Raw genomic sequence first — 43,595 nt, 5'->3', positions numbered from 1 at the left:
CAGCCCCTCGACGGCCGACCCGCTCGACGCCCGCCCCCTCACCCCCGCAGACCTGAAGGTGTGACATGACCACGACGCCCGCCGACTCCCTCCTCGATCGTGCCCGCGCTCTCGACGCGGCCGACCCGCTGCGCGCCCACCTCGACGCGTTCGCCGAGGCCCCCGGCGTCACCACCTACCTCGACGGCAACTCGCTCGGTCGCCCGCTGCGCGACATTCCGGAGAAGCTCGCGGCCTTCGTGCGCGACGACTGGGGCACGCGGCTGATCCGCTCCTGGGACGAGCAGTGGATGGCGCTGCCGATGGAGCTCGGGGACCGCATCGGACGAGTTGCGCTCGGCGCGGCTTCGGGTCAGACCGTCGTGGCCGACTCGACCAGCGTGCTGATCTACAAGCTCATGCGCGCCGCCGCGGCAGCGGACCCTGACCGGACCGAACTCGTGATCGAGGCGGGCAACTTTCCCACCGACCGGTTCCTGGCCGAGGGTGTGGCCGCCGAGACGGGGATGACCCTGCGCTGGCTCGAGCCCGACCCCGTACACGGGGTGACGATCGCCGATGTCGAGGCCGTGGTCTCCGCACGCACCGCACTGGTGTCGCTGAGCCACGTCGACTACCGCTCCGGAGCCCTGGCCGACATGCCGGGCATCACCGCGGCCGCGCACGAGGCCGGCGCCCTGATGATGTGGGACCTGTGCCACTCGGTCGGCGTGATCCCGATGCAGCTCGACGAGTGGGGCGTCGACCTGGCCGTCGGCTGCACCTACAAGTACCTCAACGGCGGACCGGGCTCCCCCGCCTTCGCCTATCTCCGCCACGGACTCCAGGGGGTGCTGCGTCAGCCGATCCAGGGCTGGTGGAGCGCGGCGGACATCTTCGCGATGGGGCCGGAGTACGTGCCGTCGGGTGACATCCGCCAGCTTCTCAGCGGCACCCCGCCGGTGACCTCGATGCTCGCGATGCAGGGGATGCTCGACCTGATCGAGCAGTCCACGATCGAGGGCGTGCGGGCGAAGTCGCAGTCGTTGACCGATCTCGCCGTCCGCGCCTACGACGAGGTTCTCGCCCCCCTCGGCGTGCGACTGCTCAGCCCGCGCGACGCGGATCTCCGCGGCGGTCACGTCACGATCGGCCACCCGGACTTCCGCGATGTCACGCGGCGACTGTGGGCCGACGGCATCATCCCGGACTTCCGGTTCCCCGACGGCATCCGCCTCGGGCTCTCGCCGCTGAGCACCTCGCACGTCGAGACGATCACCGGCGTGCTCGCGGTGCGCGACGCCCTGGAGTCCGGTGACTTCTGATCTCGGGTCCGCCCCCGTGCTCGACGACATCGATGCGCGCCCCGGCAGCACCGCGTCGCTGCTGCGGACCTTCATCGGCGTGTTCCTGCGCCCGCTCGGCGGCTGGATCTCGGCGGCCGATCTGGTCGCGCTCACCGGAGGCCTCGGCATCGATGCCGGCCCGGCGCGCACCGGCGTCGCCCGCCTCAAGCAGAGGGGGCTGCTGATCGCCGAACGCGAGGAGCAGATCGGCTACCGTCTCAACCCGGCAGCGATCGGGATGCTGGAACGCGGCGACCGTCGCATCTTCGAGATGCGGGAGATGACGGATGCCGACCCCTGGTGCCTCGTCTCATTCTCGATCCCCGAGAGCGCGAGGAGCGTGCGCCATCAGCTGCGTCGACGGCTGCAGTGGATCGGCGCCGGCGTGGTGTCGCCGGCGCTGTGGATCTGCCCCGGTCACCTCCAGGACGAGGTGCTGCAGATCCTCGATGAGCTCGATGCGCGCAAATGGGCGACCCTGTTCCAGGCATCCGCTCCCCTCCCCGACGGCACTCTGGTCGAGGCCGCGGCGCAGTGGTGGAACCTGGAGGCTCTGCGGGCGGAGCACCTCGCCTTCCAGACCTCGCTCACCACCCTCCCCGCCGAGCCGTTCGCTGCCTACGTGCAGCTCATCGACCGCTGGCGGGTGCTGCCCTACACCGACCCGGGGCTTCCTCCGTCGATGCTGCCGGCCGATTGGCCCGGCCGTCGCAGCTTCGACGAGTTCGCCCGCCGGTCGACGGAGCTGGCAGCCCCCGCCTGGGCGCACGTGCGCGCCAGGATCTCCTGACCTGGCTGCCCCGAGCCCCTGTTCCGGTCGCACTTCCTTTCGCCTTCGCGACCCGCGAGCGGCAGGAAGCGCGACCGGAGCAACAGAAGTCGGGATCAGCCGGCGACTTCGGCGAGGAAGCCGGCGACGTGCTCCTGCAGTCTCAGGATGCGCAGGTCGCGGGCGAACTCGCGGTCGAAGCCCTGGTAGGCCAAGGGCGGCAGGATCCGCACGTTCCGATTGCAGCCGAACTCGGCGCAGGTGAGCACGCCGATGGAGTCGCCCTTGCGGCCGGCGGCTCCGGCCTTGCGGGCCACGAACAACTGCACGTCGTTGCGGAGAGCGACGTCTTCGCACCACGAGCACTGCGCCCTGGCGATCACGCGCTGCTCGGCGCGCTGTAGGAAGACACCGACCGGGGCGTCGTCGACCCACGTGACGACGTACGCCCGGCGGGGCATCTTCGGGTCTGCCCAGCCGAGGAAGTCGAGGCGATCGAAGTCGATCTCGGCGAAACCGGGAGGCAGAGTCAGGTCGGAGACCTCTTTGCGGGAGGCGTTGAGGAAGGAGGCGCGGATGGCGCGCTCATCGATGGGACGCATGAGAGAAGTGCTTTCGGAGTGGTCGCCGCGAAGGCGAGTCGATCGGAGGAAGGATCCCGGACGCAGACGCCGGGTACGACACGACACCGGGGACGGGGTTCCGCCTCCGGTGAGTCCTCAGCCTCTGTCTGCGGCGCGGAAAGCGCCTGCAGCTCCGCTCTGCGCCCCGAGGGCGCTCATCGACGACAGCACCCGGCGAGCTTACACCCGTTTGTTTCACTCCGTGTCGGTGGGCCTCGGCGCCACCGAGAAGGCGACTTAGTCTTTCCGGAACGTCGAACCAGAAGGAGACCATCGTGTCCACGCCGCTGAACCGCCTTTCGCCCCTCCCGGTGCGTGAGCGTGCGGCGTGCATGTGCAGCGAGGGTGGCCGGTGCTCCTCGTTCGCTCCCGGACACGCGCTGCATCTGATCCAGGCGCGCATCGCCTCGGCGACGCCGGCGGAGTGGGTCGACGCTCTGGTCGATCAGGCCGACGCGGTCTCCGGTGATCTGGTCGTGCGCACGCTCGACGGCGAGGCGCATGCCCTGTGGAACGGCGCCGGCGCCGCGCTCGAAGCCGCTCCCGGCACACCCGTCGCACTGCACGCGCGCTACGGAGTGCTCGCCGTGGGCAACACCCAGTTCAACGTCGCCGCGGTCTGAAGCCAGCCTCTGAGGAGCCCCTGAACCCGAGCTGCGGGTCAGGCATTCACCATCAGCATGTCCTTCATCGCGGTGCAGGCATCCATGCAGGCCTGGCACGCCTGAGCGCACATCCGGCAGACATCGCTCTCGTCCGCGTGCCGCGCGCACGCGTCCATGCACGTCTTGCACATCGCGATGCAGGCGTTGAGCATCGCCATCATCGACGCCGGGGTCATGCCCTGCATCCGCATCATCGACCGCATCATGGTGTTGCACATGTCCGCACAGTTCATGCACGCGGGCGAACAGTCCATCATCTGCGTCGAGCACACCGTGCAGGCTTGCTCGCACGCGGCGCACGCATCCATGCAGGCCTGCATGACGGACATGTCCATCATGCCCATGTCGGGCATCGACTCCATGTTCTTCGACATGGCGCCCATCATCATCGAGTCCATCGCACACCGCTTCCTTGGTCGAGGTCCGCGGGCAGGACCACCCGCCTGGCGCCAGGCTAGTCCTTCGGGAGGCCCGAGTCGATGGGGCGGAACGCTGACATGACCCGGCCGGATTGTCAATCCCGTGGCCCCTTCGACGGCTGCGTGAAAAGGTCGGGATCAATCGAATCCGCCCACGAGAGGAGCAGAACATGAGTGCTGCAGACGACATCAAGAACGCCGCTGAGAAGGCTGCCGGAAAGGTCAAGGAAGGCGTCGGAAAGCTCACGGACAACGAGCGCCTCGAAGCCGAGGGCCAGGCGGATCAGGTCAAGGCCTCCGCCAAGCAGGCCGGCGAGAACGTGAAGGACGCCGCGGGCAAGGCCGGCGACAGCGTCCGCGACGCGTTCGACAAGAAGTAGTCCCTCAGACACAGAAGAGGTGAGGCCCGCCGATCGGCGGGCCTCACCTCGATGGGGTCAGACGAGCTGTGTCGTCAGACCTTGCGGCTGCCGCTGATCGCTCGGATCAACCAGGCGATCACTGCGATCGCGAGGAGGACGAGCCCGACCCACAGGAGGAACTGGAGCGACTGCACCAGTCCTCCGGTGATCGCGAGGATCACTGCGACGACGATGACGATGATCAGGAGGATGTTCATCGGTCTTTCCCTTCTTTCGGGGCGCGAACGCCCGACTGCGGTGCCCCCACGCTAGCCGCGGGAGCCCATCTCTCCGAGGGGGTTGACTTCCACCCTCCGAGTGCGCGAAGGAGAAGAAACATGCCAGGACGACGCAACAATTCACTGAAGGACCCAGAGCTGTACGAGGAGCTCCGGGACGACGGCGCCTCCAAGGAGAAGGCCGCACGCATCTCGAACGCCGCAGCGAAGGAAGGCCGCAGCGCGGTCGGACGCCGTGGTGGGGAGCACGGCGACTACGACGACTGGACCGTGCCCGAGCTACGCAAGCGCGCGAAGGAACTGGGCCTGACCGGGTACAGCGGCAAACGGAAATCCGAGCTGATCTCCGCGCTCAGAAACCACTGAGGCTCCGGATGACCCGCTTCGGCATCGAGGAGGAGTTCCTCTTCCTCGATGTGCATTCGCTGGTGCCCGTGACGCTGGCCGCCGGCACTCGCGAACGCATCACGCGCCTGCGCACCGGCGGCGAGGTCACGAAGGAGTACCTGACCTCGCAGATCGAATGCCTCACCGAGCCGGTCTCGACCGCCACAGACGCCGAGGCGCAGCTGAATCATCTGCGCGCGCTCATCGGCTGGCACGCTCAGGAGCAACGCGCGATCGCTGCGGGAACCGGCACGCCTTTCGCCACGACACGCTCCTCGGCGGTCTCCCCTTCACGTCACTATGACGATGTCGCCGCGCAGCTCGGGCACCTCACCCGCGATCACGAGGTCAACGGCCTCCACGTGCACATCGAAGTGGTCGACGATGAGGAGAGAGTGCGGGCGATCAATCGCGTGCGAGGCTGGCTCCCGACGCTGCTCGCGCTCACCGGCAACAGTCCGTTCGTCGGCGGACGGGACTCGGGCTACGCCAGCTGGCGCAGCATCCTGATCCGTCGCCTGCCGGCATCCTGGTCCCCACCGCGGTTCCACGACTTCGACGACTACCGCACGCAGGTGCGACGGCTCATCGACCTGCAGGCGATCACCGAGGCGTCATCGCTGGCGTGGGCCGTACGGATCTCGGAGCGCTATCCCACGATCGAGGTGCGGGTCTTCGATGCGCAGCTGACCGCGGAGGACTCCGTGCTCGCCGCACTGCTCTCACGAGCGATCGTGCTGACCGACGACCAGCCTCAGGTGGACGTCGGGGTCGACGGCCTCGACGCGTCGCTGTGGACGGCGGCCCGCCGAGGGATGGATGCGCGCGTGATCGATCCGACGACCGGCGACATCGACGACGTCCGGGCGGTCGCCGACCGGATGCTGGCCATGATCGCTCCCGCACTTCGGGAACTCGGCGACGAGGAACGAGTCGGCGCGGGCATCGAGCGGCTGCGCACGGTGGGTACCGGTGCCGACCGACAGCGCGGCTCCGTCGACGAGGAGGGGACACCCGGACTCGCACGACTGCTCCTGGCCGGGACACCGGCGCCGCACCCCGCCCCGCCGCCGTCGCTGCCGACGAGCTGACCAGCATCGGCCCGCACCCTCCCGCCCCGGGAGTAGGGTCGGGCTGTGGCAGCATCCTTCGCCCCGCTCCAGCGGCTCGTCATCTCGATCGCGGTGCTCGCGTCGTTCGTGACCTTCCTCGACGGCACGGTGGTGAACGTCGCGCTGCCCGCGATCAGTCGTGAGCTCGGCGGCGGCATCACCACCCAGCAGTGGGTCGTGGATGCGTATCTGATCACCCTGAGCGCCCTGATCCTGCTCGCGGGATCGGTGTCCGACGCCTACGGACGCGTGCTGGTGATGCGCATCGGACTGATCGCCTTCGGGGTGGCATCCATCGCGGTCGCCGCAGCGATCGATCCCCTGATGCTGATCATCGCCCGTGCCGCGCAGGGAGCAGCCGGAGCACTGCTGGTGCCGAGCTCGCTCGCGCTGATCACCGCGACGATGCGCGCCGACGTGCAGTCCAGGGCGATCGGGGTGTGGACCGCCTTCACCACCGGAGCCCAACTGGTCGGCCCGCTGCTCGGCGGACTGTTCGTCGACTACCTCTCATGGCGCTTCGTCTTCCTCATCAACGTCATCCCGATCGGGATCACCCTCCTGCTCCTCGCCCGCCTGCATCTGCCGGAGCATCCCCGCGGCATCAAGGTCGACTGGTGGAGCGGGGCTCTGTGTGCGATCGGTCTCGGCGCTGTCGTGTTCGCACTCATCGAGCAGCCCAACATGGGGTGGCAGTCGCCGGCCATCTGGATCCCCGCTGTCGCCGGGGCGGCGCTGTTCGCGCTGTTCCTGTGGCGACAGCAGCATTCGACGTCGCCCCTCATGCCGCTGTGGCTGTTCCGCGTGCGTGACTTCGGCTGGGGCAACCTCGCCACCTTCTTCGTGTATGCCGCGCTGTCGCTGAACGGCTTCGTCGTGGGTGTCTATCTGCAGCAGGGGGCCGGGCTCAGCGCCACGGCCGCAGGACTTGCGAGTCTGCCCATGACGATCCTGATGATCCTCGTCAGCTCGCGTGCCGGCCAGTGGGCAGGCAAGTGGGGGCCGCGCATCTTCATGACGGTCGGCCCGCTGCTCATGGCCGTGGGCGCCCTGATGCTCCTCTTCGTCGCCGCTGAATTCGACTACTGGTGGCAGGTGCTGCCCGCCATGATCGTGATGGGGCTCGGGCTCTCGCTCACTGTCGCCCCGCTGACCGCCGCGATCCTCGGGGCGATCGATGAGAACCACTCCGGTATCGCCTCAGCCGTGAACAACGCCGTGTCCCGCGTCGCCGGCCTGCTCGTCGTCGCGATGCTCTCGACGATCGTCGGCGGCACCCTCGACCTCGACGGATTCCACAGCGCGGCCTGGGTCACCGCGACGCTGCTCGTGATCGGCGGCGTGGTGTCGTGGATCGGCATCCGCCGCAATCCGGCCGAGTCCGTGCCGGCCGACGTCGCCGCGTCCGGCCCCGACCCGCATTGACCGTGTCGGCGGCCGCGCGCAGACTGGACGCACCGTCGCTCAGCAACCGGAGGTCATCGTGAGCACAGGACAGACAGCCCTTCCGCCGGTCGTCGACGCCGAGACATGGCGCCGCGAGCTCGACGCGCTGCGAGTGCGCGAGAAGGCAGCGACCAGAGAACTCGATGCCATCGCCGCGCAGCGACGCCGTCTGCCCATGGTGGAGCTGCCCGACTACACGCTCGTCGGCGCCGACGGTCCGGTGCGTCTCGCCGACATCTTCGACGGCGCGTCGCAGCTCATCGTCTACAACCACATGTGGTCGGACGGCAGCGAGTGGCAGTGCCCCGGCTGCACCGGCTTCACCTCGCAGTTCACACGGCTCGACGTGCTCGAGCGCTACTACGACGCACGCTTCGTGATCGTGACGAACGGTCCGATCGATGAGGCTCTGGCCTACCGCGACCGCGTGGGCAACCGGATGGCCTGGTACTCCAGCGCCGACAGCACGTTCGGAGCCGACGTGGATGCCCCACCGAACGCGGGCTTCGGGGTGAACGTCTTCCTGCGCGACGGCGACACCGTGTACCGGACCTGGCACACCGAGGGCCGTGGCACCGAGCGGCTCAGCTACCTGCAGGGACTCGTCGATCTGCTGCCGTACGGCCGGCAGGAGGAGTGGCAGGACGTGCCGGAGGGCTGGCCCCAGCACCCGACCTACTCCCAGGGGATGGGCTCGAAGGAGATCGCGGAGCTGTACGGGGCGACACACTGAACCGGATGCTCCGCGGCGCGCTGCTCCCCGCCGTCGCGGCGCTGCTGCTCGTGCTCGGCGGATGCGCGGCTCCGGCGGAATCGTCACCATCCGACTCCGTATTCGACCTCCCGCCCGCCGGCGCTGTCCCCGACTATCAGCTCGGTGGCGCCTACGACCCGGCACCCGAGGTCGGCATCGTCGGCCGTGACCGTGGTGCACCGCCCGCACCCGGGGTGTACTCGATCTGCTACGTCAACGGCTTCCAGACCCAGCCGGGCGAGCTCGACTCCTGGCCGCAGGAGCTCCTGCTGCACGCGGACGGCGAGGTCGTCTTCGATCCGGACTGGCCGGACGAGGCGCTGCTCGACACGTCGACCGCCGAGCGCCGTGACCGGATCGCCGCCACCGTGACCCCGTGGATCGCCGGCTGTGCCGACGACGGCTTCGACGCGGTCGAGTTCGACAACCTCGACTCGTACACCCGCTCGACCGGGGCGCTCTCCCTCCAGGACAACCTGACTCTGGCCACCCTGCTCGTCGATGCCGCCCACGCCGCCGGACTCGCCGCCGGGCAGAAGAACGCCGCCGAGGATGCGGCCGTGCTTCGTGAACAGGCCGGCTTCGACTTCGCGGTCACCGAGGAGTGCGCGGTCTACACCGAATGCGGGGCGTACACCGACGTCTACGGCGAGCACGTGATCGACATCGAGTACACGGATGAGCTGCCGCGCCCGTTCGCCGAGATGTGTGCGGACGACGACTCCCCCGCCTCGATGGTGCTGCGCGACCGCGACCTCGTCACACCCGGCGACGACGACTATGCGTTCGAGGTCTGCCGCTGATCCGACCGGAGGATCACTGCGGCGTGAGCACGATCACGCGACCGCCGATCACCCATTCCGACACGGCGATGGCCCCCGACGCGTCGACCGCGATGCCGTGTGGGCTCCGGAAGACGCCACCGACGAGCTCGGACCGCTCCAGCTCATCGCCGACGATCGTGTTCGGCCAGCCTGGTGCATCCGCTCCCCCGGTGTCGCCCAGTCGGGCAGCGACTCGTTCGTCGAGCCCGAACGCCACGATCGCGCCGTGCAGTTCGGTGACCCACACGAGGTCGCCGTCGAACGCGAACCCCGAAGGACTCGTCAGCTCGCCTTCGCCGTACGAGCGCAGGAACCGGCCGTCCGTGCTGAGCACGACGATCCTCTTGTTGTTCCGATCGGCGACCAGCAGCTCCGGCGCCGACCTGCGTGTGTCCAGGATGATGGCGTGCGGCGAGGCGAAGGCCAGTCCGCCGTCGCCGCCGTCGCTCGTCCAGAGCGGTTCTCCACTGCGGCCGAAGCAGTGCACCCGGCTGCGGCCGTAGCCGTCTGCGACCCAGATGCGCCCGCCATCCGCCTCGGACTCGCTCGTGACGCCGGTGGGGCGCCATCCACGGGATTCATCGTCGAGCGCACTGTCGTCGATGACCTGCTGGGTGTGCCCGTTCACGTCGACGCGCACGACCTGTCCAGGACGATCGGTATCGAGGTGGTCTCCGCGCTCCCGGTGGTCGTACTTCGTGCCGTTGTCGGCGATCCAGATGGCATAGTCCGCGCCGAAAGCGTCGACACTCATGCCATGGCACTCGGTCACCGGGAGGTCGGCCGTGCGCCGCCCACGTCCGTCACGGAGCTGCACGAGAGCCCGACCATCCGGCGACGCCGTCACGAGACCCGCGCCACCGGGACCGACGACCACGCCGTGGTGCGCCCATCCCCTGACCGGCTCCCGGCTGGTCACGAATTCGCGCCAATCGTAGCTCCGGCCGCCGATGTCCACGGTGGTCCGCGCATCCGCGTTCTCGGCGTCCCAGATCCCGGTGTCCATGTCGTCCTTCATGTCGTCCTTCATGTCGCTCACAGACCGTCGTCCTCGTGCCAGTGCTCCTGCCAGCGCCAGTCGATGGGCTCGGACGCCCGCTGGTATCGGATGTCGGTCGAGAGCCGGATGCGGTCCAGCGGGTCGACGTTGTCTGTGCTGGCGTGCACCACGTACGACGAGTGGACCATCACGTCGCCGGCACGGTAATTCGCCAGCAGCCAGCGGGCGTCGTGCTTGTCCGCGAGTCCGGGGAGGTCTGCCGTGATCGAGGCGGCAGGGCGCTTGTCACCCCGCGCGCGTTCCTCCGCCAGCGACCAGTGATGGCTGCCCTCGAGGTAGGCGAGGCCGCCCTGCTCAGCGGGGCAGTCGCCGAGCGGTATCCACATCGAGAGCACACGCTCGCTTCCCTCGCGCAGGTAGACGAGGTCGTAATGGGCCTGCGTCGCGGTGCCGATCCCCGACTCCCCCGGTCGGATGTGTCGGATGATCTTCCGCTTGTGCAGATGCACGTCGTCACCGAGGAACCACTCGAACCACCCGCGGACGTCGGGGTGGCCGGTCAGCGCCGCATAGCGCTCACCGGGCACGATGTCGTCGAACAGCGCGGAGCGGATCTTCGCCCTGTCGATCTCGCCCTGCGCGCCGATGCCGACAGCGGGATCGGATCCGGGTGCCACGATCCCGGTGTCCGACATCGCGGTGAAGTAGTGCTCGCGGAACGCCGTGACGACCTGAGGGTCGAGCTGCTGCGGCAGGAACAGATACCCGTCTCGGCGCAGCCGGCCCCACAGCGCACCTTTGTCGGTGCGGATGGCGTCGGGCACCGGCTCCATCCAGCCCAGCCGCGATGGCGAGTCGTCGAGCGTGTATCCGTTGGACGTGAACATGACTCCATGTTCGGCGACACTTGGACTTCAGTCCATGGACTTTCATGCGGAATTGTTGGATTTTCCGCGGCGATTTCCGGGCGAATTGGATGATTCAGTCGAACTGGGTGCGCGCCTGCTGCCGCCGGAACGTGGTGGGCGAGACTCCGGTTCGCCGACTGAAGATGCGCGAGAAGTAGGCGGCGTCGTCGTAGCCGACCCGCGCGGCGATCTGACCGACGTCGAGTCGCGTCTCCGCCAGGAGGGCCTGCGCTCGGGACAGACGCACCTCGATCACGAAGTCGTTCACGGTGAGCCCGGTCGCTGACCGCACCGCCTCGCCGAGCTCACGTGTCGTGAGACCGACTTCCGCCGCACGGTCGGTGACCGAGAGCGAGCGGGCCGCGCTTCGGGCCACCAGGTCGACGACGGTCGCGCCGTCGACTCCCGCCTCGGCCGGATCGACCGCATCGAGGATCGCGAGCAGAAGAGCCTGCGCGGCGACCGATGCGGCGATCTCCGACCGTGGCCCCACCGCCGAGACCGCATCGCGCAGTGTTGCGAAGAGCTCCTCCGCATCTTCGACGGGACGGGCCAGCGGCTGCACCGGGCGGTGACGCCCACCCAGCCCACTCGCCTCGAAGGCATCGTAGAGCTCGCCCTCGAAAAGCACCCAGTGCTCCGACCAGCCGGCGGCATCCGAACCGTATCCGTGCGCGACTCCGGGCGTGAGCCAGATCACCGCAGGGCCCTCGACCGGCAGCCGCAGGCTCCGCGGCGCATACTCCTCGTACGTCCCGCGTCCTTCGGAGATGTAGACCAGACCACGGGTCGGCAGCGTCCGCCGGCTGAACGGCGGCTGGTGACCCGACTGCTCCCCGGCGCCGTGGCACGAGATCAGGAGCCGCCGCATCGCATGGCGCGGTGACGCGTAGTGGGACCAGGTAGCCGGCGGGGACATCGACGTCAGCCTAACGGCGTGAGAACGGTGACGCCTGGTCCGCCGATACGACCCCGGCCCGCCGATAGGGTGGCGATGTGCTGATGCCCCCACGACCCGACCTGCTGCGATGATCACCGTCGGGCGCCGCACCCGCATCCGACCCGGACACGAGGCCGACTACGCCCGCATCCATGCACGGGTCCCTGAGGCGGTCGCGTCGGCGATCCACCGCTCCGGCGTCGTGCGATGGCACATCTGGCTCGACGGCTCCACGCTCTTCCACAGCATCGACACGACCGCCGGGTACGCGGCCTTCCTCGACGAGATCGGCGCACTGGGGCCGGTGGACCCCGCCTGGGATGCCGTCATCGCCGATCTGCTGGAATCCGGTCCGGACGACGACAGGGTGCTCGAGCTCGTCTGGGCGCTCGATGATGCCGGCCAGCACGGCGGCGTTCAGCCCTGACCGAGACCCGCGAGCTCTTTCCAGAAGGGCTCGGGGATCGCCTTCGCCGCACGGGAGACGCTGCTGCGAACGTGTGCCGACGTGCGCGTTCCCAGCACGACCGAGACGACTGCCGGATGCTTGAGCGGGAACTGCACGGCGGCCTCCGGGAGCGTGATCCCGTGATGCGCGGCGAGCGCGGCGAGAGCGCGAGCGCGATCGATCAGCGCGCGCGGCGCCGGGGCGTAGTCGAACAGAGCATCGTCGGCGACGACCTCGGCGCTCAGCAGACCGGAGTTGTAGACGCCGGCGGCGACCACCCCCACACCACGCTCCTCGGCGACCGGCAGCAGCTCCTCCTCGGCCCCGCGGTCCAGCAGCGTGTACCTCCCTGCGACCATCACGACGTCGACATCGGAACGGCGGATGAACTCGGCAAGCATGCGGGACTGGTTCATCCCGGCCCCGACCGCGCGGACGACGCCCTGGTCGCGCAGCTCGATCAAGGCGTCGATACCCGTGGTCGAAGCCGCGTCCCAATGCTCGTCCGGATCATGCAGATAGACGATGTCCAGGTGGTCGAGTCCCAGTCGTTCGAGGCTGGACTCCACCGACCGGAGGATGCCGTCCCGGCTGAAGTCCCAGCGACGCCGCACGGTGGCGGGCACGACGAAGCCCTCTGGGTCCTGCTCCCCAGCCGTCTCGGGGCTCGGTACGAGGAGTCGACCGACCTTCGTGGAGACGACGAAGTCCGCGCGCGGGTACGCCTGGAGCGCGCGCCCCAGGCGACGCTCCGAGAGCCCCAGCCCGTAGTGCGGGGCCGTGTCGAAGTACCGGATGCCGGCATCCCACGCAGCGATGACGGCGGCTTCGGATTCGAGGTCGCTGGTGACCCTGTGCATGTTCCCGAACTGCGCCGCCCCGAGGCCGATCCTGGTGAGCGGAACGCCTGCCCCGATCGTCGTCGTGGGCAGGACGAAGTCCGGATGCGAAACACTCATGCTTCTCCGATCGCCGGTCGTCCGGCGCTCTCCCACGCCTCGTACTCGCTGAGCCCGACATCGTCGAGCGGGTAGTAGCGCCGTAGCGCTCCGCCCTGCGCGAGCTTGGCGCGGGAGAAGTCCTCCCAGGCCTCGTGGTGGCGGCTGGACTCGACCAGTTCCCACGCCTTGGCGATCGGCACCACGACGGCGCCGTCGTCATCGGCCACGATCAAGTCACCGGGGAGCACGAGCGCTCCCCCGACCGCGACCGGCACGTGGTACCCCCACGGGAGCAGCGTTCCCTGCGACGCATAATGCGGGGTGGCGCCGTTGGCCCAGATGGGGAGGTCGATGCCCGCCAGGCGCCCCGAGTCGCGGACTCCGCCGTCGACGACGAGTCCCACCCCGCCACGGTTGTGCAGGTGGTGGGCGAGCATCTCCCCCACCACGCCGGAGCGCAGTGAGCCGTAAGCCTGCGCCACGAGCACGTCACCCGGTTCGATGAAGTCGAGCACGGCCCACAGGGCGGTCGCCCGCTCGACGTACTCCTGCGTCACACCGGCATCCGAGTAGATGTCCTCGCGCATCGGCATGAACTGCAGCGTGACGGCGCGACCCACGATGTGCCGGCCCGCCTTCAGCGGCCGCGGACCTTCGATGAACGTCCGCGTGATGCCCATCTGATGCAGCTTCGCCGATGCAGTGGCGGAGGACACCTCGTCGAACGCCGCCAGCAGCTCAGGATCGATCGGGGGGATCGCCGGGCCCTTGACCGGAAGCGACCAGGCACCTTCGATGCGGTACTCGGGGATACCGTCCGGTCCGACGGCAACCGGGGCGATCGCGCCTTCAGGCTGCGTGGTCACGTCGGTACACCTCCACCGCGTAGTGTCCCTCGACGTACGGGAACCGGCTCTCCAGGTCGTCGATGATCTCGACGCCGAAGCCCGGCGCATCGCCGAGGTCGATGCGACCTTCTTTCACCGGCGTCCCGCCGACGATCGAGTCCCATTTCAGCGGGCCCTGCACCATGCACTCCTCGAGCATCGAGGCATTGGGCAGCGCGGCGACAGCATGGGCGTTCGCCATCCCCATCAAGCCGTTGTGCCAGGAGTGCGGGATCAGCTCCATCCCCGAACGCTCGGCGACACGGCCGATCTTCATGAGCTCGGTGATGCCGCACACGCCCGCGTCGGGCTGCACGATGTCGAAGGCGCCGCGCTCGATCCACGGGCGGAACTGCTCCAGCGTCGTGAACGACTCGCCCCCGCTGATTCGCAGGCCAACGCTGCGGTTCAGCTCGACGTACCCCTCCAGGTCGTCCTTCGCGATCGGCTCCTCGAACCAGAGCGCACCACGCTCCTCGAGCCCTCGGGCCACGGTCAGCGCGTCCGCACGGGTCAGGCGGCTGTTGCCGTCCACGGCGAGACCGAGGCCAGGACCGGCTTCGCGTCGCACCTCGTCGAAGAGCCGGAGGAAGCGCTCGGGGGTCACTCCATCCCATCCCCAGTACGTGCCGAGCCGGATCTTCACGGCCGAGTATCCGTCAGCGGCATAACCGACGACGTCTTCGATCAGCGTGCGCGGATCCGCACGCCAGTCATAGCGGACTCCCCCGGAGGCGTACACATCGACCTCGGCCGATGCCCGCTCGTCGAGGAGCCGGCGAACAGGGAGTCCCGCCTGTTTGGCGCGGAGATCCCACAGCGCGCAGTCGATGCCGGCGACGGCGAAGTCGTGCGCCGATCCCACTGCGTGCACGAGCGCACTCCCGGTCGGGGCGGGGACGATGCCGAGGTCGTCGACCTCGCGGCCGATCAGCGACGGCGCGTACCACTGGACCCAGTCGGCGATCTGCAACGGGTTACCGTAGGCACAGGCCTCGCCGATGCCGGTCGTGCCGTCGTCAGCCTCGATCACCACGACGGCGATGTCGGCCTTGACGCTGCGGTAACGGTCGGTCACCCATTGGTCCTCACGCTGATGGATCCTGGTGCCGACCAGGGTTGTCGTCTTGACGATCTTCACGTTTCAGTGGCCTTTCGAGTCATACGATCCCTCAGCCCTTCTCAGCACCGGCGGTCTGACCGGCGACGAGATAGCGCTGAGCGAAGAGGAAGATGAGGAGGATGGGCGACACCGAGATGATCGCCGCGAGGGCGATCTCCGGTTCGCGGATCGGGTTGCCCGTGAAGTTGGCGCCCCCGAGCGCGTTGGTGTTGCGCATCAGCAGCTGCAGACCGGTCTGCAGGTTGGCGAGGTCGGCGTCCGTCAGCATGATGTAGGGCAGAAAGAACGCGTTCCACGAGTTGACGAAGGCGAAGAACGCGACCATGACGATCGCGGGGACAGCGAGCGGGACGAAGATCCGCATCAGGATTCCCCACTCCGAGACGCCGTCGAGCCGCGCGGCCTCGATGACCGAGTCCGGGATGGTCGTCGCCGCGAAGAGGTAGATCAGGTATACCCCGAACGGGTAGAACGCCAACGGCAGGATCACTGACCACGGGGTGTTCGTGAGCCCGACGGCCGACATCTGCAGATACAGCGGCAGGATGAGAGCCGCCGACGGAACGACCATGGTCACCAGCGTGAGGAAGAGCACGGCACCGCGCCCGCGGAACCGGAACTTGGCGAGGCCGTACCCGGCGGGGATGCACGCGAGAAGCGCGATGACCACGCTGCCCACGGTGTAGCCGATCGAGTTCAACGTCCAGGTGCCGATGATGCCGTCGCTGTAGTCGAACAAGTGGGTCCATGCGGCCCCGATCTGCTCGAAGCTTCCGAACGACAGCGGCGCGTCGTTCTTGAGCTGCGCACTCGTCTTCGTCGTCGCGAGGAAGAGCCACAGCACCGGGATGCCGAAGAACAGCAACGTCGCGATGAGGAGGATGTTGCGGCCGAGGCGGCCGCTGAGTCTGGCGATCATGAGCGTCCGTCGATCGAGTAGAACTTGGTCTTGCGGATGATGATGACCGCAGCCGTCACCGTGATGATCAGCAGGATCACGGAGAGCGCCGATGCCCGGCCGTAGTTGGATTCTCCGGCCGCGTAGGAGTACACGATCTGGTTGACCGACCATGTCGAGCTCACCTGACCGCGCGCACCCGCCCCGAGCACCTGCGGCTCGACGAAGACCTGGAAGCCGGCGGCGAGCGAGACGATGAGGATGAAGGCGATGTAGCTGCGCAGCATCGGGAGTTTGATGTGCCACACCTGCTGCCAGATGTTCGCACCATCGATGCGGGCTGCCTCGATGAGTTCTGCCGGCAGTGCCGTGAGAGCACCGTAGAGCATCACGATCCATCCGCCGGCACCGATCGCGACGCCCATCACAGCCAGGATCACAGGCAGCGAGGCATCCGAGATGATGATGCCGTTGTCGCCGACGAACGGGGCCAGGAGCGGCCCGATCGGGCTCACCGCCGGAGAGAACATGAACAGCCAGAGGAGCGCGGCCGCCGAACCGGTGATCGCCCCCGGCACGTAGGTGACGAACCGGGTGAGTGCGCCGAACCTGGTGCGCTTCGCGTCGAGCACGAGCGCGATCACGAACACGACGATCAGGAGCAGCGGCAGCCACAGGAGGAGATACATCCCCACGTTCAGCGAGGCTACCGGGAGCCGGTAGTCGCTGAGAACGGCGACGAAGTTGTCGATGAGGCTGAAGTAGGTCGGACCGATGACCGGCGTCACGAAGAACGCGGTGACGACGGCGTAGACCACCGGGATGATGCCGAACACGACGAGCAGAACGGCATACAGGGCGACGAAACTCCAGCCGGTGGCGCGGCGCCGAGGACGCCGCGCCACCGTCTTCTGATGAGGCATGAGATTACTTGTTCACCGTGTAACCGGCAGCCTTGGCGGCTGAGAGCGCCTGGTCACCGAATGCGGTCCACGCCGAGTCGATGTCCTTCCCGGCGTCGGCGATGACGGTCGCGTTGAAGCTGTCGAGCAGTTGCGTCGAGTAGCGGACGTAGCCCTGGGTCGAGCTGAGCTGACCGGCGGCATCCTGGAGCACCGCGCTCGGGTCCTCCGCGTACCAGGTGTCGGCCGCGGTCTTCTCGAGCCACTTCTCGGCGCTCGCCTTGTCGGCCGGGTACGTGGGTGCGGATGCCTGGATCTCGGGATCGCTGCTCATCGCGGTCGCGAACGCGAGAGCCGCCTTCTGGTTCGCTGATTTCGCGGAGACCACCCAGATGCCACCGCCGACGGCGCCGGAAGTGTTGGCGTCGGATCCTTCCCACTTCGGGGTCGGCGCGACGGCCCACTGGCCTTCGGTGGGAGAGTTCGGCTTGATGCCGTACTCGCCCATCCACGACGGGGAGATCGTCGCGAGCAGTTTGCCTTCGGTCACCAGCGGCACGAACGCCGGGTCGAACGGGTCGAGCGGTGAGAGCACACCGTTGGCCAGCAGCGGCCCGATGACCGCGTTCACTCGGGTGCACTCCTCGGAGGTGGGATCCAGCGTCACCGTCGTCGGGTCATCCGAATCGGTCAGCGCACACTGGCTCGAGCCGTAGTAGGCGCCGAGTCCGTAGCGGGAGTTCACCGAGCCGAGCGAGTAGCCGGGGTGTTCGGCGGCGACCTTCTCACCGAGTGCGAGCCACTCGTCGAACGTCTCCGGAACCGTGTAGCCGAACTGCTCGAACAGCGGCTTGTTGTAGTAGACGACACTCTGCCCGATGTCGTTCGGCAGGCAGTAGACATCGCCGCCGAATGTGCACGCGCCGACCGCTTCCGCCGCGAAGCCGTCGATGACGCCGTCGTCGACGTTGCCGTTCAGCCCGAGGGGGAAGTTCACGGGATTGGCGAGCAGCGAGGCGATCTCATCCGGGGTGGAGAGGAAGACCACATCCGGAAGGTCGTCGCCGGCCTTCGTCGCGAGAGCGATCCGCGAGGAGATCGCGCCCTGCGTGTTGTCGACGGACTCGATCTTCGCGTTCAGGTCAGGGTGCGCGGCTGCGTAGTCCTCAGCCGGCTGGGTGCGAGTGTCATCGACCCAGATCGTGATGGATGCATCGGCGTCTTGCGCGGGTCCTTCGGGGGCGGCGCCGGAACACCCGGCGAGGATGATCGCACCGACGGCGGCGATGCCGAGCATCGCCAGGTTTCTGCTCTTCATTGAGGCTCTCTTCTTCAGATCACAAGATGATGGTGTGAAGGGGGTAGTGATCGGACAAGTCGGGTGAGGTTCTCCGACATCTTTGCGTTTCTGATCATAAACAGGCCATGGTTACGGGGTCAACTCCGAAAAGTCATCCAATGTATTTTCGGATTCTCTCTCTCCGGCAGCTATAGTTGCTGCGAGCACCATGCTCGCCACACGACGTTGAAGGAGCCAAGAATGGCCGTGATCGACGAAGCGGTCGACAAGATCCGCAACCTCATCATCGACGGACATCTTCACCCCGGTGATCGCCTCCCCCAGGAGGGTCAGCTCGCGGAGACTCTCGGCATCTCACGCAATTCGCTGCGTGAAGCGATCCGTGTACTGGAGCAGATGCGAGTCCTCACTGTTCGCCACGGGTCAGGAACCTACGTCACCAGCCTCGAACCCGCGCAGTTGCTGGAAGGCATCTCCTTCGCGGTCGAGATGATGCGCGACGACACGGTGAGGCAGGTCCTCGAGGTGCGCGAGCTCCTCGAACCCGCGGCCGTCCGGCTCGCCGTGCAGCGGATGACGCCGGCGAAGCTGGCCGACATCCGCGCGGCCTATGAGCGCAACAGCGAACAGACCGAGATCGAAGACCTCGTACGGACCGACCTGGAGTTCCACGCGGCGATCGTGCGCGCAGCCGACAACGAGTCCCTGAACAGCATCCTCGAAGGGCTCTCGAGCCTGACAGTGCGGATGCGCATCTGGGGCGGCATCGTCAGCGACGACGCCGTGCATCTCACCGTCGACTTCCACCGACAGATCCTCGAGGCGATCGAAGCCGGTGACGCCCATCTCGCCGAGGCGACGGCACTCCTGCACGTCACCGCGGCCCGCCAGTGGCTCGATGCCTATCTCGTCGAGCGCAAACGCAACGCGGGTCAGGACTCGAACCGCCGACCGCCCGCAGTGGCGGTCTGAGCTCGCAGCACATCATCGAGCGAGGAGCGGATCGACCCCGACCGCGATGAACAGCACCGCGAGGTAGATGATCGACGCTCGGAAGACCAGCATCGGCCGCAGCTCGCCACCTCGTCGATCGCGCACGCGCATGCGGTGCGCCGAGAAGAGGAAACCCGCGCCGGCTGTCAGCGCCGCCGCCGAGTACAGCCAGCTCACCTCCGCGACGAACGGGAGCACGAGGGAGCAGACGACCGTCGCCCAGGCGAACCCGATCACCCGCACGGCGACGTAGCCGGCATCACGCGTCGCACCGAGCATCGGCACTCCTGCTCGACGATAGTCGTCGCGGTAGCGGATCGAGAGCGGCCAGTAGTGGGCGGGCGTCCAGAAGAAGACCACCAGGAACAGCACGATCGCCGGCCACTCGACACTGCCGCGCACCGCACTCCAGCCGACGAGGACGGGAAAGCACCCGGCGATGCCACCCCAGACGATGTTCTGCTCGGTGCGACGCTTCAGGAGCAGCGTGTAGAAGACGACGTACAGGACCAGACCCGCCGCCGAGAGCGCCGTGGGGAGCGGCCCGACCGTCGCGAGCATCCAGATGACGGATGCGGCGGCGAGCACCCACGCGAAAGTCAGGCCCGCCCGCGGCGAGATGACCCCGGTGACCAGCGGGCGCTGCGCCGTGCGCTCCATCAGCGCATCGCTCTCCCGCTCGATGTACATGTTGAAGGCCCCTGCCGAGCCTGCACTCAGCGCGCCCCCGAGGAGCACTGCGGCCATCAGGCCGAGGTCGGGCAGTCCGTCGGCCGCGAACGCCATGACCGGGATCGTGGTGACGAGCAGCAGTTCGAGGATCCGGGGCTTGGTGAGTTCGAGGTACGCACGCAGGATCCTCAGCACGTGCGCTCAGCCCTCCGGCCAGTAGTAGCTGTCCGGCAGTGCGCGGGCGCCGAAGATCGCCTGTCCGACACGCACGCAGGTCGCGCCCTCTTCGACAGCGATCTCGTAGTCGCCCGACATCCCCATCGACAGCTCGCCTGCGCCGATCAGGTCGGGCGCGTCTTCTCTGGCCTGATCGCGCAGCGTGCGCAACAGCGAGAAGCACTCCCGCACGCGCGCGTCGTCGGGAGTCAGGATGGCGAGAGTCATCAGGCCCCGCACGCGAAGGGTCTCGTAGGAGGGCATCGCCTCGAGGAATGCGGGGAGCTCTTCCGGCGGCATGCCGAACTTGGAGTCCTCCGCCGAGGTGTTCACCTGCACGAACACGTCGAGACTGCGCCCCGCAGCCTGGAGTCGGCGGTCGAGCGCCTCGGCGACCCGCAGTCGATCCAAGGCCTGGAACTCGGTCGCGAACGCGGCGACATCTCTGGCCTTGTTGGTCTGCAGGTGCCCGATGATCGACCAGGACACATCGAGGTCGGCCGTCTCGCCGTTCTTGCGAACGGCTTCCTGCACCTTGTTCTCGCCCAGCAGGCGCATGCCCGACTGGATGGCGACACGGACCCGGTCGGTCGGCACGGTCTTGCTCACCGGGAGCAGCGTCACATCTTCCGGTGAGCGCCCCACTCGCCGTGCGGCCGCAGAGATGCGGGCCTGGACACCGGCGATGTTGTGGCGGAAGTCTTCAACCGTGAACGCAGTGGGGTAGCGATCGTCACCCTCGATCGACTCTTCCATCTTTGACATAGGTCAAAGGCTAACATAGTCTTAGGCCGATTCAGCCGAACAAAGGAGCCACCATGTCCATCCCCGTCGCGCTTCCCGATCTCTCGTCGGCTCCGTCCGTGCGCACCGAGATCCCCGGCCCGATCAGCCGCGCGATCCACGAGCGGCGCATGCGAACGGTCGCGCGCGGCGTCGGCAGCGTGCTGCCCGTCTACATCGAGTACGCCGACGGCCCCTGGGTCACGGATGTCGACGGCAATCGCTTCCTCGACCTCGGGAGCGGCATCGGCGTCACCACGATCGGACATGGGAACCCCGCAGTGACCGCTGCCGCCGTCGAACAGCTCGAGCTGGTGACGCACACCCTCTTCACCGTGACCCCTTACGAGGGGTACGTGCGGTTGGCCGAACGACTCGCGGAGAAGACGCCCGGCGACCACGAGAAGCGCTCGGTGTTCGTGAACTCGGGCGCAGAGGCTGTGGAGAACGCGGTCAAGATCGCCAGGAGGTACACCGGTCGCCGTGCTGTGGCAGCCCTCGACCACGCCTTCCACGGGCGCACCAACCTCACCCTCGCGATGAACCACAAGGCGGCGTACGGCACCGGCTTCGGCCCGTTCGCCCCGGACATCCATCGGGTGCCCAACTCCTACCCGTACCGCGACGGCCTCACCGGCGAGCAGGCGGCGCAGCGCACGATCGCTCACCTCGAGCAGCGCATCGGCGTCACCGACCTCGCCGCCCTCATCGCCGAACCGATCCAGGGCGAGGGTGGATTCGTCGTCCCGGCAGAGGGCTACCTGCCCGCGCTGCAGGAATGGTGCACCCGTAACGGCGTCGTCTTCATCGCGGACGAGATCCAGACCGGCCTCGGGCGCACCGGCACCTGGTTCGCGAGCGAACGCTTCGGCCTCGTGCCCGATCTGGTGCTCACCGCCAAGGGCATCGCCGCTGGACTGCCCCTGGCCGGAGTCACCGGCCGCGCCGAGATCATGGATGCGCCCGATCCGGGCGGGCTCGGTGGGACGTTCGGCGGCAACCCGGTGTCCATCGCGTCCGCCCTGGCGGTCTTCGACGAGCTCGAGCACGGCGACCACTTCGCTGAAGCGCTGCGCATCGGAGGTCGGCTCCAGCACCACCTGACCGACCTCGCCTCACGCCACCCACTGATCGGCGACGTCCGCGGCATGGGCGCCATGTACGCATTCGAGCTGAGCGAGCCGGGCACTTCACTCCCGGCGTCCGGCGCCGCCTCCGCGATCGCCGCGTTCGCCGCGCAGCACGGCATCCTGCTGCTGACCGCCGGCAGCGATTCGAACGTCATCCGCTTCCTGCCGACGCTCACGACCACCGATGACCAGATCGACATCGCGATGGACGTGATCGACCGCGCTCTGACGACGCTCGGCTGATCGACTGATCGACTGATCGACTGATCGGCGCAGACCGGTTCAGCCGATCTCGACAGCCGCGTCGACGACGAGGACTCCCGCACGCCACCGCACGCTGCGGAGATCGGCGACGATCAGGTCGGGGTCGCCGTCGGCAGACCCCGCCCCCACTCCGATCACGCCACCGACACCTGCCGCTCGCGCTGCCCGGATTCCTGGAACGGAGTCCTCGAACACCACGCAGTCCTCCGGAGCGCGGGCCAACCGGCGCGCGCCGAGCAGATACGGGTCGGGCTCGGGCTTTCCCCGCAGCACGTCTTCGGCGGCGACCAGGACCTGTGGGCGAGCGATGTCCGAGCTCCGCAACCGCGCCATCGCGACGGCGCGATTGCTGCTCGTCACGACGGCCCAGACGTCGCGGGGCAGCGCGGCGACCAGTCGCGCAGCGCCGGGGATCTCACGCGTATGCACTGCCGCCTCGATCTCGAGCGCGATGAGCTCGGCGGTCGCGTCGACCGCGGCCTCAGGGCCCACGAGGCCGGCGACGACCTCGCTCGGCCTCATGCCGTGCGGCGCATCCCGCAGGAAGTCGAACGACGGAGCGTGTGTGCTCGCCCACGTCGCCCACGCCGGTGCGGCGGCAGCTACCGAGTCGACCAGCACGCCATCGCAGTCGAACAGCAATCCGGCTCCCGTGAACTCCCAGGATTCCCCGTTCCGCACGTGTGATAATTTTGGCATAGGCCAAAAGTATCATCCGGCACGGGGGGACCGCGCCGCGGAGGGGAACACCATGCCAACGAGAATCGCCGTCAATGGACTCGGTCGAATAGGTCGCAATCAGCTTCGGCTGCTGCTGGCGCGCAGATCAGATCTGGAGCTCGTCGCCGTGAACGACCCACGCGGCACGCGCGCCATCGTCGAGCAGCTGAAGCGAGATGGGGACAGCGGCCCGTCGACACGAGGGGTGCGGCACGACGAGAACCATCTCTTCCTCAACGGCCATGCGCTCCGGATGTACTCCGAGCGTGATCCGGAGCGCCTGCCCTGGGCGGAGCTCGGCGTCGACATCGTGATCGAGGCCACCGGCTCCGACACCCGCGCCGACGTCGCCAGGAAGCACCTGATCGCCGGAGCGAAGAAGGTGATCATGACGGCTCCCTCCGCGGGCGACGACGGAACCTTCATGCTCGGCGTGAACGAGCAGGCGTACGACCCGGACCGACACCATGTCATCTCCAGCGCCTCGTGCACCACGAACTGCCTGGCGCCGGTCGCGAAGGTCTTCCACGAGGCGTTCGGGATCGACGCGGGCCTGCTCACGACGATCCACGCCGACGCGACGGACCAGCCCTTCCCCGACGTCCCGCACACCGATCCTCGCTCGACGGCGAAAAGGCACGGGAAGATCACCTCGAGCAGCGCGGGCGTGGCACTGGCCATCGGCCGCGTCCTTCCCGAGCTCGACGACGGTCGCCTCGACGGCTACGCCTTGCGGGTCCCTGAGATCAGCGGCTCGATCACACACCTCACCGTCACGGCTTCCCGCCCGGTGACCGCCGCCGAAGTCAAGGCCGCGTACGAGACGGCTGCCGACGGCTCCCTCAAGGGGATCCTGCGGTGCGCCGACGACGAGATCGCCGTCACCGACACCATCATCGACCCGCATTCATCGATCCTGGATGCCGGGCTGATCCGGGTGATCGGATCCCAGGTGAAGATCTCCGCCTGGTACGACGACGAATGGGGATACTCGCACCGTCTCACCGAACTCGCCGAATTCGTGGCAGAGAGGCTGTAAATCATGATGACCCTCGACACCCGTCCGCGCACCGCGCTCGCGTTCCGGCATGTCCATTTCGAAGACCTGGGGATCATCGAGCCTCTGCTGATCGAACGCGGATACCGAGTGGAGTACATCGACCTCGGCATCGAGGCCATCGACATCGAGCAGGTGGAGGAAGCCGACCTTCTGGTCGTGCTGGGCGGGCCGATCGGCGTGAGCGACACCGACGGCTATCCCTTCCTGCACGCGTCGAAAGAGGCCGTCGCACATCGCGTCCGCAGTGGCCGCCCCCTTCTGGGAGTCTGTCTCGGCGCCCAGCTCATCGCCGAGGCACTCGGGGCCGACGTGCGCCCGACCGGAGCCGTGGAGATCGGGTATGCGCCGCTGGAGCTCACCGACGAGGGGCTCGATTCACCGCTGGCACCGCTCGAGGGGATGCCCGTGCTGCATTGGCACGGCGATGCCTTCACGATCCCGGAGGCCGCCCGGCACCTCGCACGCACTCCGGGGTTTCCGAATCAGGCGTTCAGCACCGACTCCGTGCTCGCCCTCCAGTTCCACCTGGAGGCCGATCACCGCACCATCGGACGCTGGCTGATCGGCCACGCGCACGAACTGCATCACAACGGCATCGACCCGCGAACGATCCGGGACGACGCGAAGCGCTACGGTCCGCAGCTCGAAGGTGCGGCGCGCACCGCGATCGGGGCCTGGCTGGATGGACTCGGAAACGCGACTCCGATCGCCGCCGGCTGAGCAGCGGCGTCGACGACGACGAAGGGCCGGGTCCGCATGGACCCGGCCCTTCGTGTGAGCGTCAGCTCGCGCGACGCAATGCCACACTCGGGAAGTCGATCGGGACGTCCAGCGCGATGTTCACGTAGTTCGTGAACAGGTTCAGCGCGACCTGGCCGATCGTCTCGACGATCTGCTCGTCGTTCCAGCCCTGGGCACGGACGGCATCGACATCGGCCGACGACACCTGGCCGCGTTCGTCGACGAGCTTCAGCGCGAAGGCGAGCAGCGCTGCCGTGCGCGGGTCGTCGGACTCGCCGCTCTGCGCTGCGCTGAGGGTCTCGCGCGAAAGACCGGCCTTCTTGCCGAGCGCGGTGTGCGCTGCGAGGCAGTACTGGCAGGAGTTGCGGTCGGCGACGGCCACGGCGATCTGCTCGCCGAGGGCCGGGCCGAGGGTGCCACCGCCGAACGCACCGAACGCACCCCACATGCTGGTGAGGGCAGCGGGAGAGTTGGCGACGGCGCGGAACATGGCCGGGACCGCTCCGAAGGCGCCAGCGATCTGGTCGAGCTGCTCCTTGACGTTTCCGGTGGCGTTTTCGCGGTCGATGAGAGGGACGTTGGGCACGAGATGCTCCTTCGGTGATGGGATGAGGCCCGGTTCGGCCACATCCCCAGTCTGACGAAATCTCTCGGACGATACGCACCAAAGAGTCTTGCTTTCATGACAGATCGTCCAGATAATGGAGTCATGCCTTCGCTCGACCGCCTCTCGCCTCTTCTCGAGCGCTTCCGTGTGCGCACCCGCCTGTTCCACAGCGGGCCTCTGTGCGGAACGACCGTCTTCCCCTCGAGCGGCGGACACGGCTTCCTGCACGTGCTGCGGCGCGGAGAGATGGAGGTCACGCATCGCCGCGCCGACGGCAACACGGAGCGCGAGGTGATCACGCGACCGAGCCTGCTGTTCTTCCCGCGCCCGCTCGACCACTCCTTCATCAACGCGCCGACCGACGAATCCGACTTCGCGTGCGCGACGCTCGACTTCGACGGCGGGGCCACTCATCCACTGGTACGCACACTGCCATCGGTGATCGTCCTGCCCCTCGACGAGGTGGCGACGCTCAGCCCCGCACTCGACCTGCTGTTCTCAGAAGTCGACAACGTCCGCTGCGGGCGCCCCCTGGTGGCAGACCGCATGTTCGAGGTCATCCTGATCCAGCTGCTGAGGTGGATGCTCGATCACGCCGAGCGGCTCGAACTCCCGCCGGGCCTGATCCCCGGGCTCGCAGATGAGCGCCTCGCCCCTGCGCTGGTCGCGATCCACGAAGCCCCTGGCGACCCCTGGAATCTGGATTCGCTCGCACGCACGGCGAACATGTCCCGAAGCGCGTTCGCGGCTCGCTTCAAAGAGGTGCTCGGGCGCTCGCCCGGCGACTACCTCACGGAGTGGCGGCTCACGATCGCACAGGAGCAGCTGCGTGCGGGCATGTCGGTGAGCTCTGTGGCGGCAGAGCTCGGCTACGCGAGCGCTTCGGCGTTCTCGCGGGTCTTCGCCCAGCGCGTCGGCCACTCGCCGCGGGCGTGGCTGGCGCTGGCCGCCTGAGCGTGCCCTGGTCTGAGGTGGAGGCAGGATTCGAACCTGCGTGCACGGTCTTGCGGACCGCGACCTGGCCACTCGGTCACTCCACCGGGTCGGATGCGTTCAGCGCCGCGGCGGTGAGTATCCGTTCAGGAACACACCGAAACGTTGAATCGCGTCGGTGAGCACATCGGACTCCGGAAGGAACGCGATCCGGAGGTGGTCGGGGGTGTTGAGGTTGAATGCCCTGCCGTGCACGAGCAGGATCCGCTCCGCGTCGAGAAAGTCGAGCACCAGCCGCTCGTCGTCGTCGATGCGGTGCACGTTGGGATCCAGGCGCGGAAAGAGATAGAGGCCGCCACCGGCCGGCTGCGTGTCGACGCCCGCAATCGCATCGAGGGCGGCGAGCGCAGCATCCCGTTGCCGCGTGAGCCGGCCGTCTGGTGCGACCAGGGCGTCGAGCGAGGTGTCCTGCGTCAACGCCGCCGTGATGGCGTGCTGCGCCGGCACCGACGCGCACATCCGCATCGAAGCCAGCAGGCGCACGCCGGAGAGGAACGGGTCGTCGCGGTGGAAGCCGGTCGTCGTCATCCACGCGGCACGGTATCCCGCGACGCGGTGCGTCTTGGAGAGTCCGGCGAATGTGACGCATGGGACATCGGGCGCGACCTGCGCCATCGAGACGTGCTCGCACCCGGGGTAGACGACACGATCGTAGATCTCGTCCGAGAGCAGGAGGAGCCCGTGACGTCTGGCGAGCTCGGCGATCTGCTCGAGCACCGCGCGTCCGTAGACCGCGCCGGTCGGGTTGTTCGGGTTGATGACGACGATCGCCACGGTGCGCGGACCGATCAGCGACTCCATGGCAGCCAGATCCGGCGTCCAGCCGTCAGACTCGACGCAGGGATAGTGCACGGCTCGGCCACCGGCCAGCACCGTCGACGCCGTCCAGAGCGGATAGTCCGGACTCGGGATCAGCACTTCGTCGCCCTGCTCGATCAACGCCTGCAGAGTCAGACCGACGAGCTCGGAGACGCCGTTGCCGACCGTGATGTCGTCGATCCCGAGAGCGGGAAAACCGGCACGAAGCGCGTAATGCCCGCTGATCGCCTCTCGGGTCTCCGGAAGACCTGCGGATTCGGAGTATCCGTGTGCGTGCGGGAGGGCCGACCTGAGCGCCTCGACGATGGCATCCGGAGCCTCGAATCCGAACGGTGCTGGGTTGCCGATGTTGAGACGGAGGATGGATTCTCCGCGCTTCTCCAGTTCAGCCGCGCGCTCTGCGACGGGTCCGCGCAGGTCGTAAAGCACACCCTCCAGCCGCGATGAACGTCCGATCCGATGCTCGGCGCCCCCTGGCCGAGGCGGGGTCACGCCGCTGCTCCGAAGGGACTCGCACCGCCGACGACAGCGATGAGGTCGTCGACCAGTCGCTGCATGTCGGCGTCATCGAGGTCGTGCACGGTCAGGCGCAGATGGGTCGAGCCGGGAGAAGTCGCAGGATCGATCGCGAACTCGGTGCCGGGGCGCACGAGCCATCCGCGCGGAGCGAGGCGACGGCTGACCTCGGTCGCATCTTCGCGGACGTCGACCCACACATTGAGACCGCTGTCGCTCTGCACCTGCAGCCCGTGTGCGACGAGCTTCGACACGAACATGGCGTTGCGACGCGCGTAGTGCTCTCCTGCCTCGACGATCAGCTTCTGGGTGGCTTCATCGCGAAGCATCCCCGCGGCGAGCCGCTGCATCACATGGCTCACCCACATCGTGCCGGGGCTGAGCCGCAGTGCCAGCCGGTGCGCGGTGACCGGATCGGATGCCGTCACCGCGAGGCGCATGTCGGGGCCGAGAAACTTCGACACCGAGCGCACGAGCGCCCACCGCTGGTGCGTCGGCGCGATGATGCTCGAATACGGTGTGGGGTCGAGCAGCGAGAAGTGGTCGTCTTCGATGAGCAGCACGTGCGGATGGTCGACGAGGACCTCGCGCAGCTCCAGTGCGCGCGCAGCGCTCGTGCCGACACCGGTCGGGTTGTGCGCCCGCGGCGTGCAGACGATCGCGCGTGCACCGCTCTCGAGGGCGATGCGCAGCCCTTCGACCGTCATCCCCTCCCTGTCGACGGGGATCGCCACCGGCACGTACCCGGCGAGCCGCGCGGTGTGGATGCTGGAGAGGAAGCACGGGTCTTCGAGCCCGACCCGGTCGCCCTGCACCAGGGTCTGTGCGAGCAGACGCTCGACGGCATCGACCGCTCCGGCCGTTATCGACAGGCGGAACGGGCGTGGGTGATCTGTGGCGATCCACTGCGTCGCCCACTCGGCGAGGTCGGCGTCGATCACGGATTCGCCGTACAGCACGTGCGAGGGCGTGACCGAGGCGAAGGCTGTGGCCAGGTCGGGGAGGTGCGCGGCGTCGGGGTTGCCGCTGCCGATGTCGCGCAGCACCGACCCGGGCGTGAACCCCTCGTCGGGGTTCTGCTCCGGGCCGAGCACGGTGGTGCCGGTGCGGCCGCCCGTGACGGCGATCCGCGCGGTGACCAGCGAACGGTAGGCGGCCAGCACCGTGTTGCGATTGACGCCGAGGCGGGCGGCAAGGGAGCGCACCGAGGGAAGCTGGTCGCCGGGTGCGTATGCCCCACGCTCGACGAGGTCGCGCACACTCTCGGAGATCTCTGCTGCAGTCGACCCGGAGATGCCGGCCGAGACGTCTTCGCGATCGGTTGCCTGAGCCATGATTCGACCGTATTCGATCTTTTGACCTATGTCAAAGATTCACGCAGCTTTTCATGGCGATCCGGGGGTGCGCGTCGGAGGCACGGTGCACGATGAGAGCATGACCGACGGCTATGACCCCGACTTCCTCGGAACAGGACTGCCCATCCCCCGTCCCACCCAGGTCGTCCGCCCGCTCCCCTACCCGCGTTTCACAGTGCTACTCGATCCCAAGCGGCGGCTCGCGGCGGTGACAGCGGTGAACATCGACGGTGCCGGCCTGCAGAACCTGCCGCGCACCGGGGAGTGGCGACTCGACGAGCGGGTCGCCGATGAAGAGCAGACCGGACCCGATGTCTACGCGCGGAACGACCTCGACCGCGGTCACCTCGTGCGCCGACGCGACCCGGGATGGGGCTCGGTCGCGGATGCGCGCCTGGCGAGCGAAGCGACCTTCTTCTACCCCAACGCCGCACCCCAGGCCGCCGGCTTCAACCAATCCAAGGAGCTCTGGCTCGGCCTCGAAGACCATGTGCTCACCTACGCGGAGACGACCGATCAGCGGGTGTGCGTGTTCACGGCCCCTGTCCTCGCGGAGGACGACCCCGCGTATCGCGGCATCCGGGTGCCGCTGCGCTTCTGGAAGATCGCCGCCTGGCGGAGTCAGGATGCCCTCGCCGCCGCCGGCTTCGTGCTCGATCAGTCCGAGCTGATCGACACCGGCGGCGAGACGATAGCCGTCCCGCCACTCGGAGCCTTCCGCACGTTCCAGGTGCCGATCGCCGACATCGCGGCTCTGACGGGTATCGACTTCGGCGCACTGGCCGAGGCCGACATGCTCGTGCGACCGGGCGCTCGCGAGTCCGAATGGCGGACCCTCGGCACTGCGGATGACATCGTGCTGTGATTCGAGCCGTCCGGGGGCACACTGGATCGATGGAGTTCAGCGGACACCTCCCCCCAGACGCCCCCGACCCGAGCATCGAGTCAGAGGCCCGAGTGCGAAGCCTTCGGTTCCCCGTGTTCGAGCTCAGACCACAGCGGACACTCACCCGCGTGCCGATCGCCGGGTTCATGGAGAGCACCGGTGCGGCGGGACTCGAAGAGGTGTCGACGTCGTTCAGCTACACGCTGTGGCGCTATCCCGACGACCACGCCGATCCGCGCAACGAGGTCGAGCTGGATGAGGCGACGAGGCGTTCCCTCGAAGAAGAGCCTCCGTGGGAACGCCCCGCCTGGCTGATCGAGCAGGTGAAGATGTTCCGGTACCCGATGCTGTGGGAGGCGATCCGCACCTCCTGGCATGCTTCCCCTGACCCCGAGCGGAGCTCCCTCTCCGAGCAGCTCGTCGCCCACACCAACCACATCCTGCGCAACCAGTTCCGCGAGGAGCTCTGCCTCTCGCCCGACCCGCGGTTCGACGCCGATGAGGCATGGGAAGCCACGACCACCGCGGTATCGCACGCCTCGCTCGACGTCGACGGGGAGGATCACCCCGCCCTGCAGATCGACACCGACCCGTTCGTCTACAGCATCGGATTCCGCGTCGACGAACAGGTCGTGTGCACGATGGTCATTCCGCGGGACGCGCTGCCCGTGGTCGACCTCGCCGTCACGTGCTTCGCGCCGCGCCCTCAGACTCCGGCGCGCACCGACTCCAGCGACGGGTAGTCGCTGTAGCCCTCCGCGGTGCGACCGTAGAACAGCTCCGGCCGCGGATCGTTGAGCTCGGCTCCCTGGATCCAGCGCTCGACCAGGTCGGGGTTGGCGATCACGGGGCGGCCGACGGCGACGGCATCCGCCCATCCGTCCGCGACGAGTGCCTCGGCATCTTCCCTGGTCGTCTCGAGCGTGAAGCCGGTGTTGACGATCAGCGGGGCGCCCGCCGTGCGACGGATGTGCTGCACGAGCTCTCCCGCCGGGTCGGCATTGAGGACATCGATGAACGCGAGGCCGAGCGGGGCGAACCCCTCGGCCACAGCAGTGTAGGTCGCGCGGACGTCGGCGTCGTCCTCTTCGAGCACACCCTGGATGTTGTGCTGCGGCGAGAGCCGGATGCCGGTGCGGTCGGCTCCTACTGCGGCGGCGACGGCCGCGGTGACCTCGATCGCGAAACGCGCGCGGTTCTCGGGCGATCCGCCGTATCGGTCGTCGCGGATGTTCGACACCGGAGACAGGAACTCGTGCACGAGGTAGCCGTTCGCACCGTGCACCTCGACGCCGTCGAAGCCGGCAGCGATCGCGTTGCGCGCTGCCTGGGCGAACTGCTCGACGACCTCAGGGATCTCGTCGAGGGTGAGCGCGTGGGCGACCGGCAGGTCGGCCTTGCCCTCGGGCGTGCGCGTCTGTCCGGGGGCTGCGAGCGCGCTGGGGCCGACGACGCGCGCCGCCCCGGAGATCGCGGGATGCCCCACGCGGCCGCCGTGCATGAGCTGCATGACGATCGTTCCGCCGGCGTCGTGAACCGCCTCTGTGATCGGCTTCCACGCCTCGATCTGCGCGGGCGTCACGATGCCCGGCTGCCCGGGGTACGACTTGCCCTCTGCCACCGGCCAGACGCCCTCGGAGATGATGAGCCCCTGCCCCGCGCGCTGCCGGTAGTACTCCTCCATCGTCGCGGTGGGCACACCGTCGTCGTCCGCACGGGTGCGGGTGAGGGGCGCCATGACGACGCGGTTGGACAGCTGCAGGGCGCCGAAAACGGCCGATTCGTAGAGAGTCACAGAGGGAGGTAAGGCGCGAACGGAGCGCCGTATTCCCCTCAGCTCCCCCTCAGCCGCCGAGGCCCGCGAGCAGGTCGGCGAAATGGTCGAGGTCTGCGGCGGTCCAGTTGCGCAGGCGCTCGCCGATGCGCCCCTCGTACTGGGAGCGGGCGAGCGCCACCCGCTCCTGCGCGAGGTCGGTCGCCACGAGCACGCGGGCCCTGCGGTCTTCCGGGTCGGGCACACTCTCGACGAGGCCCAGCTGCTCGAGCTGTCGCACCTGACGACTCACCGCCGATTTGTCGGTCTGCAGCCGTTCGATGATCGCACCGGCCGATGTCGCCTTGCCCGTCGCGATGGAGGTCAGCACCTGATAGCCGAGGGGCTGCAGGTCGGGGTGCACGGTGGCCGCAGCCTCGCGCCACCCGATGCGGATCCGCGCGAAGAGCCGCCCCAGCTCCTGCTCGACCCTGGTGACGGCCTGGTCGAGCTCTCCGTCTCCCAACCGGTCGGAGGAGTCGGCGGATGCCGGGGTCACGGCAGGGGCATCGGAAGGGGCGTCGGGCGAGGCGCTCATGCTCGCCAGTGTACGGCGAAGCCCCGCTGTCGATCGTGACAGCGGGGCTTCGGGTCAGACCTCTGCGAGCAGCCGGAAGACCTTGGATGCCGCATGGATCTCGTCGGGAGTCAGCTCATCGACGACGGCCCGCAGGCGCGTACCGTACTCGCGGCGGACCTCGGCGAGGGATGCACGTGCGGAGACGGTCGCCGTCAGAACGCGGAGCCGACCGTCGCGTTCGTCGGGGTGGGACTCGAGAAGCTCCAGCTCCTCCAGCATCCGCACCTGACGGCTGATGACCGACTTGTCCATCTCGAAGCGTTCGGCGAGCTCATGGGCGTTGGCGGTGCCGGCCCGATCGATGAAGGTCAGCAGCTTGTAGCCACCCACCTGCAGCTCGGGGTGAACCCTCGCCGCCGACTCCTTCCACAGCGACCTGGTCCTCGCGAAGATGAGGTTCAGGTGCGCCTGGAGGTCGCCGAGCGCGCTGTCGACATCCGTCGGCACGACCGCTGCGGAGGCCATGGTCTCAGCGCTCCCCGTCCTGCTCCTCGGGCTTGCGCTCACGCTCGAGCACGGTCACCGAGCCCGTCGTGGGAGCGGGTCCCACACCCTCGAGCCGGATGGTTCCGGTCGAGAGCGAGCCGCCGACCTCGGCCTCGGCGACCTCGATCACCGATTCCTCGGCCTGCTCGAGCATCTGCTCTGCGGCGTTCTTCGTCGACAGCGGCTTGTTCTTGATGAACGCGATCGCGATGATGGCGAGGACGGCGAGCGGGATCGCGATGATGAACGAGTCCGCGATGCCGTGACCGTACGCGCTCTCCACGATCGCGCGGATCGTGTCGGGCAGCTGTGCGACCTTCGGCACGTCGCCCGATGCGAGGTGCTGCAGCGCGTCGATCTCATCCGGTGTCGTCGGCGTGAATCCCTTGAGGGCGTCGGTCATGTAGGTGGCGACGCTGGTCGACAGCAGGGATCCCATGACGGTGACGCCGATGGTGCCGGCGATCGTGCGGAAGAAGTTCACGTTCGACGAGGCGGCACCCAGCTGCTGGGGCGCGGTGTCGTTCTGCACGATGAGCGTGAGGTTCTGCATGACCATGCCGAGGCCTGCGCCGAGCACGAACATGTAGACGGCGACCAGCGGGAACGGAGTGTCGTAGCGGAGGGTGGCCATCAGGCTGACGCCGATGGTCGCGAGGACCGAGCCGGTGAGCATCCAGCCCTTCCACTTGCCGAAGCGACTCACGAGCTGGCCGATGATGATCGACGCACCCATCTGGCCGATGATCATCGGGATGGTCATGAGGCCGGACTCGGTGGGCGTGGCGCCACGGGCGAGCTGGAAGTACTGTGCGAGGAACACCGAGGTGGCGAACATCGAGACACCGATGGCGATCGAGGCGATCACGGACAGGGTGAAGGTGCGGTTGCGGAACAGCGACATCGGCACGATCGGTTCCTTGACGAAGAACTCGACCGTGATGAACGCGGCGATCGCGACGCCTGCGGTGACGGCGAGCATGATGCTGGTCGAGGAGTCCCAATCGAACTGGTTGCCACCCATCGAGACCCAGATGAGAAGGGTCGAGACGCCGACGGCCAGAAGCACGATGCCGAAGTAGTCGATCGACACCTTGGTGTCGCGCTGGGGCTTGGGCAGGTGCAGCGTGAACTGCAGCAGCACGAGGGCGAGGATCGCGAAAGGCACGCCGACGAAGAAGTTGGAGCGCCAGCCCCAGACGTCCGTGAGGAGTCCGCCGAGCAGCGGGCCGCCGATGGTGCCGAGGGCCATGATGCCACCGACGACGCCCATGTACTTGCCACGCTCACGCGGGGAGATGATGAGGGCGACGGCGATCATGACGAGCGACATCAGGCCGCCGACGCCGATGCCCTGGATGACGCGGACAGCGATGAGCATGTTCGTGTCGGTCGAGAAGCCGGCGATCACGGTACCGACCGTGAAGAGGATGAGGGAGATCTGGACGAGCACCTTGCGGTCGACGAGGTCGGCAAGCTTGCCCCAGATGGGGGTCGAGACGGCCGTCGCCAGAAGGCTCGCGGTGATCACCCAGGTGTACTGGGACTGGGTGCCGCCGAGGTCGGCGATGATGACCGGCATCGAGGTCGACACGACCGTGCCCGAGAGCACGGCGACGAACATGCCGACGACGAGGCCGGAGATCGCGGTGAAGACCTCGCGTGCCGAGCGCGTCGTCTCGGGGGCTGAGGATGGGGTGTTTGTCACGGGGGAACGCTCCTGCGTAGAAAGTTGATCGAGGTCAACCATACGCCGTTAGTTGCGAAAGCGCAACTAAACCCGATTCGCTCCCGATCCGCGCCTCACTCCGCCAATCTCGCGGCGATCTCGTCGACGCTCAGCGCCGTCTCGATGATCGCTACGCTGCGTCTGGTCGGCAGGGCGGACGAGTCGGACTGCAGCAGCCGGATGCCCGCCCTCAACCGCTCGACCGCGGGAATCGCGGGATCGGCGAGCCAGTCCCGGAGCGTGACCCGGACGGCGGCGACGATGGACGCCGACAGCATCTCCGCCTCGAGGGACGTGGTGTCCCCCTGGGGCTGGGTGAGGAACTCCGCGAGAGTGGACTGGTAGAGCAGGAACCAACTGCTCTCCTCGGCGACCAGGGCATCGTCGGAGTTCACGATCGCGGCACGGACCACCGCATCGGAGTGCACCGCGGTGAGACCCTCCAGAACGAGTTGGGCGGCCTCGGCCGCTCGCGCGAGCGTGCGGTCTCCGTCGCTGCGCAGAAGGTAGCCGCACACCTCGTCGTAGTACACGCCGTGATCGGACGAGACCACCTGATGCTTGCCCGCGAAGAGACGGAAGAAGGTGCGGCGCGAGATCCCCACCCTGGCGACGATGTCATCGACCGTCACCTCGGAGAAGCCCGCGTTCGACATGAGGTCGACGGCGGCCCGACGGACCGCGGTGCGGTCGGCCACCTGTCCGTTCTCATACCCGTCGTCCGGACCCTTGACGGGACGGATGATCAGAACCATGGAGCCCCCTCTCGCAGCCAGGTCTCAGTATGCCACCGCGGTTTCCGGAGAGCCCTGCCCGAGACGGGGCTCTCCGGCACGATCAGACGGACTGGATGACGCGGTGCCGGTCTTCCCACGACCGGCTGCCGACACCGCTCGTGGGCGCCAGCCGATCGAACGCGTGCGGTACTCCCGGCCGCACATGCAGCTCGGTGGAGACGCCTGCACGTACGAGCCCGAGAGCATAGGCGAGACTCTCGTCGCGGAAGATGTCGAGCTCCCCCACGTCGATGAAGGCCGGGGCGAGCCCCTCGAAGTCCGTGAGCCGGGCCGGCGCGGAGCGGGGTGTCACGGCATCCGTCCCGCGCGCATCGCCGAGCAGGGCGTTCCATCCGGTGAAGTTGTTGTCGTAGGTCCACGTGGCGAACGGCTGGATCTCGGGATCGGGGATGACGTTCCGGTCGTCGAGCATCGGGTAGATCAGGATCTGCTTCGCGAGGGCGATCCCGGCATCACGGGCCGCGATGGCGACGCCGGCGGCGACGCCTCCCCCACCCGAGTCGCCCATCACCGCGATACGCGTCGGATCCACACCGAACTCGTCGGCACGCTCGACGAACCAGCGCAGCGCGGCGAAGCTGTCGTCGATCAGCGTGGTGCCGGGGAACTCCGGCGACACCCGATAGTCGATCGACAGGAAAGGCACTCCGGTCACCTCGACATACTTGGCCACGAGTCGGTCATAGCTCGCCAGCGAACCGCAGATCATCCCCCCGCCGTGCATGTAGACGACAGCAGAGCGCGTCTGCTGCCCGGTACGGCGATACCACCGCACGAGGATCCGGGAGCCGTCGGCGGTCTCGACGAAGTGATCGGCTCGCGTGACGTTCGGCGACTCGGGCTCGATGAGGTTCATCTGCTCCAGTCCCGCATTCGCGGCATCACGGAGCCCGATGGCGTCGCCGCGGTCCGTCGGCGTCGCCGCGGGAGCATCGGCGAGAGCTGCGAACAGGACAGCGATCTCTGGGTCCAAGGTGAGGGGCATCATTGCCACCAATCTCCACGCCAGCGTGGCTAGAAACGAAGTGCCATCATCTTGGCACTACGTGCCAGCAATGACAAGCCCCGACCTCGCGGCGCGTGGATCTTCTCCCCGGGGGAGCCGAGGAGTACCTTGTCAGCGTGTCGACTGATTCGAGGAGCGGACGGGCGCCCGGCGCCCCGGCATCCCTCGACGCGGCCATCGGCGACGTCGATTGGACAGTCCCTCCGGAAGGTTCGGTGAGGTCGTGGTTCTCGGCTCCGAGCGGAGACCTCGCCGTCGTCTCGCTGGGCGATCCGGCGCAGCCACGCGTGGTCCTGGTGCCGGGGGCGACGGGCTCCAAAGAGGATTTCGCCCTGATGCTGCCGCTACTGGCACGGGCTGGCTACTTCGTGCAGTCGTTCGACATCGCCGGGCAGTACGAGTCGCACGCAGCAGGGGCGAACTCTGCGTATACCTACGAGCTGTTCGTCGCCGACCTCATCGCATTCCTCGACGCAGGCGCCCCGGCGCATCTGCTGGGTTACTCGTTCGCCGGCATCGTCGCTCAGTTGGTCGCCATCCGCCGCCCCGACCTCGTCCGCTCCCTCACGCTGCTGACCACTCCCCCGGGCTCGGGCAATGTCTTCGCGAGTATGAAGTGGCTGGGCCCGCTCGCCCCGATCACCACCCCTCACCGCGGAGCCGGCCTCATGATCTGGGGGATCGTGACGAACAAGAACCGGGTCCCCCCTCGGCGGCTCGAGTTCGTGCGCTCCCGGTTCGCGCTCACGAGCCGGCGCAGCGTCGACGAGATCGTCGGCCTGATGATGGTCGCGCCCGATCTGCGCAGCCGTGTGCGAACCCTGCCGATCCCCAAGCTCGTCGTCGCCGGCTCGCACGATCTGTGGCCGCTCGCCGCCCACGCACGATTCGCCCACGACATCGATGCGGAGTTCCGCGCGTACCCGACAGGGCACAGCCCGAGCGAGACGACACCGCATCAGCTGACCGCAGACCTGCTCGATCTCTACTCGCGGGCTCGCGCCTGAATCACGCGCCGAGCACCGGCCGCGTCACTGACCGACCGACGACCGGTCGGCCTCGCGGCGTGCCTGCCGCCGCCGATGCAGGGGCTCCTCCGCCAGATGCAGCCGCACGGTCGGCACCACGTAGCTCAACCGCCGTCGAAGCGACGCCCAGTCCTGGAACGGCCGCGCCGACACCTCGACGACGAGATCCCGATCCCTCAGCACCGTCATCCCCGGCCGGATGTGGAACGACAGGTCGAAGTCGTCATGGATGTTCGTCTGCTCGCGGTGCACCTCGGCGCTCAGCGTCCGCCAGGCGGAGGCACGCATCGCCATGTTCGATCCGTAGAGGGGCGCGTGCCCGAGCACAGGAGCCATCGACGCATACATGCCGCCGATGTAGAGGTGCTCCCCCATCCAGTGCACCAACGGGGTCGAGCCGTAGAAGCGCGGCTCTCCGGTGACGAAATCGACGTCTTCGCGGGTGCGGAAGGTGCGCTCGATCCGCGCGAGCCAGTCCGGTGCCGGCCGAGAGTCGGCGTCGAGCCGTGCGATGATGTCGCCGGTCGCCGCGTCGTAGCCGGCCGCGGATGCTCGGGGAATCCCCTGGATCGGCTCGCTCACGACCCGTGCACCGAACCTCTCGGCGACGGCGACCGTGTCATCGCTGCTGCCGTTGTCGACGATGACGATCTCGTCGGGCTGCCGGGTCTGCCGGGCGAGGGCGCCCAGACACACCTCCAGCAGGCGTGCATCATTACGCACCGGGATCACCACGGAGACGGAACGCGGGAACACGGTCGTCATCGTTCTCCTCTTTGTGCAGCTCAGCACTCACGCACAGTCTCCACCGTGCGCGGTCATCGGAGGCGATTGAGCGAGGATGGTCGCCGACATCGACACGCGCTCATCCGTTCCGGCGCATCCGCTCCACTGGGAGAATCGATCCATGACGGATTCCTTCGAGACGCTGATCGAGGCCGGAAACACTGCAGACGTCACCGGGTGGGACTTCGCCTGGCTGGACGGCCGTGCAACGGAAGAACGCCCGCCCTGGGGCTATGCCCGCCTGCTGTCCGACCGTCTCGTCGCGGCCTCGGCGTCACTCGACATCCAGACCGGCGGTGGTGAGGTCCTGGCCGAAGCAGCGGCTATTCCGCCGACCGCCGCGGCGACCGAGTCGTGGCCCCCGAACGTCCTCCGCGCGACGCAGCTACTCCGCCCCCGGGGCGTGGTGGTCGTCGCCGATCCGGACGAGCCACCCCTGCCGTTCGCGGATGAGGCCTTCGACCTGGTCACCAGCAGGCATCCCGCGACGATCTGGTGGTCGGAGATCACCAGGGTGCTCGAACCCGGCGGCACGTACTTCGCCCAGCACGTCGGACCGGCGAGCGCGTTCGAGCTCATCGAGTTCTTCCTGGGGCCGCAGCCCGAGGCGCGTCGCGGCCGTCACTCCGATGACGAGGTCGCCGCCGCCGAAGCTGCCGGCCTCGAGATCGTCGACCTGCGCACGGCGCGACTCCGCATCGAGATCCGGGATGTCGCTGCAGCCGTCTATCTCCTGCGCAAGGTGATCTGGTGGGTGCCCGGGTTCACGGTCGAGAACAGTCGCGACCGGCTTCGAGCCCTGCACGAACTCATCCAGGAGGACGGGCCGTTCATCGCCCACTCAACCCGTCACCTCATCGAGGCCCGCCGCCCGTAACGAGCAACCGGCCTCGATTCCCCCGGCACCTAGTACACGGTCCCCATCGCCTCGCGCACCTCGTCGAGGGTCGCATCCGCGATCTCGCGGGCGTGTTCGTTGCCGCGCCGGAGGATGGAGCGCACGAGCTCCTCATCCGCGGCGAAGCTTCGACGCCGTTCCCGCAGGGGCGCCAGGAAGTCGTTCACCGCCGTTGCAGTCACCGCTTTCAGCTCGCCGCTACCACCGTCGCCGATGTCGTCCGCCAATTCCTCCGGCGTGACATCCAGGCACAGGGCGGCCGTCGACAGCAGCGCAGAGACACCCGGCCGTCGCTCCGGATCGAACGTGATCCGCCGGTCCTGGTCCGTTCGCGTCCGGCGAATCGTGGCGACCGTCTCATCCGCCGTCATCGACAGGGCGATCGCGTTGCCGTAGCTCTTCGACATCTTCCTGCCGTCCAGTCCTGGCACCTCGGGAGTCGAGGTGATCAGCGCATCCGGAACGGGGAAGATCGGGGCGTAGCGCTCGTTGAACCTCCGGGCGATCACGCGCGTCATCTCCACGTGCGGCAGGTTGTCCTTCCCCACCGGCACGAGGTTGCCCTTGCAGAACAGGATGTCGGCGGCCTGATGCACCGGATAGGTGAGCAGCAGCCCGCTCAGCGCCCGTCCCGACGCCTCCAGCTCCGACTTGACCGTCGGGTTCCGGTGCAGCTCCGCTTCGGTGACGAGGCTGAGGAACGGCAGCAGCAGCTGGTTCAGGGCCGGGATCGACGAATGCGTGAAGATCGTCGTGCGCGCAGGATCGATCCCGGCGGCGAGGTAGTCGAGCACGGCGCCGTACACGTTCTCGCGCACGTGCGCCGTCGTGTCCCGGTCGGTGATGACCTGGTAGTCGGCGAGCACGAGGAACGTCTCGACCCCGGCGTCCTGCAGCCGCACCCGCTCCCGGATGGTGCCGAAGTAATGCCCGAGGTGAAGGGGCCCCGTCGGCCGTTCGCCCGTGAGCACGCGGAACCTCTCCGGGTTCCGGGCCACGGCATCGGCGACCTCCATCGATCGCTGCGCGGTCGCGGTGAACGAATCCATCTGTCTCTCCCAAGAATCGGGAGCCGCACGGAGTTCTCGGGTGCTGTCACGAACTGCCGTGCAGCCCGTGAACATGCTTCAACCGGCTGCTATCGCAGCCACCACCATGCGGAGCGGTTGAACCTCATGGAACAGATGTTACGCCCACCGCGACCGCGGGGATCACGGCGTGAGCCGGTGCAGGTCGCGCGGGAAGAGGGTCACCTCCCGGATGTTGGACGCCTCGATGAGCCGCGACACCCAGCGCTCCAGACCGATGGCGAACCCTCCGTGCGGCGGCATGCCGTGCGCGAAGGCCGAGAGGTAGGACTCGTAGGCGTCGGGCGACTCCCCCCGCGCCTCGATGGCCGCGACGTAGTCGGAGTGACGGTGCAATCGCTGTCCACCGGTCACGAGCTCGAGGCCGCGGAAGATCAGGTCGAAGCTGTTGCTCCACCGCGGGTCGTCGGGCTGAGGGTGGGTGTAGAAGGGCCGCTTGCGCATGGGATACCCCTCCACGGCGAGCACGTCGCTGCCGTACCGCTCCTTGGCCCACTCGCCGAGGGCACGCTCGTGCGCCGGCGCCAGGTCGGGCTCGTCGTCCGGGGCGCCGACCCGCCGCAGTGCGTCCTGGAAGTGGATCACCGGGATCTCGTCGGGGATCGACGGCAGTGCGAATCCGAGGCGCTCCACCGCGTCGCCGCTCTCGGTGCGGATGCCGTCGAGCATGCCGAGCAGGACCCGGTGCAGCAGCGTGAGCACATCGCGGTGGTCACGGATGAAGCCGAGCTCGGCGTCGAGCGACACGTACTCGGCGAGGTGGCGGACCGTGTCGTGCGGTTCGGCGCGGAAGACGGGACCCGTCTCGTAGACGCGCTCGAAGACGCCGACGAGCTGCTGCTTGAAGAACTGCGGGCTCTGCGCGAGGTAGGCCGTCGTGCCGAAGTAGTCGACGGGGAACACGTTCGCCCCCGACTCGGTCACGGAGTCGACGAGCTTCGGCGTCTGGATCTCGGTGAATCCCTCGGCGTCGAGCGTGCGGCGGAAGCCGCGCAGGCTCGCTGCGGCCAGCTCCCACTTCGCACGCTGAGCGGGGTGCCGCCAGGTCACCGCCGCATGGTCGAGCACGGTGGGGAGCGCGGCGTCGAGCGTGGGCCGCCACAGCTCGACGACCGGCGTGCGTGCCGGCTCCGAGAGCAAGGTGATCTCGGGCGCCGTCACCTCGATGCCGCCGGGGGCGTGGGCGTTCGCGGTCGCCGTGCCCTCGATGCGCACGACCGTCTCCTCCCCGGGAAGACCGGCGGTCGGGAGCTGCTCGGGCCGGAACACGATCTGCGCGAGTCCCGTGCGGTCACGCAGGATCAGGAACGACACGGTGGCGAGTTCCCTGCGCCGATGCACGTGTCCCATGAGGGTGATCCGCGCGCCGGGTGGCGTGTCGGGAAGCTGAGTGGCGAGAGTGCGAGCGGGGTCGGATGACGACATGATTCCTCCAGGTGGCGAAAGCCCTGGAGGTGCGGGCGGGGGCTAGATCGCGGTGCCACCACACCTTCGCCGATCGCTCATCGGCCTCTCGTCGATACGCCGGACGCGCGGGAGCCGCCTGCCCCGGAGGGCGGAGGGTCGTCACTCCCTCGCAGCTGCCGTCGCCATCGTAACATCGCGCTCGGCCTCGCCCCCGGCGCGCGCTTCGCTCACCAGCACGGCCGCGACGCCCGCCGCGCACAGGACGAATCCGAGGAGGGTGATGGCCGTGAGCGGCTCGCCGAGCAGCAGCGCGCCCGCAGCCGCGGTCGTCGGGGCGACGAGGAAGAGCAGGGCGTTCAGGGCCGTGATGCCCACCCGACGGAGCAGCCACCAATACAGTCCGTAGGCGGCGAGAGTCGGGAAGGCCGCCGCGAATCCCGCGGCGAGCCAGAACGAGACGGATGCCGGGGGCACGAGTGCTCCGAAGATCGCGGCGATCGGCAGGAGCGCCACGGCCGTCACGGTGACGTGGATGGCCAGGGTGACCAGGGTGTCGGTCCGCGGAGCCGACCGGCGCTGGAGGAAGGTACCGATGATCAGGCACGCCATCGCCAGTGCCGGCCAGACATACGCGATCGGGTGCGCCTCGGATCCGTCGAGCTGCGATCGCACGACCAGCAGCACTCCCCCCGCCCCGACGAGGAGCCCGACCCACTGCGCGCCCCGGACGCGCAACCCCAGCAGCGGACCGACCAGGACCGCGACGATGAGGGGCTGCACGGCATCGATCAGAGCGGTCGTGCCGGTCGCGACTCCCGCCCCGATCGCCGCATAGACCGCTGCGCAGTAGCCGAACTGCGCGAAGAGGCCGATGAGCGCCTGCCGCCCGACGTCCGCCCGCGTGACGCCCCGAGCCGCCCCCGTGCTCACGACGATGATGACCAGGATCAGCGCGAGCGGCACGAATCGCCACACCAGCAGGCCCAACGGCGAGACGGCGTCAACGGAGTCGGCGGCGATCGCGGGAACGAGGAAGCCCGAGCTCCAGCTCACGACGAACGCGGCGGCGGCCAGCACCGTCACCGTGACATGAAGTACACCGATCTGTTTACTCATTTGCTCGACTATACAGGTTTGTATAGTCGAGCGGATATGATGGGGACATGGCCGTTTCCGTTCCCGAACTCGCCCCGCTCACACCGGGCGCCACCCGCGTCCTCGACGCGGCATCACGGCTCTTCTACGAACGCGGCATCCATGCGGTGGGTGTCGACACGATCGCGGAGGCGGCCGGGGTCACGAAGAAGACGCTCTACGACCGTTTCGGCTCGAAGGAGGCCCTGGTGGTCGCCTACCTGCAGCACCGCGATGCCCTGTGGCGCGCACACGTCGCCCGACACCTGGAGAGCGTGCCCGAGGCCGGCATCGAGCGGGTGCTGACCGTTTTCGACGCGGCGATCACGTGGTCCGACGAGTACAGCCCGAAAGGGTGCAGCGCGATCAACGCCAGGGCGGAGATCGGCGACGGCCACGACGGCCATCCGGTCTTCCCCGAGGTCTCCCGTCAGAAGGCGTGGCTGCTCGAGCTGTTCCTCGAGCTGTGCCGCGACGCCGGTCTCTCGGATCCCACGCTGATGTCGAAGGCCATGATGCTGCTCTACGAAGGCGCGATCGTCACGGTCGGGATGGAGACCTTCGCTGCGCCGTTCGAGGTGGCACGAGGGCTGGCACACACCACCCTGGAGCAGGACCGCCGCTGACGCCGCCCAGCGGCCGGTGCAGGACCACCGACCTCAGACGCGTGGGCGTCGACGCATCGCCAGGGCGAGCCCGGCGAGGAAGACCAGCATGCCCGCGGCCAGCACCGGCGCGATCTCCGCTCCCGTGCTGGCAAGCCCACCGGCACCCCCT

The 43,595-nt window shown here is 68.1% G+C and carries 48 protein-coding genes and 1 tRNA gene; 20 read left to right on the top strand and 29 right to left on the bottom strand.

The genetic code is table 11. The features are described 5' to 3' along the window. The first annotated feature begins 65 nt into the window (after positions 1 to 65). Together CQ040_RS18510 and CQ040_RS18505 are read left to right on the top strand one after the other, a co-directional pair. Positions 66 to 1,304 (top strand): kynureninase, encoded by a 1,239-nt coding sequence (locus CQ040_RS18510; protein WP_105528706.1) that lies wholly within the window; start codon positions 66 to 68, stop codon positions 1,302 to 1,304. Then, on the top strand, positions 1,294 to 2,115 hold the full coding sequence (locus CQ040_RS18505) for a PaaX family transcriptional regulator C-terminal domain-containing protein (protein ID WP_105528705.1): 822 nt from the start codon (positions 1,294 to 1,296) through the stop codon (positions 2,113 to 2,115). The genes CQ040_RS18510 and CQ040_RS18505 overlap by 11 nt, the downstream gene beginning before the upstream one ends. 95 nt (positions 2,116 to 2,210) lie before the next feature. Here CQ040_RS18505 and CQ040_RS18500 read toward each other — a convergent pair whose 3' ends face one another. Beyond that, positions 2,211 to 2,696: an FBP domain-containing protein gene (locus tag CQ040_RS18500; protein WP_028502588.1), complete on the bottom strand. Its 486-nt coding sequence runs from the start codon at positions 2,694 to 2,696 to the stop codon at positions 2,211 to 2,213. 296 nt (positions 2,697 to 2,992) lie between these two features. Here CQ040_RS18500 and CQ040_RS18495 point away from each other — a divergent pair, with 296 nt between their 5' ends. Then, positions 2,993 to 3,340 (top strand): hypothetical protein, encoded by a 348-nt coding sequence (locus tag CQ040_RS18495; protein ID WP_105528704.1) that lies wholly within the window; start codon positions 2,993 to 2,995, stop codon positions 3,338 to 3,340. Between the two features lie 38 nt (positions 3,341 to 3,378). Here CQ040_RS18495 and CQ040_RS18490 read toward each other — a convergent pair whose 3' ends face one another. Beyond that, positions 3,379 to 3,756, bottom strand: coding sequence for a hypothetical protein (locus tag CQ040_RS18490; RefSeq protein WP_258131658.1), 378 nt, complete (start codon positions 3,754 to 3,756; stop codon positions 3,379 to 3,381). A gap of 215 nt (positions 3,757 to 3,971) precedes the next feature. Here CQ040_RS18490 and CQ040_RS18485 point away from each other — a divergent pair, with 215 nt between their 5' ends. Next, positions 3,972 to 4,181: a CsbD family protein gene (locus tag CQ040_RS18485; protein ID WP_105528702.1), complete on the top strand. Its 210-nt coding sequence runs from the start codon at positions 3,972 to 3,974 to the stop codon at positions 4,179 to 4,181. Between the two features lie 74 nt (positions 4,182 to 4,255). Here the strand turns inward: CQ040_RS18485 and CQ040_RS20800 are convergent, their stop codons facing one another. Next, positions 4,256 to 4,420, bottom strand: coding sequence for a hypothetical protein (locus CQ040_RS20800; RefSeq protein ID WP_017201713.1), 165 nt, complete (start codon positions 4,418 to 4,420; stop codon positions 4,256 to 4,258). A gap of 120 nt (positions 4,421 to 4,540) precedes the next feature. Here CQ040_RS20800 and CQ040_RS18480 point away from each other — a divergent pair, with 120 nt between their 5' ends. From CQ040_RS18480 to CQ040_RS18460, 5 genes are read left to right on the top strand one after another with little or no spacing between them, the layout of a single operon-like run. After that, positions 4,541 to 4,807, top strand: coding sequence for a Rho termination factor N-terminal domain-containing protein (locus CQ040_RS18480; RefSeq protein ID WP_105528701.1), 267 nt, complete (start codon positions 4,541 to 4,543; stop codon positions 4,805 to 4,807). Positions 4,808 to 4,815: 8 nt separating this feature from the next. Then, complete coding sequence (locus CQ040_RS18475) at positions 4,816 to 5,919, top strand: YbdK family carboxylate-amine ligase (RefSeq protein ID WP_105528700.1); 1,104 nt, start codon at positions 4,816 to 4,818, stop codon at positions 5,917 to 5,919. A gap of 45 nt (positions 5,920 to 5,964) precedes the next feature. After that, a complete protein-coding gene (locus CQ040_RS18470) occupies positions 5,965 to 7,365 on the top strand; it encodes an MFS transporter (protein ID WP_105528376.1) in 1,401 nt (466 codons plus the stop codon). A 55-nt stretch (positions 7,366 to 7,420) separates the two neighbouring features. Further along, positions 7,421 to 8,119 (top strand): DUF899 family protein, encoded by a 699-nt coding sequence (locus CQ040_RS18465; RefSeq protein ID WP_219844752.1) that lies wholly within the window; start codon positions 7,421 to 7,423, stop codon positions 8,117 to 8,119. A 5-nt stretch (positions 8,120 to 8,124) separates the two neighbouring features. Next, positions 8,125 to 8,943 carry an endo alpha-1,4 polygalactosaminidase gene (locus CQ040_RS18460; protein WP_105528378.1) on the top strand — a complete coding sequence of 273 codons (819 nt, stop codon included), beginning with the start codon at positions 8,125 to 8,127 and terminating at the stop codon, positions 8,941 to 8,943. A gap of 13 nt (positions 8,944 to 8,956) precedes the next feature. Here the strand turns inward: CQ040_RS18460 and CQ040_RS18455 are convergent, their stop codons facing one another. From CQ040_RS18455 to CQ040_RS18445, 3 genes are all read right to left on the bottom strand, one after another. Further along, complete coding sequence (locus CQ040_RS18455) at positions 8,957 to 10,003, bottom strand: hypothetical protein (protein ID WP_105528379.1); 1,047 nt, start codon at positions 10,001 to 10,003, stop codon at positions 8,957 to 8,959. Continuing rightward, positions 10,000 to 10,851, bottom strand: a complete 852-nt coding sequence (locus CQ040_RS18450; RefSeq protein ID WP_105528380.1) for a phytanoyl-CoA dioxygenase family protein — start codon at positions 10,849 to 10,851, stop codon at positions 10,000 to 10,002. Before CQ040_RS18450 ends, CQ040_RS18455 begins: the two co-directional genes overlap by 4 nt. Positions 10,852 to 10,945: 94 nt before the next feature. Further along, positions 10,946 to 11,791 carry an AraC family transcriptional regulator gene (locus CQ040_RS18445; RefSeq protein ID WP_181157061.1) on the bottom strand — a complete coding sequence of 282 codons (846 nt, stop codon included), beginning with the start codon at positions 11,789 to 11,791 and terminating at the stop codon, positions 10,946 to 10,948. Positions 11,792 to 11,900: 109 nt separating this feature from the next. Here CQ040_RS18445 and CQ040_RS18440 point away from each other — a divergent pair, with 109 nt between their 5' ends. Continuing rightward, entirely contained in the window at positions 11,901 to 12,239 is a 339-nt protein-coding gene (locus CQ040_RS18440; protein ID WP_105528382.1) for an L-rhamnose mutarotase, read from the top strand. On the opposite strand, the gene CQ040_RS18435 is transcribed toward CQ040_RS18440, so the two are convergent. From CQ040_RS18435 to CQ040_RS18410, 6 genes are read right to left on the bottom strand one after another with little or no spacing between them, the layout of a single operon-like run. Next, complete coding sequence (locus tag CQ040_RS18435) at positions 12,230 to 13,219, bottom strand: aldo/keto reductase (RefSeq protein ID WP_105528383.1); 990 nt, start codon at positions 13,217 to 13,219, stop codon at positions 12,230 to 12,232. The two genes, CQ040_RS18440 and CQ040_RS18435, sit on opposite strands and share 10 nt — an antisense overlap. Continuing rightward, entirely contained in the window at positions 13,216 to 14,067 is an 852-nt protein-coding gene (locus CQ040_RS18430; protein WP_258131666.1) for a ribonuclease activity regulator RraA, read from the bottom strand. Before CQ040_RS18430 ends, CQ040_RS18435 begins: the two co-directional genes overlap by 4 nt. Next, positions 14,051 to 15,229 carry a mandelate racemase/muconate lactonizing enzyme family protein gene (locus CQ040_RS18425; protein WP_105528385.1) on the bottom strand — a complete coding sequence of 393 codons (1,179 nt, stop codon included), beginning with the start codon at positions 15,227 to 15,229 and terminating at the stop codon, positions 14,051 to 14,053. Before CQ040_RS18425 ends, CQ040_RS18430 begins: the two co-directional genes overlap by 17 nt. Before the next feature lie 31 nt (positions 15,230 to 15,260). Beyond that, on the bottom strand, positions 15,261 to 16,130 hold the full coding sequence (locus tag CQ040_RS18420; RefSeq protein WP_105528386.1) for a carbohydrate ABC transporter permease: 870 nt from the start codon (positions 16,128 to 16,130) through the stop codon (positions 15,261 to 15,263). Continuing rightward, entirely contained in the window at positions 16,127 to 17,032 is a 906-nt protein-coding gene (locus tag CQ040_RS18415) for a carbohydrate ABC transporter permease (protein WP_105528387.1), read from the bottom strand. The genes CQ040_RS18420 and CQ040_RS18415 overlap by 4 nt, the downstream gene beginning before the upstream one ends. A 4-nt stretch (positions 17,033 to 17,036) precedes the next feature. After that, on the bottom strand, positions 17,037 to 18,329 hold the full coding sequence (locus tag CQ040_RS18410; protein WP_105528388.1) for an ABC transporter substrate-binding protein: 1,293 nt from the start codon (positions 18,327 to 18,329) through the stop codon (positions 17,037 to 17,039). A 222-nt stretch (positions 18,330 to 18,551) separates the two neighbouring features. On the opposite strand from CQ040_RS18410, the gene CQ040_RS18405 reads away from it, so the two are divergent. Continuing rightward, positions 18,552 to 19,283, top strand: coding sequence for a FadR/GntR family transcriptional regulator (locus CQ040_RS18405; RefSeq protein WP_105528389.1), 732 nt, complete (start codon positions 18,552 to 18,554; stop codon positions 19,281 to 19,283). A gap of 12 nt (positions 19,284 to 19,295) precedes the next feature. Here the strand turns inward: CQ040_RS18405 and CQ040_RS18400 are convergent, their stop codons facing one another. Beyond that, a complete protein-coding gene (locus tag CQ040_RS18400) occupies positions 19,296 to 20,171 on the bottom strand; it encodes a heme o synthase (RefSeq protein ID WP_105528390.1) in 876 nt (291 codons plus the stop codon). Positions 20,172 to 20,177: 6 nt separating this feature from the next. Further along, the gene (locus tag CQ040_RS18395; protein ID WP_258131670.1) at positions 20,178 to 20,957 is read right to left on the bottom strand and encodes a YggS family pyridoxal phosphate-dependent enzyme; all 780 of its coding nucleotides are present in this window, start codon (positions 20,955 to 20,957) and stop codon (positions 20,178 to 20,180) included. Positions 20,958 to 21,010: 53 nt separating this feature from the next. On the opposite strand from CQ040_RS18395, the gene gabT reads away from it, so the two are divergent. Continuing rightward, a complete protein-coding gene (gene gabT / locus CQ040_RS18390) occupies positions 21,011 to 22,348 on the top strand; it encodes a 4-aminobutyrate--2-oxoglutarate transaminase (protein ID WP_105528392.1) in 1,338 nt (445 codons plus the stop codon). A 39-nt stretch (positions 22,349 to 22,387) separates the two neighbouring features. On the opposite strand, the gene CQ040_RS18385 is transcribed toward gabT, so the two are convergent. After that, positions 22,388 to 23,050 (bottom strand): HAD-IA family hydrolase, encoded by a 663-nt coding sequence (locus CQ040_RS18385; RefSeq protein ID WP_219844750.1) that lies wholly within the window; start codon positions 23,048 to 23,050, stop codon positions 22,388 to 22,390. Positions 23,051 to 23,120: 70 nt separating this feature from the next. On the opposite strand from CQ040_RS18385, the gene CQ040_RS18380 reads away from it, so the two are divergent. After that, positions 23,121 to 24,128 (top strand): type I glyceraldehyde-3-phosphate dehydrogenase, encoded by a 1,008-nt coding sequence (locus CQ040_RS18380; RefSeq protein ID WP_105528394.1) that lies wholly within the window; start codon positions 23,121 to 23,123, stop codon positions 24,126 to 24,128. Positions 24,129 to 24,131: 3 nt separating this feature from the next. Further along, complete coding sequence (locus tag CQ040_RS18375; protein WP_105528395.1) at positions 24,132 to 24,869, top strand: glutamine amidotransferase; 738 nt, start codon at positions 24,132 to 24,134, stop codon at positions 24,867 to 24,869. Positions 24,870 to 24,930: 61 nt separating this feature from the next. Here CQ040_RS18375 and CQ040_RS18370 read toward each other — a convergent pair whose 3' ends face one another. Beyond that, positions 24,931 to 25,476 (bottom strand): carboxymuconolactone decarboxylase family protein, encoded by a 546-nt coding sequence (locus CQ040_RS18370; RefSeq protein WP_105528396.1) that lies wholly within the window; start codon positions 25,474 to 25,476, stop codon positions 24,931 to 24,933. 123 nt (positions 25,477 to 25,599) lie between these two features. On the opposite strand from CQ040_RS18370, the gene CQ040_RS18365 reads away from it, so the two are divergent. Continuing rightward, a complete protein-coding gene (locus tag CQ040_RS18365) occupies positions 25,600 to 26,451 on the top strand; it encodes an AraC family transcriptional regulator (RefSeq protein ID WP_105528397.1) in 852 nt (283 codons plus the stop codon). 15 nt (positions 26,452 to 26,466) lie between these two features. On the opposite strand, the gene CQ040_RS18360 is transcribed toward CQ040_RS18365, so the two are convergent. The 3 genes from CQ040_RS18360 to CQ040_RS18350 form a co-directional block, all read right to left on the bottom strand. Then, positions 26,467 to 26,537, bottom strand: a tRNA-Cys gene (locus CQ040_RS18360). A gap of 13 nt (positions 26,538 to 26,550) precedes the next feature. Beyond that, positions 26,551 to 27,801 (bottom strand): aminotransferase class I/II-fold pyridoxal phosphate-dependent enzyme, encoded by a 1,251-nt coding sequence (locus CQ040_RS18355; protein WP_258131675.1) that lies wholly within the window; start codon positions 27,799 to 27,801, stop codon positions 26,551 to 26,553. Beyond that, entirely contained in the window at positions 27,798 to 29,159 is a 1,362-nt protein-coding gene (locus tag CQ040_RS18350) for an aminotransferase class I/II-fold pyridoxal phosphate-dependent enzyme (protein ID WP_105528398.1), read from the bottom strand. The genes CQ040_RS18355 and CQ040_RS18350 overlap by 4 nt, the downstream gene beginning before the upstream one ends. Before the next feature lie 100 nt (positions 29,160 to 29,259). Between CQ040_RS18350 and CQ040_RS18345 the strand changes: the two genes are divergently transcribed. Then, positions 29,260 to 30,045: a DNA/RNA non-specific endonuclease gene (locus CQ040_RS18345; protein WP_105528412.1), complete on the top strand. Its 786-nt coding sequence runs from the start codon at positions 29,260 to 29,262 to the stop codon at positions 30,043 to 30,045. Between the two features lie 29 nt (positions 30,046 to 30,074). Next, positions 30,075 to 30,809 (top strand): hypothetical protein, encoded by a 735-nt coding sequence (locus tag CQ040_RS18340; protein ID WP_105528399.1) that lies wholly within the window; start codon positions 30,075 to 30,077, stop codon positions 30,807 to 30,809. Here the strand turns inward: CQ040_RS18340 and CQ040_RS18335 are convergent. The 6 genes from CQ040_RS18335 to CQ040_RS18310 form a co-directional block, all read right to left on the bottom strand. After that, positions 30,773 to 31,861: an alkene reductase gene (locus CQ040_RS18335; protein WP_105528400.1), complete on the bottom strand. Its 1,089-nt coding sequence runs from the start codon at positions 31,859 to 31,861 to the stop codon at positions 30,773 to 30,775. The genes CQ040_RS18340 and CQ040_RS18335 overlap by 37 nt on opposite strands. A gap of 49 nt (positions 31,862 to 31,910) precedes the next feature. Next, the gene (locus CQ040_RS18330; RefSeq protein WP_105528401.1) at positions 31,911 to 32,417 is read right to left on the bottom strand and encodes a MarR family winged helix-turn-helix transcriptional regulator; all 507 of its coding nucleotides are present in this window, start codon (positions 32,415 to 32,417) and stop codon (positions 31,911 to 31,913) included. Positions 32,418 to 32,471: 54 nt separating this feature from the next. Next, a complete protein-coding gene (locus CQ040_RS18325) occupies positions 32,472 to 32,924 on the bottom strand; it encodes a MarR family winged helix-turn-helix transcriptional regulator (RefSeq protein ID WP_105528402.1) in 453 nt (150 codons plus the stop codon). Between the two features lie 4 nt (positions 32,925 to 32,928). Next, positions 32,929 to 34,653, bottom strand: a complete 1,725-nt coding sequence (locus CQ040_RS18320) for an MDR family MFS transporter (protein WP_105528403.1) — start codon at positions 34,651 to 34,653, stop codon at positions 32,929 to 32,931. A gap of 95 nt (positions 34,654 to 34,748) precedes the next feature. Then, positions 34,749 to 35,429 (bottom strand): TetR family transcriptional regulator, encoded by a 681-nt coding sequence (locus tag CQ040_RS18315; RefSeq protein ID WP_105528404.1) that lies wholly within the window; start codon positions 35,427 to 35,429, stop codon positions 34,749 to 34,751. Between the two features lie 82 nt (positions 35,430 to 35,511). Beyond that, positions 35,512 to 36,459 (bottom strand): alpha/beta hydrolase, encoded by a 948-nt coding sequence (locus CQ040_RS18310; protein WP_219844751.1) that lies wholly within the window; start codon positions 36,457 to 36,459, stop codon positions 35,512 to 35,514. Between the two features lie 134 nt (positions 36,460 to 36,593). On the opposite strand from CQ040_RS18310, the gene CQ040_RS18305 reads away from it, so the two are divergent. Beyond that, on the top strand, positions 36,594 to 37,484 hold the full coding sequence (locus CQ040_RS18305) for an alpha/beta fold hydrolase (protein WP_105528405.1): 891 nt from the start codon (positions 36,594 to 36,596) through the stop codon (positions 37,482 to 37,484). Between the two features lie 24 nt (positions 37,485 to 37,508). Here CQ040_RS18305 and CQ040_RS18300 read toward each other — a convergent pair whose 3' ends face one another. Continuing rightward, on the bottom strand, positions 37,509 to 38,270 hold the full coding sequence (locus CQ040_RS18300) for a glycosyltransferase family 2 protein (protein ID WP_105528406.1): 762 nt from the start codon (positions 38,268 to 38,270) through the stop codon (positions 37,509 to 37,511). 142 nt (positions 38,271 to 38,412) lie between these two features. Here CQ040_RS18300 and CQ040_RS18295 point away from each other — a divergent pair, with 142 nt between their 5' ends. Next, complete coding sequence (locus CQ040_RS18295) at positions 38,413 to 39,168, top strand: methyltransferase domain-containing protein (protein ID WP_105528414.1); 756 nt, start codon at positions 38,413 to 38,415, stop codon at positions 39,166 to 39,168. 29 nt (positions 39,169 to 39,197) lie between these two features. On the opposite strand, the gene trpS is transcribed toward CQ040_RS18295, so the two are convergent. From trpS to CQ040_RS18280, 3 genes are all read right to left on the bottom strand, one after another. Continuing rightward, a complete protein-coding gene (gene trpS, locus CQ040_RS18290; RefSeq protein ID WP_105528407.1) occupies positions 39,198 to 40,238 on the bottom strand; it encodes a tryptophan--tRNA ligase in 1,041 nt (346 codons plus the stop codon). A 162-nt stretch (positions 40,239 to 40,400) separates the two neighbouring features. Further along, positions 40,401 to 41,702: an aspartate--tRNA(Asn) ligase gene (aspS, locus tag CQ040_RS18285; RefSeq protein WP_105528408.1), complete on the bottom strand. Its 1,302-nt coding sequence runs from the start codon at positions 41,700 to 41,702 to the stop codon at positions 40,401 to 40,403. 141 nt (positions 41,703 to 41,843) lie between these two features. After that, on the bottom strand, positions 41,844 to 42,800 hold the full coding sequence (locus tag CQ040_RS18280) for a DMT family transporter (RefSeq protein ID WP_258131732.1): 957 nt from the start codon (positions 42,798 to 42,800) through the stop codon (positions 41,844 to 41,846). Between the two features lie 47 nt (positions 42,801 to 42,847). Between CQ040_RS18280 and CQ040_RS18275 the strand changes: the two genes are divergently transcribed. Continuing rightward, positions 42,848 to 43,444, top strand: a complete 597-nt coding sequence (locus CQ040_RS18275; RefSeq protein ID WP_105528410.1) for a TetR/AcrR family transcriptional regulator — start codon at positions 42,848 to 42,850, stop codon at positions 43,442 to 43,444. The last annotated feature ends 151 nt before the right edge of the window (positions 43,445 to 43,595 follow it).

It is taken from the genome of Microbacterium sp. MYb54 (genome assembly GCF_002979515.1).
GTDB lineage: Bacteria > Actinomycetota > Actinomycetes > Actinomycetales > Microbacteriaceae > Microbacterium.
The sequence above is the reverse complement of the archived record's forward strand: the minus strand, read 5'-3'. Positions and strand labels throughout refer to the sequence as shown.

Coding starts and splice junctions, on each gene's coding strand:
- CQ040_RS18510 (WP_105528706.1), top strand. CDS start 66: ATGACCACGACGCCCGCCGACTCCCTCCTCGATCGTGCCCGCGCTCTC.
- CQ040_RS18500 (WP_028502588.1), bottom strand. CDS start 2,696: ATGCGTCCCATCGATGAGCGCGCCATCCGCGCCTCCTTCCTCAACGCC.
- CQ040_RS18490 (WP_258131658.1), bottom strand. CDS start 3,756: ATGTCGAAGAACATGGAGTCGATGCCCGACATGGGCATGATGGACATG.
- CQ040_RS18485 (WP_105528702.1), top strand. CDS start 3,972: ATGAGTGCTGCAGACGACATCAAGAACGCCGCTGAGAAGGCTGCCGGA.
- CQ040_RS20800 (WP_017201713.1), bottom strand. CDS start 4,420: ATGAACATCCTCCTGATCATCGTCATCGTCGTCGCAGTGATCCTCGCG.
- CQ040_RS18480 (WP_105528701.1), top strand. CDS start 4,541: ATGCCAGGACGACGCAACAATTCACTGAAGGACCCAGAGCTGTACGAG.
- CQ040_RS18475 (WP_105528700.1), top strand. CDS start 4,816: ATGACCCGCTTCGGCATCGAGGAGGAGTTCCTCTTCCTCGATGTGCAT.
- CQ040_RS18460 (WP_105528378.1), top strand. CDS start 8,125: ATGCTCCGCGGCGCGCTGCTCCCCGCCGTCGCGGCGCTGCTGCTCGTG.
- CQ040_RS18450 (WP_105528380.1), bottom strand. CDS start 10,851: ATGTTCACGTCCAACGGATACACGCTCGACGACTCGCCATCGCGGCTG.
- CQ040_RS18445 (WP_181157061.1), bottom strand. CDS start 11,791: ATGTCCCCGCCGGCTACCTGGTCCCACTACGCGTCACCGCGCCATGCG.
- CQ040_RS18440 (WP_105528382.1), top strand. CDS start 11,901: ATGATCACCGTCGGGCGCCGCACCCGCATCCGACCCGGACACGAGGCC.
- CQ040_RS18435 (WP_105528383.1), bottom strand. CDS start 13,219: ATGAGTGTTTCGCATCCGGACTTCGTCCTGCCCACGACGACGATCGGG.
- CQ040_RS18420 (WP_105528386.1), bottom strand. CDS start 16,130: ATGATCGCCAGACTCAGCGGCCGCCTCGGCCGCAACATCCTCCTCATC.
- CQ040_RS18415 (WP_105528387.1), bottom strand. CDS start 17,032: ATGCCTCATCAGAAGACGGTGGCGCGGCGTCCTCGGCGCCGCGCCACC.
- CQ040_RS18410 (WP_105528388.1), bottom strand. CDS start 18,329: ATGAAGAGCAGAAACCTGGCGATGCTCGGCATCGCCGCCGTCGGTGCG.
- CQ040_RS18405 (WP_105528389.1), top strand. CDS start 18,552: ATGGCCGTGATCGACGAAGCGGTCGACAAGATCCGCAACCTCATCATC.
- CQ040_RS18395 (WP_258131670.1), bottom strand. CDS start 20,957: ATGTCAAAGATGGAAGAGTCGATCGAGGGTGACGATCGCTACCCCACT.
- gabT (WP_105528392.1), top strand. CDS start 21,011: ATGTCCATCCCCGTCGCGCTTCCCGATCTCTCGTCGGCTCCGTCCGTG.
- CQ040_RS18380 (WP_105528394.1), top strand. CDS start 23,121: ATGCCAACGAGAATCGCCGTCAATGGACTCGGTCGAATAGGTCGCAAT.
- CQ040_RS18375 (WP_105528395.1), top strand. CDS start 24,132: ATGATGACCCTCGACACCCGTCCGCGCACCGCGCTCGCGTTCCGGCAT.
- CQ040_RS18365 (WP_105528397.1), top strand. CDS start 25,600: ATGCCTTCGCTCGACCGCCTCTCGCCTCTTCTCGAGCGCTTCCGTGTG.
- CQ040_RS18350 (WP_105528398.1), bottom strand. CDS start 29,159: ATGGCTCAGGCAACCGATCGCGAAGACGTCTCGGCCGGCATCTCCGGG.
- CQ040_RS18345 (WP_105528412.1), top strand. CDS start 29,260: ATGACCGACGGCTATGACCCCGACTTCCTCGGAACAGGACTGCCCATC.
- CQ040_RS18340 (WP_105528399.1), top strand. CDS start 30,075: ATGGAGTTCAGCGGACACCTCCCCCCAGACGCCCCCGACCCGAGCATC.
- CQ040_RS18330 (WP_105528401.1), bottom strand. CDS start 32,417: ATGAGCGCCTCGCCCGACGCCCCTTCCGATGCCCCTGCCGTGACCCCG.
- CQ040_RS18325 (WP_105528402.1), bottom strand. CDS start 32,924: ATGGCCTCCGCAGCGGTCGTGCCGACGGATGTCGACAGCGCGCTCGGC.
- CQ040_RS18315 (WP_105528404.1), bottom strand. CDS start 35,429: ATGGTTCTGATCATCCGTCCCGTCAAGGGTCCGGACGACGGGTATGAG.
- CQ040_RS18310 (WP_219844751.1), bottom strand. CDS start 36,459: ATGATGCCCCTCACCTTGGACCCAGAGATCGCTGTCCTGTTCGCAGCT.
- CQ040_RS18300 (WP_105528406.1), bottom strand. CDS start 38,270: ATGACGACCGTGTTCCCGCGTTCCGTCTCCGTGGTGATCCCGGTGCGT.
- CQ040_RS18295 (WP_105528414.1), top strand. CDS start 38,413: ATGACGGATTCCTTCGAGACGCTGATCGAGGCCGGAAACACTGCAGAC.
- trpS (WP_105528407.1), bottom strand. CDS start 40,238: ATGGATTCGTTCACCGCGACCGCGCAGCGATCGATGGAGGTCGCCGAT.
- aspS (WP_105528408.1), bottom strand. CDS start 41,702: ATGTCGTCATCCGACCCCGCTCGCACTCTCGCCACTCAGCTTCCCGAC.
- CQ040_RS18280 (WP_258131732.1), bottom strand. CDS start 42,800: ATGAGTAAACAGATCGGTGTACTTCATGTCACGGTGACGGTGCTGGCC.
- CQ040_RS18275 (WP_105528410.1), top strand. CDS start 42,848: ATGGCCGTTTCCGTTCCCGAACTCGCCCCGCTCACACCGGGCGCCACC.